Here is a 55853-nt window from a genome sequence, read left to right on the forward strand (position 1 = left end):
GCAGGCCTTCTTCGGCGGCGAGGCGGGCGATGAAGTCGAGGTCGGTTTCGCCGGCCTGTACGCAGTATTCGCGGGGTTGGTGCTCGAAGCAGATCTCGCTGCGGATGTCGGTCAGCTTTTGCTCGGCGAGCATGCTGGTGATGATGTCGGGCACGGTTTGGCCCTGGAAGATGCGCCAGTTGGAGCGCAGGTCGAAACGTTTCAGGGTCGGTTCAACTATGGCGGTGTAGCGGGTGCGGCGAAAGCCGGTGTCACCTTGCTGGAACAGGCTGACCAGACCGTGGACGTAGCGTACCGGGGTGTCATCGCGCCAGATGGTGAACACTGCCGCCAGGTCGAGCATGCGGTAGAAGTCGATCGCCGGGTGATGGCTGACCAGTTCCAGTTCAAGTTTGAATGGCTGGGATAGGCCCTCTTCCAGGGTGAACGAAACCACTTCGAAGGGATCGCCCCGTAGCGGTTTGAAGGTGTAACGCAGGTCGCTTTGACGGGGCATGGGGCTTCCTCTTCTCTCGACGCGGCTAGCGCGGTCCATCCATGTGGGGGACGCGATCTTAGGAAGCGCTAAGCAAGCCCTTCAATAGCTTGGAGGGAATCCAGAGGTCTCTTACCCGTGTGGGTGCATTGGATGTCGGACGTTTCTGTGTTTTTCCAGAAGAAGGGCGCTCAAGTCGGACCTAGCCTATTTCCATGCTGGCCAATGTGATCGGCTATAGTGGCCGACGACTCTGGAGAGGAAGACCTTGCGTGCGAATAGCGCTTTTATTGTCGGCATTCCTGCTATGCCTGAATGCCCAGGCTGCGCCGGCGGATGTGGCCAGCCTGGACCGCGGTACATGGCCTGAAAAGCTCAGCAGCCCGGCGCTGTTCGATGTGGCCTCGCGTGCGGAGATCCTGATGTTTGCCCACAGCCTGTTGGCCAGCGAATCTCAGGATGAAACGGCGCTCAAGCAGCGCCTGGGCTTGAAGATCATCAACCAGGCGTCCATCGACGACCTGCGTCGCCAACTCTGGCAGCGCCTGTTGGAGAACTACACCTTCGCCCAGCAGAGCTGCGAGGAAGACGCGTCGTTCTGCTACCTGGTGGAAAACATGGACGACCTGCGCGAGCAAGCCGGCAAGTTTGAGGTCAGTGAAAACTCCTTCTATATAGGCTGGGCCGGCCCCAGTCACGCCTTCCACGAGCGCTATCTGGACGAACTGCTGCGCAAAGCCGCGCTGTTTCCGCAGATCAGCAGCGAAATTGCGCGTTTTGGCGACCATGAGCGCAATGGCGATGAATTCAACGACCGAATGTTCCTGCTGACCTTTGATGGCGGCCCGGCACCCGTCAGCGGCAATACCGACTGGCTTGCCGACTACCTGCGCAAGCAGAAGATGAACGCCACGTTCTTCATCCTCGGCAGCAGCCTGCAAAACCGAATTGAGCGCAGCTCAGCCAGCGATGTGCAGGCGCTGTACCAAGGCCAGTGCGTCGGCACTCAGGGCTGGCAATACCGTTCCCATAGCCATTGGGTGGAGTGGCAAAGCTCTATCACCCGTACGGCTTCGTTGGCGCAGAACCTGATGCCGGAAAACTACGTACCGCTATTCCGTCCGCCTTACGGGCAGCGTCGTGCAGACAGCCAAGGGTTTTTCCAGGGCCAAGGCCTGCAGGTGGCGTTGTGGGACATCGACTCGCAGGATGATCCGGGCAAACTCAAGGCTGATGAGTCGGCGCAGCGGGTACTGACGCTGATGATGCTGTGGCGCAAAGGGGTGATTGTGTTTCACGACACCCAGGACAAGGCGCGGGTTGCTTTGCCCATGTTGTTGCAGTCAACGGCGCAAAGTGGGTTGGGTTGGCAGGACTGCCGGGAAGCCTTTCGTTAAAAAGACGAAGTGCCCGGCCCTGTTGGGGCTGAGGACTTTTTTGGGGGGGGTTATGCGACAAATCGATGCAGGCGGACTTCCGACTTTAACGGGGTGGCTGGCACTCGGCTAGTGCTATTCGTCATCCTGAAAAATAAACTTCAAAAAAGCGTCAAAGTGCTTTTTCCTGTCACATGTTTTGCGGTATTACGAAGTCAGATCGCCGAAACCTGCAACACAGGTGGCGTCTTCCAAGACTCCTCATGTGGGCATGCACTTGACGTCCCTCAGGTGCATTCGGTGGTCGAATCGAGGCGCAGCACTGTCGTGGTATTGCGTCGACTGGCTCCCACAAAAGGTGACCGAGTATGGATGATCATGGACGCACCCCTTCTTCCGACCAGCCAATCCTTTATGTGCTTGATACCAACGTACTGATTCACGATCCAAACGCTCTGCTCAACTTCGAAGAACACCACGTCGCCATCCCGATGATCGTGCTGGAGGAGCTCGATAAGCTTAAAAGCGGGCACCACAGCGTTGCCGCCGAATGTCGCCAGGCCATCCGCCTGATCGACAAGACGCTGGGCGAAGCGTCGCCGGAAGATGTCGAACTCGGCGTGCCGATCCAGCGTGGTAAAAGCGGGCCCAAGGGCTTGCTGTCGATCCTGATGAGCAAACGCAGCGAGCCCAACAGCCTGCTGCCGGAAAACCTCAACGACAACAAAATCATCAACCAATTGATCGACCTGCACGCGCGCGACAAGGACCTGCGCCTGGTGCTGGTGACCAAAGACATCAACATGCGCCTCAAGGCCCGTGCGTGTGGGATCGCGGCCGAGGACTACAGCACCGACCAACTGGTCGACGACGTGTCGATGCTGTCCCGTGGTTATCACATGATTACCGGCTCGTTCTGGGACCGCGTCAGCAAGGTCGAAACCCGTCAGGACCATGGCCGTACCTGGCACCAGGTGCAGCTGATCGAAAACCTGCCGGCCGTGCATATCAATGAGTTTATCGTCGACGAACAGGGCTTCGTGGGCTGGATCAAAGAGATCCAGGTCGACAAGCTGCTGATTCTCGACCTGCATCAGGAACCCCTGTTGCACCAGGAAGCCTGGGGCCTGAAACCGCGTGACATCTACCAGAGCCTGGCGCTGTATGCGCTGCTTGATCCGGACATTCACTTGGTCAACCTGACGGGCGCAGCCGGTTCCGGTAAAACCATTCTCGCCCTGGCCGCCGCCATCGAGCAGACCATGGTGACCAAGCGCTATCGCCGCATCATCGCCACCCGCAGCGTGCAGGGCCTGGACCAGGAAATCGGTTTCCTGCCCGGCACCGAGGCGGAAAAAATGGAGCCGTGGCTGGGGGCGATCACCGACAACCTCGAAGCCTTGCACATGGATGACGAAAACACCCATGGCAGCGTCGACTACATCCTCAGCAAAGTGCCGTTGCAGTTCAAATCCCTCAACTACATCCGGGGTCGCAGCTTCCAGCAGAGCCTGATTTTGATCGATGAATGCCAGAACCTCACGCCGCACCAGATGAAAACCATCATCACCCGTGCCGGCGCCGGTTCCAAAGTGGTGTGCCTGGGCAACCTGGCACAGATCGACACCCCTTACCTATCCGCGACCAGCTCCGGGCTCACCTACCTGACGGAACGCTTCAAAGACTTCCCGAACGGCGTGCACATTGCGCTGCAAGGGGTTCCACGTTCGATTCTGGCTGAATACGCCGAATCCCATCTGTAAACGCGGTCGGTAGGGAGCTGGCTTTTTGTGGGAGCTGGCTTGCCTGCGATAGCATCACCGCGGTGTAGCTGATACACCGCGGTGCCTGCATCGCAGGCAAGCCAGCTCCCACACGAGCCAGCTCCCACATTTATTGTGTGTTGGGTTTACAATCGGTGCTCCTGATCAGGAGTAACCCCGTGCTGACTCATCTCGATTCCCAAGGTCGCGCCCACATGGTCGACGTCACCGACAAAGCCGTGACGTTCCGTGAAGCCGTGGCCGAAGCGCGCGTGCGCATGCTGCCCGAGACCCTGCAAATGATTGTCGACGGCGCCCATCCCAAGGGCGACGTATTTGCCGTGGCCCGCATTGCCGGGATCCAGGCTGCCAAGAAAACCAGTGACCTTATTCCCCTGTGCCACCCGCTGATGCTCACTGGCGTCAAGGTCGAGCTCAGCGCAGACGGTGTGGACGCCGTGCACATCCTGGCGCGCTGCAAGCTCTCCGGGCAGACCGGCGTGGAGATGGAAGCCCTCACCGCCGCCAGCGTCGCGGCCCTGACGATCTACGACATGTGCAAGGCGGTGGATCGCGGCATGACCATTGAAAGTATTCGCCTGCTGGAAAAGCTTGGCGGTAAAAGCGGGCATTTCAAGGCGGAGCAGGCATGAGCATCAACGTATTGTTTTTTGCGCGTTACAGCGAGGCGGTGGGCTGGGACTCTCTGGAGGTCGAAGGCGACTTCGCCACGGTTGACGACCTGCGCAAGACCTTGGCAGCCGACCCGGGGTTTGAAGTGCTCAACGAAACCAGTCTGATGTGCGCGCGCAACCAGGAGCTGTGCAACCTCGATGAACCGTTGCAAGCCGGTGATGAAGTCGCGTTCTTCCCACCCGTGACCGGGGGCTGAACATGGCCATTCGGGTGCAGGCCCAGGCGTTTGATCCGGGTGCCGAGGTCAACGCGATGCACGCGGCCAACGTAGGCGTGGGGGCGGTGGTCAGTTTTGTTGGCTACGTGCGCGACTTCAACGACGGCCTGGATGTGGCGGGGATGTTCCTGGAGCATTACCCCGGCATGACCGAAAAGGCCCTGGCTAAGATTGTCGTCGAAGCTGAACAACGCTGGCCGCTGCTTAAGCTGGAAGTGCTACATCGTATCGGTGCGCTGGAGCCGGGAGAGCCGATTGTGTTTGTCGGGGCCGCCAGTGCTCATCGCCAGGCCGCATTTGATGCCTGTGCGTTTGTGATGGATTACCTGAAGACGCGCGCGCCGTTCTGGAAGAAAGAGAACACCAGTGAGGGGCCGCGTTGGGTGGAAGGGCGTAGCAGCGACCACGCCGCCGCGGATCGCTGGAAGTCTTAGGCCAAGCACAAAACCAAATGTGGGAGCGGGCTTGCTCGCGAATGCGGTGTATCAGTGATGAATGTATCAACTGACACTCCGCATTCGCGAGCAAGCCCGCTCCCACAGTTTTAATCGCATTTCAGTTTTACGGGCGTTTGCGCTCTACAGGGCGCAACAGGTGCGTCGGTGGCGTTTCGCAGCTGATCTTGCGACCCAGCAGCGCCTCGATCGACGGTAACTGATACGAATCATCTTCCCCGGCAAAGCTGATCGACACACCCGCAGCCCCGGCACGCCCTGTACGACCAATGCGGTGTACATAGTCGTCCGGCACTTCCGGCAGGGTGAAGTTGATCACATGGCTGATGCCGTCAATGTGAATGCCACGGCCCGCAACGTCAGTGGCCACCAACACGCGAATCTTGCCTTCGCGGAAGCCTTCCAGCGTCTTGATGCGCTTGTGTTGCGGCACATCACCGGACAGTTGCGCAGCGTTCACGCCATCGCGCACTAGGCGCTCTTCGATGCGGCGCACTTCGTCCTTGCGGTTGGCGAACACCATCACGCGCTCCCAACCGTTGTCGTTGACCAGGTTGTAGAGCAGCTTGTACTTGTCGGCACCAGCCACGGCGTATATGTGCTGCTCGACGTTTTCGCTGGCGACGTTTTCCGCTTCGATCTCAACGATGGACGGGTCGGTGGTCCACTGCTTGGCGAGGTTCATCACGTCTTCAGTGAAGGTGGCGGAGAACAGCAGGGTCTGGCGTTCGGATTTCGGTGGGGTCTGGCGAATGATCTGGCGCACTTGCGGGATAAAGCCCATGTCGAGCATGCGGTCGGCTTCGTCCAGCACCATCACTTCGACCATGTCCAGGTGCACGTCGCCGCGCTGGTTGAAGTCCAGCAGGCGACCTGGTGTGGCCACCAGGATGTCGCAGTGACGGGCTTCGAGGTGCTTGAGTTGCTTGTCGAAATCCATGCCACCGACAAACGTCATGACGTTGAGGCCGGTGTACTTGGTCAGGTCGGCGGCGTCCTTGGCGATCTGCACCACCAGCTCACGGGTCGGGGCGATGATCAGCGCGCGCGGCTCGCCCATGTAGCGTTCTTTAGGCGGCGGCGTCTGCAGCAACTGGGTGATGATCGAGATCAGGAACGCAGCGGTCTTGCCAGTACCGGTCTGGGCGCGACCGATGGCGTCTTTGCCCGCCAGGGTGAAGCCCAGCACCTGCGCCTGGATCGGCGTGCAGTACGGGAAGCCCAGGTCCTGGATGGCGTGCATCAGTTCCGGAGCCAGTTTGAAGTCGTGGAAGCGGGTCTTGCCTTCCTGGGGCTCGACGACGAAGTCTTCGAGTTTCCATGGGATCACGGGCGGCTTTGGCGCGCGCTCACGGCGAGGCTTGGGAGCCGGTGCGGCGTCTTTTACCGGTTCAGGCGGTGTCACCGTAGGCGTTTTGGGCTGGGCGACAGGCGCAGTCCGGTCGGGCTGTTTACCGTCATTGCGGCTGCCGGCAGTCGGGGCAGGAGCAGCGGGAACAGGCGCGAGCGGCTCGGCCTCGCTTTTGCCGAACATCTTCTTGAGTGCTTCGAGCACGGTGATCTCATTAATTGGTTAAGGAATGTACGCCGGCCAGTGTAATGCAAGAATCGGGCGCGGCGTAGTGTGTCTGTCATACGGCTACATTAATGCAGGGTCTCAGCCCAGGCGTGCGGTCAACCAAGTGCCGATATCGCGGATCTCCTCGGGTAACACTTCGTGGCCCATTGGGTATTCCTGCCATGTCACGGTGACACCACGGGTCTTCAAGTGCTCGTAGGCGCTGCGGCCCATGGCGTTCTGCACCACATCGTCGTACTGGCCGTGCAGGCATAGGGCCGGAATGCGTTGCTGGCTGGCGGACAATTCCAGCTCGTCACCAAAGGTGGGCGCATACGTGGAGAGGGCGATCACGCCACCCAACGGACCTTCCCAATTCAGATACGCGGTGTGGAAAACCACGGCTCCACCTTGGGAGAAACCTGCGAGGAAAATTCGCGAAGCGTCTATTCCGGTTCTCTTCTGCGCTTCGATCAAATCCGTGACCATCTTCGCCGAAACTTCCAGCTCCTCCAGGCTGATCGAACGGGCCGGACTCATGGCCTTGATGTCGTACCAACTGGGCATCTCGTAGCCGCCGTTAATGGTCACCGGACGAGTCGGCGCCTGGGGCAAAACAAAGCGGGTGGTCAGCAAGCTTTCTTGCAGGGCTTCGGCCACCGGCAGGAAGTCGTAGCGATCGGCACCCAGGCCATGCAACCAGATTACGCAGGCGTCTGCGGGCTTGGCGGGCTGAAGAATCAAGGGGTCGGTCATGTCTGCTCCATAAATGTGCGGGCGCTCCGATTCAGTGCGACGGAACGGTGCGCGACGGGTTGATCTGTTAAGAGAATGTCGCAAGGTTGAATCTTTTCCTATTGACCATGGGCTGAAACGACTCAGCCATCACTCTGGTACGGGCCTTGCTATGTGTTGAACGATGTCAGAACTATCGCTTGGGACGGTAACACTATCAGTGACTGCCGCTTATGGGATAGCAGCTGGAATTACTGCGAAAGCCTCATGCTGCTTGACCCTAAAAAAAGCCAACACGGGTCGATATCGCCTCATAAGGGTGCGCTGAGGTTCGAGCTCCGACACAACAAGAGCAACTGGAGGTTTGAATGAAGGTATTGAAATCCACCCTGGCCATCGTGACTGCGGCGGCTGTACTGGGTGTCAGCGGTTTCGCCCAAGCCGGCGCCACCCTGGATGCCGTGCAGAAGAAAGGCTTTGTGCAATGTGGCGTGAGTGACGGCCTGCCGGGTTTCTCGGTACCGGATGCCAGCGGCAAGATCCTGGGGATCGACGCTGACGTGTGCCGCGCTGTAGCTGCTGCCGTTTTCGGCGACGCAACCAAGGTCAAATTCAGCCAGTTGAACGCCAAGGAGCGTTTCACCGCGCTTCAATCGGGCGAAGTCGACATCCTGTCCCGTAACACCACCATGACCAGCTCCCGCGACGCCGGCATGGGCCTGAAATTCCCAGGCTTCATTACCTACTATGACGGTATTGGCTTCCTGGTAAACAACAAGCTGGGCGTGAAAAGTGCCAAGGAACTGGACGGTGCAACCATCTGCATCCAGGCTGGTACCACTACCGAGCTGAACGTTTCCGACTACTTCCGCGCCAACAACCTCAAGTACACCCCGATCACCTTCGACACCTCCGACGAAAGCGCCAAGTCGCTGGAGTCCGGTCGTTGCGACGTGCTGACCTCCGACAAGTCCCAACTGTTCGCCCAGCGCAGCAAGCTGGCCTCGCCGAAGGACTACGTGGTTCTGCCGGAAACCATTTCCAAGGAGCCCCTGGGCCCGGTCGTGCGTAACGGCGACGACGAGTGGCTGGCCATCGTGCGCTGGGTGGGCTACGCCATGCTCAACGCTGAAGAAGCCGGTATCACGTCGAAGAACGTAGAAGCTGAAGCCAAGTCCACCAAGAACCCGGACGTCGCCCGTCTGCTGGGTGCTGATGGCGAATACGGCAAAGACCTGAAAGTGAAGAAAGACTGGGTCGTACAGATCGTCAAGCAAGTCGGTAACTACGGTGAAATGTTCGAGCGCAACCTGGGCAAGAGCACCCCGCTGGAAATCGACCGTGGCCTGAACGCGCTGTGGAACAACGGCGGCATTCAATACGCACCACCTGTGCGCTGATCGCTGATGGTTCTGTCACCCGGTGGGCCAACCGCCGGGTGATGTTCTGTTCCATTCTTTCCGGGGCACTTCATGCAAAATCAAATCGGCGCACCAAAGCAGAAGCTCAGCTTCAGCGATCCCAAAGTGCGTGCGTGGCTCTTCCAGATCATCACGATTGTGGCGGTGGTCTCGCTGGGCTGGTACCTCTTCGACAATACCCAGACCAACCTTCAACACCGGGGCATTACCTCGGGTTTCGACTTTCTTGAACGCAGTGCCGGCTTCGGCATCGCGCAGCATTTGATCGATTACACCGAGTCGGACAGCTATGCCCGCGTCTTTGTGATCGGCCTGCTCAACACCTTGCTGGTCACCGTGATTGGCGTGATCCTGGCGACCCTGCTGGGTTTCATCATCGGCGTGGCCCGTTTGTCGCCTAACTGGATGATCAACAAGCTGGCGACCGTGTACGTGGAAGTGTTCCGCAACATTCCGCCGCTGCTGCAAATCCTGTTCTGGTATTTCGCGGTGTTCCTGACCATGCCGGGGCCGCGCAACAGCCATAACTTCGGCGATACCTTCTTTGTCAGCAGCCGTGGCCTGAACATGCCGGCAGCGATTGCCGCTGATGGGTTCTGGCCGTTTGTGGTCAGCATTGTGGTGGCCATCGTGGCAATCGTGCTGATGGCGCGTTGGGCCAACAAACGCTTCGAAGCAACCGGTGTCCCGTTCCATAAATTCTGGACCGGCCTTGCGCTGTTCATTGTGATCCCGGCGTTGTGCGCCTTGATCTTCGGTGCACCGCTGCACTGGGAAATGCCGAAGCTGCAAGGCTTCAACTTTGTCGGCGGCTGGGTATTGATCCCTGAGCTGCTGGCGCTGACCCTGGCGCTTACCGTCTACACGGCAGCGTTTATTGCCGAGATCGTGCGTTCGGGCATCAAGTCCGTCAGTCACGGCCAGACCGAAGCCGCACGCTCCCTGGGCCTGCGCCCTGGGCCGACGCTGCGCAAGGTCATCATCCCGCAAGCCCTGCGGGTGATCATTCCGCCGCTGACCAGCCAATACCTGAACCTGGCGAAAAACTCGTCGCTGGCCGCTGGTATCGGTTACCCGGAAATGGTTTCGCTGTTTGCCGGCACGGTGCTTAACCAGACCGGCCAGGCCATCGAGGTTATTGCCATCACCATGAGCGTGTACCTGGCGATCAGCATCAGCATTTCCCTGCTGATGAACTGGTACAACAAGCGCATTGCGCTGATCGAGCGGTGAGGAAACACGCATGAGTACGCATACTTTCAAACCTGATATGCCGCCGCCGAGCAAAGTCTTCGGCCCGGTGGCATGGATGCGCGCCAACCTGTTTTCCAGTTGGCTCAACACCCTGCTGACGTTGTTCGCGTTTTACCTGGTGTACCTGGTGGTGCCGCCGATCCTGCATTGGGCGATCCTGGACGCCAACTGGGTTGGCACCACGCGCGCCGATTGCACCAAGGAAGGCGCCTGCTGGGTGTTTATCCAGCAGCGTTTCGGGCAGTTCATGTACGGCTACTACCCCGGCGACCTGCGCTGGCGCGTGGACCTGACCGTGTGGCTGGCCATTGTGGGCGTGGCGCCGTTGTTCATCTCGCGCTTCCAGCGCAAGGCGGTCTACGGCCTGGGCTTTCTGGTGCTGTACCCGATCATTGCCTACTTCTTGCTGCACGGAGGGATCTTCGGCCTGACCAACGTGGCAACCAGCCAATGGGGCGGCTTGATGCTGACCCTGGTGATCGCCACCGTCGGTATCGCCGGCGCCTTGCCGTTGGGCATTGTGTTGGCACTGGGGCGGCGCTCGAACATGCCGGCGATTCGGGTCATTTGCGTGACCTTCATCGAGTTCTGGCGTGGCGTGCCGTTGATCACCGTGCTGTTCATGTCCTCGGTGATGTTGCCGTTGTTCCTGCCCGAAGGCATGGGCATCGACAAATTGCTGCGCGCCTTGATCGGCGTGATCCTGTTCCAGTCGGCCTATGTGGCTGAGGTGGTGCGTGGTGGCTTACAGGCGATTCCCAAGGGCCAGTACGAAGCGGCTGCCGCGATGGGTTTGGGTTACTGGCGTAGCATGGGCCTGGTGATTCTGCCGCAAGCCTTGAAGCTGGTGATCCCCGGTATCGTCAACACGTTTATCGCGCTGTTCAAGGACACCAGCCTGGTGATCATCATCGGCCTGTTCGACCTGCTCAACAGCGTCAAGCAAGCCGCCGCCGACCCTAAATGGTTGGGCATGGCCACCGAAGGCTACGTGTTCGCGGCCCTGGTGTTCTGGATTTTCTGTTTTGGTATGTCGCGCTATTCCATTCATTTGGAACACAAGCTCGACACAGGCCACAAGCGTTAGGAGTTGATGTTATGAGCGAAGCGATCAAACAGCCTGTGAGCCCTGAAGGCATTATCCAGATGCAGGGCGTCAACAAGTGGTACGGCCAGTTCCACGTGTTGAAAGACATCAACCTCAACGTCAAGCAGGGCGAGCGTATCGTGCTGTGCGGCCCGTCGGGTTCAGGCAAGTCCACCACCATCCGTTGCCTCAACCGCCTGGAAGAACACCAGCAAGGCCGCATCGTGGTGGATGGCGTGGAACTGACCAACGACCTCAAGCAGATCGAAGCGATCCGCCGTGAAGTCGGCATGGTGTTCCAGCACTTCAACCTGTTCCCGCACCTGACCATCCTGCAGAACTGCACGCTGGCGCCGATGTGGGTACGCAAGATGCCTAAGCGCAAGGCCGAAGAAATCGCCATGCATTACCTGGAACGCGTGCGCATTCCGGAGCAGGCCCACAAGTTTCCGGGGCAGCTGTCTGGCGGCCAGCAGCAGCGTGTGGCGATTGCCCGTGCGTTGTGCATGAAGCCGAAAATCATGCTGTTCGACGAGCCGACCTCGGCACTCGACCCGGAAATGGTGAAAGAGGTGCTCGACACCATGATCGGCCTGGCCGAAGACGGCATGACCATGCTGTGCGTAACCCACGAAATGGGCTTTGCGCGCACCGTGGCCAACCGCGTGATCTTCATGGACAAGGGCGAGATCGTCGAACAGGCGGCGCCGAACGACTTCTTCGACAACCCGCAGAATGACCGGACCAAGTTGTTCTTGAGCCAGATTTTGCATTGATCGATGGGTAAATAAATGAACCCGGCCTGGTGCCGGGTTTATTTTTGCCCGCTGGTTTTTGTCAGGAGGCTTGTGCTGCTGGCGATAGCGCATCTTTCGCGATGAGCAGTCGGTTCAGGTCTTCCCCGACATTGAGGGCCTCTATCTCCGCCAGCAGGTGAGGGTGCTTATCGAGCAGGCGCATCAATGTGAGCAACGGCTCCGGCGGAAAGATTTCAGCCCGTTCGTAGCGAGAAAATGCGTTGTGCCCGCGGACGGTCAAAAGCCTCACCGCGTCTTTCTGTGTCAGGTGCAGCTTGCGGCGGATGCGCTTCATTTCAGCGGCGATGATTTTTCGCGCGTCGATCAACAGCAGATCGGAAGCCTTGCAATAGCGTTCTGCACTGTCGTCGTCGTGATCAAACTCAACTTCATGACAGACCTCGCATTCCCAACCTGCAATGTCCGGAATATCCCGGATCATTCCCCGCGTGTTGATCCTGAAGGTGCGACCTTCAAAATGTTGCATTGCGTCATGGGTTCCGCAGCTCATGCATTGCTGGGTTCTCATAGGGTTTTCTCCTTGAAGGAGATTACGGGAGGGCCACCGCCCGGGCGGTAAGTGACCTTGATGTAAATCTCCGTGCCGTAGATCTTGATCAGGTAGACGTCCTGCCATACCCAGTGGTCTGTGTAGGTCGTCATTGATTTGTACAACATCCGATGCTCAAGCGCGCAGACCACGTGTTGCATCTGGTCAGGGCTCAGCTCCATTGCTCGGGCATCTTGCCGTGCGGTGGCAGTGAATGCCCGGTAACCCAAGCGGACGACCTCTTTTTTTACCAAGGCCAAATCGTAATGAGGTGTGTACTTTTCCATAAGACACCTGAGTTCAATAATTACCCTCTAAGGGTGATTTTACCAATCGAAAATACAGCTCCTTTTTCTGCCTAAAAAACCTAGTGCGTTGCTCTTGTAGGCATGTCCGAATAGGCTGTGGGACTTTTCAACCAGTGATCAGGGCAAACGCCCATCCCTCTGCCGGCAGTTGATCAATGACCTCTGAAACCAAACTTGAAGAACTGCTGATCGACGCAGAAGCCGATGACGAGGTGGTGCAACACCGCCCGCCGCGGGTCAGCCGCCCGTGGTTGTTGATCATGGGACTGGTCCTGGTGGCGATGAACCTGCGTCCGGCGCTGTCGAGCCTGTCGCCGTTGCTCAACGAGGTGTCGGCCACTTTGGGACTGTCGGCGGCCAAGGCCGGTTTGCTGACCACCTTGCCGGTGTTGTGCCTGGGCCTGTTCGCGCCGTTGGCGCCGATCCTGGCGCGGCGCTTTGGCGCTGAGCGGGTGGTGCTGGGAATTTTGTTGACGCTGGCCGCGGGTATCATCCTGCGCAGCTCATTCGGTGAAGTCGGGTTGTTCGTCGGCAGCCTGATCGCGGGCGCGAGCATCGGCATCATCGGTGTGTTGCTGCCCGGCATCGTCAAGCGTGATTTCGCCAGGCAGGCCGGGACGATGACCGGCGTGTACACCATGGCGCTGTGCCTGGGCGCAGCGCTGGCGGCGGGCGCGACGGTGCCGCTGAGTCACTATTTCGGTGGCAGCTGGAACCTGGGCCTGGGCTTCTGGATTCTGCCCGCGCTGGTCGCTGCGTTGTTCTGGCTGCCCCAGGTCGGACAGAAACACGGCGCCCATCAGGTCGCCTATCGGGTCAAGGGCTTGCTGCGCGATCCGTTGGCCTGGCAAGTCACCCTGTACATGGGCCTGCAATCGTCCCTGGCCTACATCGTGTTCGGCTGGGTACCGTCGATCCTGATCAGCCGTGGGCTGAGTGCGACCGAAGCCGGTTTGCTGCTGTCCGGTTCGATCATCGTGCAATTGCTCAGCGCACTGACCGCGCCATGGCTGGCCACGCGCGGCAAGGACCAACGCCTGGCCATCGTAGTGGTGATGTTGCTCACCCTTGGCGGGCTCTTCGGCTGCCTGTTCGCGCCGCTTGAAGGCTTGTGGGGCTGGGCGATCCTGCTGGGATTGGGCCAGGGCGGTACGTTCAGCCTGGCGCTGACCCTGATCGTGCTGCGCTCGCGCGACTCCCACGTGGCCGCCAACCTGTCGGGCATGGCCCAGGGCATCGGTTACACGCTGGCCTCCATGGGCCCGTTGGCCGTAGGAGTGTTGCACGACTGGACCGGTGGCTGGGGTGCCACCGGCTGGGTGTTCGGCGTGATCGGCCTGGGCGCGATAGTCGCCGGCTGGGGGGCCGGGCGGGCCGCTTATGTTGCAGTCGTCAGCGAAAAGGTGTGAGGCCTAGAGGTAAAACACTTCTGCCGTCATCGCGCCGTCGATGGGCTGCTCTTCGGTCAGCGTCAAGGTCACAGCGGCGCCGATGTAGCCGCGGACCAACAGGTCACTGCTCAGTGTCTGGATAGGGACCGGCGCCACCGCACCACTGGCGTTGTTGCCGAACGCTGCCAGGTCAGAGGCGAACCACCACAGGTTGCCGTCCGTGGGGGCTTGCCAAGTGGCGCCGCCATCGCTGGACCCGATCGGCGTCAACGCCCGGCCGTCGGCGCTGGCGTTGTTCAAGATCGTGTAGTAACCACCGACCTTCTCCGTGCCGTTGATAATGCCCAGGCCGAAACTGCGTGCTTCGTAGGTGGTGCCTGGGCGATTGTCGATCCCTTTGAGCGCAAACAGGGTGGCGGCCTCGCAATTGACAGCCAGTTGCAGTTTCACGTAAGGCAGGGGAGTGATGGTGTTGAGGTTCAGGTCCCGTGCGGCGACTTTGCCATAGTCGACTTCGCCGCCATGACTCAGGGTCGGTGTGCATGCGCTGGGGACGATCAGGCCGTTGACGGCCAGGTTGACCGTCGATGCTGCCTCGGCGCCTGTGGCGCTTGCCAGCAATGCGCTGATCAAAAGGTTACGCGGGGTGCTCAAGGTATTGCTCCTGCTCGCAGTGATGATTCCCGTGAACGCAAGGCAGGCCACGAATGGACTGCCCTGCACTCAGCTTTCGTTACAGGTACCTGACGGTCAGTGTGACCGATCCGTCGATAGGGGCTTCGTTGGTCAAGGTCAGGTTTTTTGCGGGCGCGATGACTGGACTGATCTTCAGGGCAGCGGTGAGTCTTTGCAGCGGTAGCGGGGCCAATGTGGTCGCATCCGCGACTGAAAGCAGGCCGTCGTCCATAAACGAACTCTCCCGGCCCCAGGTTGCGCCATTGTCTTGTGAGCCGATCGCTCTGACATTCACGCCGTCGGCGATGGGGCCCGACATGTACAGCATGGCGTATCCCAGTTTTTCACTGCCATTGATCAGGCCCAGACCGAAATTGTAGTAATCGAGGCTGGACTCCGTGCCTTCACGGTTGTCCTGGGCGGCGATGGCAAGCAGCGTTGCCGCTTCGCAAGTCACGCTCATCTCCAGGGACATCCCAGTCAGATAGGTGGGCAGGTCTGGCCGCAGGTCCTTGGCGGCAATCTTGCCAAAATCCGCCACGCCACCATTGGACAGGGCCGGCGTGCAGGCACTGGGGGTAATCGACCCTCTGATACTCACGTCGACACTCGACGCGGCGACAGCATGGCCGGCGCTTGCCAGCAATGCGGTGAGCAGAAGGTTACGGGTGATGCTCATGGTGTTGCTCCTACTAGGGGTTACGGGGACTAGGGAAAACAAGGGTTACAGGTACACAACTTCCAACGTGGCCGACCCATCCATTGGTGTTTCCACACTGAGGTCCAGGTTCTGCCGGGCGTTGATCGTGGCTTCCAGCTTCAGGGTGCTGGTAAGCGTCTGGATGGCCGACGGGCCGGCGGTGCTGCCGACCACATCGGTAAAGCCGAGCAGGCTGCGCGAGCCCACATCGATAGGGTTGAGGTTCGCCATGCGCCACGCCAGGCCGCCGGTGGTGGATTCGGTGCCGTACACCACGGCCAGGTCGTCGACCACGGTTTGCCTGGGGTCGAAGCTCACCGAGTACACGCCGATCTTGTTGCCGCTGGTGTCCAGGCCCAGGCCGTAGAAAATCTCGCTGTTGACGTGGGCCGTGCCGTCACGGTTGTCGCGCATGCGCAGGGCGAAGCGGCCGGGGGCGTTGCAGGTGACGGTCAGCGTCAGGTACTTGTGCGGCAGGCGCGTGCCATTGGTGAGGTTGAGGTCGTTGCGCGAAATCTTGCCGAAGTCCACCAGCCCGCCGCTGGAGAGCAGCGGCGTGCAGGCCATGGGCGTGATCAGGCCAGTCACGGCCAGATCGACGGTGGACGCGGCGTGCGCGGTGCCCCACAGCAACGCCAAGACAAGCAGGATGGGTTTCATAAAAAAGCTCCTAGAGGTAGTTGAGTTCGAGGGTGGCGGCGCCGTCGAGGCGCACTTCGCTGCCCAGGTCCAGCGTGCCCAACGGGGCGATCACTGCTTCCAGGCTCGCCGTGGCGCTCAGTTGTTGAATCGCCTCGGGGCCGCTGGTGCTGCCGGCACTGGCGCTGAAACCGAGGAAGCGGCTGGCGCCAATCGCCAGTGGGTTGGCACTGGCGCTGCTCCACGGCAGGGCGCCGGTGGGGGAGTCGGTGCGATACAGGTGGGGGAAGCTGTCGGCGGTAGTGCGCTGCGGATCGAAGATCAGCCGATAACGCCCGATTTTTTGCTGTTGAGCGTCAAGGCCCAAGCCGTAGGTGGTTTCGTCAGCCGCACCGCTGGCAGATCCCTGGCGGTTGTCTTGCAGGCGTAGGGCGAATGCCGTGGGCGCGTCGCACGCCACGCTGACCACCAAGGGGCGAGCGGGCAGGGCGGTTTCCTTGTCGAGGCTCAGGTCCATCACCGACAACTTGCCGAACGCCACCGTGCCGCCGTTGGACAGGCTCGGCGTACAGGCCGCTGGGGCGAAGCGGGCTTGCAGGGCCAACTCCCGTGACCGGCCGGTGTGGATGGCGTCGAATTCGCCGCTGGTGTCCCAGGTGACCGCATCGCTGACCCGCAAGGCATCGTCCCGGGCCCAGGCGCTGACGTCCAGTTGCAGCGACAGACTGCGCCCGCTGACCGGCACGCCGGCGCGCATCGGCACAATGCCGTGCTCGGGGCGCCAGCCCAGCGTAGCGCCGGTGCTGACAGGCGGTTGGCCGCTGCCGGGCAACAGTCCCAACTCCACGGCCTGCCCATCAAGCAAGGCATCGCCGGCCTGCAGGCTGTAGCTGCCGCGTTGAGTGAACTGGAAGCGCTCGCCGCTCCCGGCCAAGCCGCGATAGAACAGGCTCAGGTCGGCCGGGTTGGGACAGTTCAGGCTCAGGCTCAAGCGTCGGTCGCCCAGCCGGTGTTCTGCTGCTGATCCTTGCGCGACGGCCCGGTTTATCAAGCCGAAATCCACGCGGGTTTCGCTCAGGTTCAACTGGCATTCATCCATGCCCCAGGCGTTCGCGCCCAGCAACAGGCTCACGGATAACAAGGCTGGTTTCAGGCCCATGCTGAGGTTCCTCATGGTTGGCACCGCGCCGGTGCGGTTTCGAAATACACCTCGGGATCGCCGCGTTCGGGCAACTGGTAATTCAGGCGGCAACGGGGTTGGCCGGGGACGCTGACCCACAGTTCGCGGCGCTCGAGCACGTCGGGCAAAAACACTTGGCTGCCTTCCTGCACCAGGGTCACGAACTCGCCGTCGGCGGTGCTGACCGCCGCGCCACGCGGCAACGGCTGGCCGTCTGCGGTGGTGACGTTGAGCAGCGCACGGCGGGTGAGGGCCACGCCAAACTCGACTTTGTCCACCGCGCCACGCCCGGCCGACAGCACCGCCAAACCGTTGCTGATGTCGGCATTGCGCGGCAGCGAGCGGGTTTGTACCTCCACCGGGCTGCGCCCGTAGGGGCTCAGTTGCGGCACCACGGCCTGGCCTTGCCAGTCGGTCCACACCGGGCCGCTGGGGGTGTTGACCTTGATGCCGGCCATGTCGCCCACCGACATCACGGCGAAGGTCTCGCGTACCTGATAGGGCGAGAACGTCAGGCCATCGCCGTGCAGCACCACGCCACCGCGCGCGCCGCCCTGGTAGCTGGAGCGCTCCTGATTGTTGCGGGTGTAGTTGAAGTCCAATTGGCTGTAGTACGGCAGCGCCGAGACGCCGACGGACGACTCCACCTCACGGTCGCGGCTGTCGCGTTCCACGCCGACCTGGTAGCTCAACTGGTCATTGAGTTGCTCGCTGACCCCGGCGCCGATGCGGTGATCGCCACCGGCATTGCGCGCCCAGGCACGGCCGCGACGGTTCTCGCCCAGGGGCACGCTGATGTTCAGGTACACACTGTCATCGCTTTGCTGGCGCCCGCCGACTTGCCATTCGGCACTCGCCGACACCGACACGCGCCCAAAGCTGGTGCCCCATGACGCCAAGGCGCGGCTGCTGCTGTCACCGGTAAACGAGGACGAGCGTGAGATCCCGGCACTGAACGCGCCGAGCATCGGGTGCGACCAGGACGCGGTGGCGCTTTGCTGGTCGCGATAACGGGCGCGGCGCTGCTCGCGGGTATCGGTGGTGTAGGTGGAGTCGTCCAAGTCGCGATAGCCCAGCGTGCGCCAGGAACCTGCGGTGGTGATCGCCCAGCGTTCACTCAGGCGTTGCGACCACGACAGGTCGGTTTGCACCCCGCGTTCGTTGCCAGTGCGCGTGGCCTGGGCGACTTGGCTGGAGACCTGGAACTGGCTGTCTTGCCACGGCAACCAGCCAACATTCGCGCCCACCGCGCGGTAATCTTCGGCCACCAGTGCGCCGCCGCCGACGCTGACCTGCGGGTGCAGCGCGCCACTCCAGCCACCGCTGACTACCCACGGCTCGGCGCCTTCACCGGCGCCGATCTTGCGCACCCGACCGGCTGCCACCGAGTAGCCCGGCGCCGGTAAACCCAGGCCGAGCATGGCCGCCGGCACAGTGAAGCGGCGCTCTTCGCCGCTGCTTTCCTTGACCGTGACTTCCACATCGGAGCGGCTGTTCAAGCGCCGCACATCGGTGAGGGAAAACGGCCCGGCGGGCACTACCGTGGAATGGATCAACGTGCCGTTCTGGCGGATCTCCACCTGCGCCGGGCTATTGGCGATGCCGGTGATGGTCGCGCCCTGGTTCTGGTCTTGCAGAGCGGTTTCGGTGAGCACCTGGGCGCCGGTGATCTGCGTACCGGCCAGCACGGGGTTGTACAGGTTGATCTGCCCAGCCTGGAACACCGCTTGTTGCTCGGCAAAGGTGCGCTGGGCGTAGGCGTCCAGGTGCGTGGTGCGTGCCACCTTGTCTTGCCAGGTGCGTACCTGGCGGCTGCGCACGATCCAGTCACCGGCGTTGAAGCCCACCTCGGTATTGGCCGAGCCGAAACGGCTGGTGTCGTCGCCGTACTCGTTGTACAGGCCGCTCAGGTCATAGTTGAGCAAGCCGGCAAAACCGCCGGTCTGGTAGCCGGACACGTCGCGCACGGCGGGGCGCAGCGCCTCGGTGGGCACTACAAGCGACAGGCTGAGGGTGGCCGGGTCTTGCTCGATCACGGTCTGCGGGTAGGCGTCGAGGAAGGCGTGGCACTCGTCCTCATCGGCCGGGGTGCGCAGGTCGCCCGCGTCCAGCAGCGGCTGGTTGAAACACAGCGCGCCTTGCCCGTCGAACACCACATCCACCCGGCCACGCCGTTGGCCGTTCACGTTGAGATTGAGGGCGTGGCGCCCGGCCGCGAAGCGTGGCGCTTCCAGCAGCAGGTTGGCCAGTTGCGGGTCGATGCCGCGCTGGGACAAGGTTTGCGGGTCGAATGAACCGGCCAGTTCGTCGGCCAGGGGGTCACTCGCTGGCAGCGCCGTGCTCACGGCCAGCGCCAGGCCCGCCAGCAGCCTGCGCGAGCAGGGCGATGAAAACCCAGGCACGGCATTGCCGTCGCGATCAGTCATAACTGTGCTCACAAGGGGTACTCGAATAAGTGGAGGCAGACCCGCGCCGATCCTTTGGCGAGGCAAGCTCCCGGTGGCCTTCAATGGGAGGCCACTTCGTTATCAGGGCGCCGGCATTGCTCCCGCCGACGCTGCGATCAAAGGGTGATCGGTGCTTCGTACGGGGCTACCGCGAACCCGTAGACCGTGGCCGGCTGCATCTGCACGGTGCTGGCCTGGGCCTGGCTGGCGGCGACGGTCAGCGTCTCGCCCGGCAGCACGTAAGTGCGCGGCAGTAACGCCGAGCCCTTGCCTGGCAGGAGCGTCAGCTCCTGGGCCAGTCGCACCACGTAAGGGGTTGGGTTGTTCACGCTCAGTTGCTGGTTCTTCAGGTTCCAGACCAAGCCAGTCCACGGCGTGCGATTCGGTGCCAGGCCTTTTGGATGCAGGATCACCGGCAGGTTCTGGCGCACCGTCACCCCCACCCGCGCATGCCCGGCCTGGCCAGCGGCGCGGCCTTGGGGCATGCCCTCGAAAATCACGCGCTTGAGGCGCTGGGTGGTCAGGGGCGTGGGCGATTGCAGGATGAAGCGGATCAGTTGGCTCTTGCCCGGCTCGACCCGCGTCAGCGGCGGCGTGACAAATAGCAACGACGCCGGGTCTTCGGGAATGTCTTCGAGGGTGACGTGCAGCAGGGCGAGCTTGGTATCGGTGTTGGTCACCGACACGGCGGCTTCGCCATCGGCTTCATGGACGATCACCACCGAGGTGTCCGGCACCATGCCGTCGGCGAGCACCAGGGTTGGCCCCCACAGTGTCAGGGCCAGTGCGGCGAGGTAAAGACTGGTGTAGCGAACCAGGTTGAACACCCGTGTTATCAAGGCAGCGCAAGGGAAGGGGAACATGACTACAGATACCTCAGGTCTAGCACGATGGAGCCGTCCAGCGGCACCTCTTGGTCGAGGGTCAGGTAGGCGGCGGCGTTGATCGACGTTTTGATTTCCAGCTTGGCGGTGAGCACGTTGTGGGGGTCCGGCACCAGGGTGCCGGGGTGCGCAAAGCCCATGTAGTTATTCGGGTAGGCGTTGGTTTCGGGAAACCAGGTCAGGCCCTTGTTGCTGGAGGCCAGCACGATGGCGCGCTGGCCGTCGCCCATTGCTTCGCGAATGGCCAGGGCCACCGAGCCCAGGCGCTCCGCCGGGGCGTGGATGTTGTTGCCCAGGCCGTAGTAGAAACCCGGCCCCACGGAGGAGTCGGCACGGTTATCCACACCCACCAGCACGAACAGCACCGGTTGGTTGCAGGTCACGTTCATGTCCAGCGTCCGGGCGGGCAGTTCGGTGAACTCGTATTGATTGAGTGAGCGGGCCGGGACCCGCCCGTGATCGACCGTGCCACTGGGGGACAGGGTTGGCGTGCAGGCGCTGGGCGTGATGCTGCCGGTCAACGTTACTTCGACCGAGGAGGCGCCCAGGGCGTTGGTAGCGGTCAGGCACAGACAGAGCGTTATCAAGCGGCGTGAGAACGTGTTCATGGGCTGGTGTTGGAACCGTGTTGTGGGGACATCCGTGAGAACAACGGTGGGCGCAGGGCAGGGCGCTGCGCCCGTTTTGCATTACAGGTATTTGACGGTCAGGGTGACGGAGCCATCGATGGGCACTTCCTCCGTCAGCGTCAGGCTGCTGGCCGGGGCGATGGTGGCCGTGAGGTTCAGGTCGGCGTTGAACACCTGCACGGGAATCGGCGCCAGGGTGGTGTTGTCTGCCACTGAAAGAAGGGTGCCGGTGGAGAAGTTGCTATTGCGTTCCCAAGTGTTGCCACCGTCCGACGATCTGATGACACGGCTCTCGACGCTGTCGGCCAGAGGCGCGGACAGCCAGGCTTCGAGGAAGCCGAGTTTTTCAGTGCCATTGATCAGGCCCAGGCCGAAGCGCACAGGGATGTCGTCGGCGCTCGAACCTGCACGGTTGTCCTGGGGCTCGATCGCCATCAAGGTCGCGGCGTCACAGGTGACGGTCAGGGTGACCTTGTGTTCCCCAAGGTTGGTGAAGTCGTCGGCCTTGAGATCCTTGGCGGAAATCTTGCCGATATCGACATTGCCACCACTGGGCAGGCTTGGCTCACAGGCACTCGGGGTGATCAGCCCACGCACGGTCAGGTCCACGCTGGAGGCGGCGAAAGCACTGCTGGCGCCGGTGAACAGCAGGGTGGCGAACAGGGCGTTGAGGGTCTTCATGGTGTTGCTCCTAACTAGGGGGGAATGGAATAAACAGCGACTTACCAGTACTTGAGTTGCAGCGTGGCCTGGCCATCAATGGGCACCTCATCGAGCAGCGTCAGGTCGGTGGCGGGCACGATGATGGCGAAGGTGCGCAAGCGGGCGTTCAGGGTTTTCAGGGCGATGGGCGTGTTGGGGCCGTCGAGGGCGGCGAACGACGTCAGCGCTTCATGCCCCAGGTAGATCGACTCGGACCAGTTGGCTCCGCCATTGCTCGACGTGATGACTTTGACGGGATTGTCATCGGCCACCGGGTCGAACAGCGAGAAGGCCACGCTGCCCAGTTTTTCTTTTTCCGGGGTCAGGCCCAGGCCGTGGTGTCTCGGGTTGATAGCGGAGGTGCCCGCGCGGTTGTCCACGGTGGTCAACGTAAAAAAGGTCTCACCCTCGCACAGCACTTCAAGGCGAATCTCTGCTGGAGCGAGCCGTGTGGGGGCTGCTGGTTGCAGATCCTTGGAGGTCATTTTGCCGTGGTCGATCACGCCGCCATCCGATAGCACGGGCGCGCAGGCGCTGGGGGTGATCGTGCCGAAAACATTCAGGTCGGCGCTGCTGGCGGCAAAGGCTGCGGGCGCAAAAGCCGCCAGCAGCAGGGCGAGGGTTGGTTTGTCCATGGGCACAGGTCCTTGTGGCGTCAGTGAGGGGTGGAGGGCATTACAGGTAGATCAGGTCCAGCGTGGCTGAGCCGTCCAGTGGAACTTCCTCTGTCAGGGTCAGGTTTGCGACGGGCGCGATTTCAGTGGAGATGCGCAGGTCGACGTTCACGCTGCGCAGCGCTTTGGGCGTGGGGGAGTCGCCAAAGGCGTTCCAAAAGGGATGACCCATGTAGCTGCCGGAAGAATTCACCAGCCAGGTCGTGCCGTTATCGAAGGAAAACAGAGGCTGCACTGGTTCGTCCGCTACCGGGTTGAACACGCCGATGCCATAGCCACCCAACTTCTCGTTACCGTTCACCAGGCCAAGGCCATATATGTGGGACAGGGCGGAAAAGTAGGAAGACCCCAGGCGGTTGTCCCGACCGTTGAGCGCAAACAACGTATCGGCTTCGCACTCGACCTTCAGTTTGAGGGTGACCGGTGCCAGTAGGGTCGTACCGGTGGCGGACAGGTCCTTGGCCGCGATCTTGCCGTAGTCCACCTGCCCGCCGTCACTCAGGCTGGGGGCGCAGGCGCTTGGCGTGATAATGCCCTTTACCGACAGATCCACGGAACTTGCTGCCAGTGCCATCGCGCCGTGGGCGATCAGCAGCGCGCCAGTAAAGGCGGCGAGAGAGTCTTTCAACACAGCGGGTATTCCTATGCAAAGTCTTGGGGACAGATTGGCGCGGGGAAGTTGCCCATGTTCTTTTGGTTAATGGAGGGCACGCGCCGCTTCAGGGAAAGCGGGGGGGAATTTATCGCCGGGAGGGGAGGACGGAAATGCAACTATTACGAATGACAGGGTGGCAATGACAAAAGGGGGTTGTTTAGTCAGAAAACAGCGTTTTTTAAAACCAGAGGTAGCGTTGTCGTAGTTGTTGTATCGCGACCGATCACGCGTTCGGATATTTTTCCCGCTCTTTACGGCCTAAATGCAATTCATTTGGATTCGGGCGGTTGTCTTAATGATGAAAAGTTCGGGTGAGCGGATCGCTCTCTATTGAGGGCACTATGCCTGGCTACTTTCCCCCCAAAGGTCCGCCCGCAGCATTGCCTGAGGCCGCCTGGTCACAGCTTCGGGTGCTTGTGGTGGACGACCATTACACCTATCGATTACTGCTCGGTTCACTCCTGGAAAAACTCGGCGTGGCCCACCGGTGTTGCCGTGATGGGCAGCAAGCGTTGCAGGCACTGGCTGCCGAGCGTTTCGACCTGGTCATCAGTGATTGCCGCATGCCGGTCATGGATGGCTACACCATGACCCGCGAACTGCGCCGTCGGGAGCGGGCTGAAAAGCGTACGCCGATCATCGTGCTTGGACTCACCGGCAGCCTTGGGCGCGAGGAGATTCGGCAATGCCTGGCGTGCGGGATGGACGGCTGGCTGGTCAAGCCGATCGGGTATGCGCAATTGCGCGAGGTGTTGCGTTGCTGGCTGTCTCAGCCGGAATCTGCGACCAATACCGACGAGGAACCCCGTTCAATTTCGGCGAGCCGCACTGTTTTCCCCAGCCGTGCCAGCCTGATCGAGGCCTTTGGTTCGTGGGACGTGGTCGAGCCTATGGTGTTCAGTCTGATCCAGGAGGCCTATGCCGACTTGGCCGTGCTGACCCATGCGCAGGCGGTGCGGGATGCCCGGATGGCCACCCAGTGTCTGCATCGATTGGTGGGGAGCGTGGCGTTCCTGGGGGAAACTGGGCTGGAGGCCGGGGCATTGCAATTGATCAGGCAGGTTCAATCAACCGGAGTAGCGATGAACCGTTCGGCGTTGGACGAGTTCCGTGGGGGGGTTGAGCGTTATCTGAATTATCTGGCACATCTCTGAAGGAATTTATCCATTAGTTATGTAGTACTTTTCTGTATGTAATTTCTCTTAATTATGTAGGAAGTGGTGTGTGGCTCTTTAAATGTGGGGTGTGCCGCAAAGTCGGTGAGTTATTTCCTGTTGTTGCAAGGGCATGATCGCGGTATTTTTGCGCTCTCAAATTGCCATCATGGAAAGACCGATGATTCGCATCATTATTGCTGACGATCACCCTATTGTTCGCGTGGGACAGAGAGTGGTGATTGAAGCCAGTGGAAAGTGCAAAGTAGTGGGTGAGGCTGATGGTCCGGATCAACTGCTTGAGTTAGTCCGGCAACTGCCCTGCGATGTGATCGTGACCGACTTCGCTATGCCCGGAAATCATCAAGCTGACGGGTATGGGTTATTGGGTTTGTTGAACCGCCAGTACCCTGATGTTCCCGTGATCCTGGTGACCATGTTTGCCAATATCGCGACCCTGCGCACAGCCTTCTCCCACGGCGCCAGGGGCGTTATCGCCAAGAGCGCTTCGGCCCGCGAGCTGCCCCTGGCGCTGAAGGCCGTGGTGCAGGGGCGTCAATTTGTCAGTGAGTGCCTGCGTGTGCAATTGGACCAGGTGTGTGGCTCGCAGCCGACCCAGCCCCCCACGTTGTCCGGCAAGGAACAGGAGGTGGTGCGCATGCTGGCAAGTGGCATGACCGTCAGCCAGATCGCGGCGCGGGTCAATCGCAGTATTTCAACTATCAGTAAACAAAAGAGCACGGCGATGAATCGGCTGTGTATTTCTACCGATGTGGACTTATTTGCCTATGCGCGAGATATCGGGATGGTGCCTTAGTTGGGGGTATTCGTAATATTTGCATTGGGCGATTGATGGCGGCTCTATAAAGTAAGTGCTTGCTCTGGCTTGGTGGAATGCTGGAGCGTTAATCCCTAGTCTAAAGATAGAGTCGTATTTATTGTGAAGGTCAGGTGCAGTGATGTACCGGGTGTTTAACAATAACAGCGCACTCCTGCGAGCACTTACATAATGAAGAAGTTATTGGCTTTGATGGCGGCTATTACAGCTGCCAGTGCAGGGCATGCCTTGGCTGCGTCCAGCGTGGAACTTCGCGCCAAGGGCAGCATTACACCGTCGGCGTGTATGCCGTTGTTGGCTAACGGAGGGACGGTGGATTACGGGAAAATCTCGGCCAGTGATCTGAAACCTTCAAGCAACACCCTGTTGCCTGTGGCCAGGCTGCAACTGTCGGTCAGTTGTGAGGCGCCGACATTGGTAGCCGTCAAGAGCCAGGACAACCGCGCAGGCACCTCGGCGGAGTACGACGCAGCCTTGCCCAATTTTGGCCTGGGCCTGGCGCCGGGCAATGTGAAAATTGGCTGGTACACCCTCAAGATGACCCATGCCACCGCTGACGAATTGCCCGCTTTGTTGATTGAGTCCATGGACGGCCAGACCTGGCTCGATGCGCCGGAAAATACCATCTGGCAGCCCAACTGGATGCGTACGGTCAATGGTGCAAGCGCCGTAGCCCCCGCGCCGCGGCCACTGATGAGCATGAAGATGGACGTTGTTGTTGCCTCGACGATCACTCACCGCAAGCTCTTGCCGGTCGGCGTGGAAATCCCCATCGACGGCAGCGCAACGCTGGATGTCATCTACCTCTAACGATGAAGGGCCGGACGCCGTGGGCGCCTGGCCATGATCTCTCCACGAGTATCCGTACATGAAGCAATTTCTGATGGTCAGCGCCCTGGCGCTTGCCGCTATGGGCCCCGCCATGGCCGCCTCCAGCGTGGATGTAAACGTCAAGGGTCGCATCACTCCCGCTGCGTGTACGCCCGCATTGTCCAATGCCGGCGTGGTAGACCACGGCAAGATATCGCGCAAAGACCTGGACCCCCACAACAAGCCGACGGCGCTGCCGGTTGCGACCCTGCAGCTGCGTGTCGATTGCAGCGCGCCGACCTTGATTGCCATCAAGAGCCACGACAATCGGGCGGGCAGTTCCGGCGAGGAGTCGATCGGCCAGCCCAACTTCGGCCTGGGGCTGGTCAATGGTGATACCAAGGTGGGCTGGTACTTGCTGAAAACGGCCAACGCGCTGGCTGACGGAGTGGGCCGGCCGATGATTGAGTCCAACGATGGTGCCGCCTGGTCGGATGCCACCCATCCGGGGCTGGTTTGGCAAGTCAACGGCATGCGCGCGCTGGGATCGATCGCGGGGGGTAACGTTGCGCCCCTGCCGTTGCAAGTCATGATCCTGGATATCCTGGTCGAGACCATGATCGTCAGGATGCAGTACCTGCCGCCTGTGGGCCAGGAGTTTGCGTTGGACGGTAGCGCCAGCCTGGACGTGGTCTACCTCTGATCACAGCTGACTCATTGATGCTGTAAATGGGCATGGCTTTGCGCCCATGGGCAGACTATCGTGCAAACCGGATAACAATAGCGCCCGGAGCCTGCCCATGAGTGATGCCCACACCGCCCTGATCAACCATTTCTACCAGGCCTTCCAGCGCCTGGACGCCGAGGCCATGGCCGCCTGCTACACCGATGACGTGGTGTTCAGCGACCCGGCCTTTGGTGAACTGCGCGGGCGCGATGCCGGCGATATGTGGCGCATGCTCACCACCCGCGCCAAGGACTTCTCCCTGACCTTCGACAACGTGCGCAGTGATGAGCGCAGCGGCGGCGCGCATTGGGTTGCCACCTACTTGTTCAGCGCTACTGGCAACACGGTGGTCAACGATATCCAGGCGCGCTTCGTGTTTCGCGACGGCAAGATCTGCGAGCACCACGACAGCTTCGACCTGTGGCGCTGGTCGCGTCAGGCCCTGGGCACCAAAGGCCTGTTGCTGGGCTGGACGCCGATCGTCAAAAACGCCGTGCGCGCCCAGGCACTGCGTGGTTTGAAGGCATTTCAGGCCAGTCGTTGATAAGCTTGGCGCTCCTGTGTTTTAGCCGAATCGACCCGTGACTGATCCTTCTGAACCCAAACCCTGGTTCGTCTACCTGGTACGCGCCGCCAACGGCTCGCTGTACTGCGGCATCAGCAATGACCCGGTGCGCCGCTTTGCCTCTCACCAGAGCGGCAAGGGCGCGCGGTTTTTCCTGTCCAGTCCGGCCGTGGCGCTGGTGTACACCGAGCAATGCGCGAGCAAGGGCGAGGCGCTGCGCCAGGAACGGCTGATCAAGAAATTGAAGAAAAGCGCCAAGGAATGCCTGGCGGCGAGTGGCTCATTGATTTGACTGATGGGTTCCCATCGCCCCCAAACGGGAGGTTGCAGGCTAAGCTAGCGGTTCACTTCTAGAGCGGAGTCCGGCATGTCTGAGTTGATCCTTCACCACTACCCGCAATCCCCTTTCGCGGAAAAGGCCCGCCTGTTACTGGGCTTCAAGGGTGTGTCCTGGCACTCGGTGCTGATCCCGCCGGTCATGCCCAAGCCGGATTTCACCCCGCTCACCGGCGGCTATCGCAAGACTCCGGTGCTGCAAGTGGGCGCGGATATCTACTGCGACACCGCCTTGATCGCCCGCCGCCTGGAGCAGGAAAAAGCCGCCCCGGCGTTGTTTCCCCAAGGCCTGGAGCTGGTCACCCAAGGCTTCGCCGCCTGGGCCGACTCGGTGGTGTTTTCCCATGCCGTGGCGCTGGTGTTCCAGCCCGAATCCCTGGCGGTGAAATTCGCCAAAGTGCCACCGGAGATGATCCAGGTGCTGGTGGCCGACCGCGGCAAACTGTTCAGCGGCGGCACGGCGACGCGTGTGCAATTGGACCAGGCCCTGCACCAATGGCCCGCGATTGTCAGCCGCATCGATCAGCAATTGAAGCACCAAGCCGGGGACTTCCTGTTCGGCGAGCCTTCGATTGCCGACTTCTCCCTGGCTCACCCGTTGTGGTTCCTCAAAGGCTCATCTGTGACCGCGCCGTTGGTGGACGCTTACCCGACTGTTGCCGCCTGGCTGGACCGCGTGCTGGGCTTCGGCCATGGCACCTCCACCCAGATGAGCGCCGAGCAGGCCCTGGAAACCTCGCGCAACGCCACGCCGGCCAATCTGCCGGATGAAGTGTTCGAGGACTTGAATGGCTTCACCCCAGGCCAGCAAGTGACCATCAGCGCCACCGACTACGGCACCGACCCGGTCGCCGGTGAACTGCTGTTTGCCGGGCGTGAAGAACTGATCCTGCGCCGTATCGACGACCGCGCCGGCACCGTGCACGTGCACTTCCCACGCATGGGGTTCCGTATCCAGGCGCAATAAACAAAATATTTTGCAAATTAAGGTGAGGTAAACCTGCGGCCCATCCGTGTAGTGCTTGAAACTGCGATCTATTCGCATTAACAGCGTTTTCTACACGGGTTCTCACAGCATGAAGTCGACGGCGGGCGGTTTGGTTAAACAGTGGCTGGGAGCCTCGGTATTGGCGGTGTCGGGGTTGGCATTGCTGCCCTTGAGCGTGGCTCAGGCACAGGAGCAGCAAAGCGCCCAGTTCAACTTTGCCCTGGCAGCCAAACCGCTGCCCCAGGCGTTGAGCGATTTCAGCCGCGTCACCGGGATCAGCGTGATCTACACCGATGAAGCGCCCTACGGCCTCAGTGCCCCGGCGGTCAGCGGCCAGATGAGCGCGACCCAGGCCTTGCAACGCCTGCTCGGCAACTCCGGCTTCACCTTCCGTCAGATCGATGCCCGCACCCTGGCGCTGGAACCGGTGCCCACCGAAGGCGCCGTCAACCTTGGCGCCACCACCATCAGCGGCGTTGGCCAGCAGGCCCAGGACAGCACCAGCTACCAGCCGCCACCCACCAGTTCGGTGATGCGCTCCAAGGCGCTGCTGCTGGAAACCCCGCAAACCGTCAACGTCGTCCCGGCCCAAGTGCTGCGAGACCAGACCCCGCGCAACCTGGATGACGCCCTCGGTAATATCAGCGGCATCACCCAGGCCAACACGTTGGCCAGCACCCAGGACGCGGTGATGCTGCGCGGCTTTGGCGACAACCGTAACGGTTCGATCATGCGTGACGGCATGCCCGTGGTGCAGGGCCGGGCGCTGAACGCCACCGCCGAGCGCGTCGAAGTGCTCAAGGGCCCGTCGTCGTTGCTGTACGGCATCCAGGACCCGGGCGGTGTGGTCAATATCGTCAGCAAAAAGCCCGAGCTGGTGCAGTCCACCGCCCTGACCGTGCGCGGCTCCACCTTTGGCGACGGCAAGAACGGCAGCGGCGGCAGCCTCGACACCACCGGCCCGATTGGCGACAGCGGCTTGGCTTACCGGCTGATCGTCGACCATGAAGATGAAGACTACTGGCGCAACTTTGGCACCCACCGCGAAACGCTGGTGGCGCCGTCACTGGCCTGGTACGGCGACAGCACCAAGTTGCTGTTCGCCTACGAGCATCGCGAGTTTCTCTCGCCGTTCGACCGTGGCACCGCCATCGACAAGTCCAACCACCCGCTGGACATTCCGTCCACTCGGCGCCTGGATGAGCCCTTCAACAATATGGAAGGCCGCTCCGACCTGTACCGCTTCGAAGCCGACCACGACCTGAACGACGACTGGAAAGCCCACTTCGGCTACAGCTGGAACCGCGAGACCTACGACGCCAGCCAAGTGCGCGTGAGCGCGGTGAATACCAACGGCACCCTGACCCGCAGGATGGACGGCACCAAAGGCGCGATCACCACCGACCGCTTCACCACGGCCAGTCTGGAAGGCAAGGTCAACGTGTTCGGCTTACAGAACGACCTGGTGTTCGGCGTGGATGACGAATACCGCAAGATCTACCGCGCCGAACTTATCCGCCAGAATTCGCGCAGCACGTTCAACTACAACAACCCGGTCTACGGCAACGAAGTCGCGGGTACCACCGTCAGCGCCGCCGACAGCGCTCAGACTGACCTGCTGCGCAGCGACTCGCTGTTCTTCCAGGATGCGATTCACCTCACCGACCAGTGGATTTTCGTCGCTGGTGCGCGCTACCAAATGTATGACCAGTACGCTGGCAAGGGCGTGCCATTCAAAGCCAACACCAACGGTAACGGCCAAGCCTGGGTGCCGCGTGCGGGCTTGGTGTATCGCTACACCGATGAATTGTCGTTCTACGGCAGCTACACGGAGTCATTCAAACCCAACTCCACCATTGCTGCACTGGCGGATGGCAGCACCTTGACCGGCGACCTGACGCCCGAGAAATCCAAATCCTGGGAACTGGGGGCCAAGCTCGACATTCCTGGGCGTATCACCGCCAGTGCTGCGTTGTTCAACATCGACAAGCGCAACGTGTTGGTGTCGTCGGAAGTGGCTGGCAGCACCATCTACAGCCTGGCTGGCCAGGTGCGTTCCCGCGGCCTGGAACTGGACGCCACTGGCCAGTTGACCGACCAGTGGAGCGTGATTGGCAGCTACGCCTACACCGATGCCCTGGACACCAAGGACAAGGACCCGACGCTTGAAGGCAACCGCCTGCAAAACGTCGCCAAGCACACCGGCTCGTTGTCGGTGGCCTACGACTTCGGCAGCATTTTCGGCGGCGACCAACTACGTGTGGGCACGGGTGCCCGCTACGTCGGTGAGCGCGCAGGCGATGCCGCCAACGATTTCAACTTGCCTGGCTACACCGTGGCCGATGCATTTGCCACCTATGACACCAAGATCGACGGGCAGAAGGTCAAGTTCCAGCTCAACGTGAAGAACATGTTCGACCGCACTTACTACACCTCGGCGGCCAGCCGCCTGTTTGTGTCGATTGGTGATGCTCGGCAATTCTCGGTATCCAGCACCTTGGAGTTCTGATGAAAAAGCTCGGTGCATTATTGGCCCTGTTGATCAGCGCTTCGGCACTGGCCGATGGGGCGTCGTACCACCGCGAACATCGGATGACGCTGCCCGGCTCCGGTCACAGTTGGGGCTTTGTCGGCCTCGACCCGACTCGGCCCTACCTGTTCGTGGCCCGTCGCGAAAACGGCCTGACAGTGTTTGATGTGCAGCACCAGCGAGCGGTCAAGACCGTGGCCCAGTCCGAGGGCGCCAACGGCGTGGTGTTTGTGCCCGGATTGGACCGGGTGTTCGTGCTCAATACCGACGGCAGCCTGGGCGTGGTGCAGTTATCCACACTCAAGCCGCTCAAACGTATTGCGGTGGCGCAAAGCAACCTCAACAGCGCTGTGTACGAGCCGTCCACCGGTAAGGTCATTATTGTCAGCGGGCGGCGGGCGGATCGTTCGACGTTGTTTGAGTTCGATCCCCAGCAGGAGCGCATCACCGGTGCCCATGAGTTGGCGGTGAAGAAAATCGACCCGTTGTTGCTCAAGGGCGATGGCAGTTTCTTCCTGCCGATGCGCGATGAAGGCAAGGTGGCGCGCTATGCCGCCAGCACCTTTGGCGTGCTTGATACCTGGCAATTCGCCGACTGCCCCAAGCCCAGCGCGCTGGCCCAGGATGTCGAGCGCCAGCGCTTGTTTGTCGCGTGCCGGGGCGACGATCCGGTGTTGATCGTGGCGGATCGCGAGACGGGTGAAGTGAAGGCCAAGTTGCCGATTGGGCGTGACGTCAACGCCGTGGCCTACGACGCGCAGCATCGTCGCTTGCTGATCCCCAGCGGCGTGGATGCCAACCTGATGGTGATCGACCAGCAGGATGCCGATCACTACGCCTTGGCCGCCACCGTCAGTACCTTGCCGATGGCCTACAACATGGCGTTCGACGCCCAGCGCCAACGGGTTTACCTTCCGGCGATGGACTATGTGTTGCCCGCCGCCGAGCCTAAGGCCGATCCACAATTTCAGGCCGATACGTTCTCCATCACCACCCTGGCACTTGATTGAGCGCAGTGAATTAACCAAGCTGCGCACTCTTTCAGATTCAGGAATGCCAGGGTTATGCGGTTGGGACGATGGATACACGCCGGTGCGATGGCGCTGGGTTTTGGGCTGTTGCTCAGTGGTTGCGCCTCACCGTCGAAGACGGCCACCGGGCAAAGCCTCGACCAGTTGCTGGCCGACCCGGCACTGCATGGCGCCACGGTTTCGCTGATGGTGCGTGATGCTCGCAGTGGCAACACGTTGTATCAGCACAACCCGCGCACGCGGTTGGTTCCCGCCTCCAATCTAAAACTGCTGACCACGGCAGCGGCGATGGATGTGCTGGGGCCGCACTACCAGTTTGCGACGCAACTGCTAACCAACGGCACGCAGCAAGGCGAGCGCCTGGTGGGCAACCTGTACCTGCGCGGCCTGGGCGACCCGACGCTGCAATTCGCCGATTACCAGGCCTTGGCCGCACAACTGGCCAGCAAAGGCGTTCGCCAAGTGCAGGGCGACCTGGTGTTCGACGACACGTGGTTCGACGCCGAGCGGTTGGGTGTCGACTGGTCCCACGATGATGAAAGCACCTACTACGGCGCGCAAATTTCAGCGCTGACCGTGTCACCCAATGCGGATTTTGATGCGGGCACTGTGCTGGTCACTGCCAAGGCGCCAGTGCGAGTCGGTCAGCCGGTCGGCGTCGAGATCTTCCCGCCCACCGATTACCTGCAACTGAGCAATCGCGCGGTCAGTGGGCCGGGCAACACCTATGGGATCAACCGCCGCCACGGCACCAACCTGTTGCAGCTCAGCGGTGCGGTCGCGCCGGGCAAGCAGAGCAAGCAATTGGTCAGTGTGTGGGAGCCGACGCAATTGGTGGCGAACCTGTTTGAGCAAGCGCTGGCGCAGCAGGGCATCACGGTGTTGGGGCGTCGGGTGATCGGTGGTGCAAGCCCGGCGGCAGCGAATGTGTTGGCTGAACACCGGTCGGCACCGTTGCAGGAGTTGATCACGCCGCTGCTCAAGCTGTCGAACAACAACATGTCCGAAGCTCTGTTGAAGGCCATGGGCCGCCAGAGTACCAACAGCGGCACGGCGGCGGCAGGCGTGGTGGCGGTGGCCGGGTTTCTCAAGCGTCAGGGCTTGGATACGGCAGCGCTGAACCAGGTCGATGGGTCCGGCTTGTCGCGGCTTAACCTGGTGTCGTCGCAAACCCTGACCGACCTGCTGTTGGCGGCCAACAAACAGCCGTGGTTCAACGCCTGGTACAACGCGTTGCCGATTGCGGGTAACAGCGACCGCATGACCGGTGGCAGTTTGCGCTACCGCTTGCGCGGCACCCCAGCGCAAAACAACCTGCACGCCAAGACCGGCTCTATGGGCGGCGTGTCATCGTTGAGCGGCTACGTCACCGACGCCCATGGGCAGCGGTTGGTGTTTGCAATGATCACCAACAATTACGTGGTCAGCGGCGCCCAGGTGAAGGCGCTGGAAAACCGCGTGGCAGTGGCTTTAGCCAACTGGTGATTCAGGGCTGATAGCCCATGCGCCAACTCACGGCCCGGGTCGCTGCCAGCAAGTGCTGCGCCGCCGGGCCGTCTTCATCGGCGTGGAACAACGAGGTGGGGCCGACCACGGTCATCACCGCCGCCACTTGCCCGACGGCGTTGAATACCGGCGCCGACAACGCATCCACACCCGGCATCAGCAAGCCATGCACAAAGTGCAGGCCACGGCTGCGGATCTGTTCGCACGTGGTGGCGTAGGCCTGATCGTCTGCCAGGGCGTGGGCGATGCCGGCCTGGATCTCGCGCTCCCGCAAATCCACCGTCTCCCGCGACGGTAAATAGGCGCTGAACACCAGCCCGGTGGACGAACTGAGCAGCGGCAGCACTGAGCCCAGTTGTGTCACCACCGTCACCGCGCGCACGGCGGGTTCGATGTGCACCACGGTTGCGCCCTGGTTGCCCCATACCGCCAGAAAGCAGGTTTCATTCAATTCATCGCGCAGCTCCGCCAGGGGCAGGGCGCCGACCTTCAGCACGTCCATGCTGCCCAGTGCGGCCAGGCCCACGCGCAAGGCTTCACGGCCGAGGCCGTAATGGTTGGTGGCGGTGTTCTGTTCGGCAAAACCCGAGGCGATCAATGCCTGCAAATAGCGGTGCACCTTGCTCGCGGGCATTTGCACGTGCTCGGCCAGGCGCGACAGCGAAGTGGCCGGCGACAGTTCGGCCAGGGCCTTGAGGATATCGGTGCCCACTTCGGCCGAGCGGACTTTCTGTTTACCGGTGTCGCGGGGCTTTTCCATGGAAGGGCGAGTATCCGAGAGATGAATGGGCGTCTTTATAGCTTGACGGTCGATAGTGATCAAATTACGTTATGCGTAACTGGATTACGATAAAAACAACTTCCGTACAGAGGACGATCCATGAACCTCGAATACCAATCGGGCTTCGGCAATGAATTCGCCAGCGAAGCTCTACCCGGCGCATTGCCGGTTGGCCAAAACTCCCCGCAAAAAGCGCCCTATGGGCTGTACACCGAACTGTTCTCCGGCACGGCCTTTACCATGGTGCGCAGCGAAGCCCGGCGTACCTGGCTGTACCGCATTCAGCCTTCGGCCAACCATCCGGCGTTCGTCAAGTTGGAACGGCAATTGGCCGGTGGGCCGCTGGGGGCGGTGACGCCAAATCGCTTGCGCTGGAACCCGTTGGATATTCCTGCTGAGCCGACGGACTTTATCGATGGCCTAGTGGGCATGGTTGCCAACTCCGGGTCGGAAAAACCCTCAGGCATCAGCATTTATAACTACCGTGCCAACCGCTCAATGGAGCGGGTGTTCTTCAACGCCGATGGCGAACTGTTGATCGTTCCCGAGCAAGGTCGCTTGCGCGTCGCCACCGAATTGGGCGTGCTGGACGTGGAGCCGCTGGAAATCGTCGTGCTGCCACGTGGCTTGAAATTTCGCATTGAACTGCTGGATGCCCAGGCCCGCGGCTATGTCGCAGAAAACCACGGCGCGCCGCTGCGCCTGCCAGACCTGGGGCCTATCGGCAGCAACGGCCTGGCCAACCCGCGGGATTTCCTCACGCCGGTGGCGCACTACGAAGACCTGAAACAGCCTACAACCCTGGTGCAGAAATTCCTCGGCGAACTCTGGGCCTGCGAGCTCGACCATTCGCCGCTCAACGTGGTCGCCTGGCACGGCAACAACGTGCCGTACAAATACGACCTGCGTCGTTTCAATACCATCGGCACGGTGAGTTTCGATCACCCAGACCCGTCGATCTTCACCGTTTTGACCTCGCCCACCAGCGTGCACGGCTTGGCCAACCTCGACTTCGTGATCTTCCCGCCGCGCTGGATGGTGGCCGAGAACACCTTCCGTCCGCCGTGGTTCCACCGCAACTTGATGAACGAATATATGGGCCTGATCCAGGGCGCCTACGACGCCAAGGCCGAAGGCTTCCTGCCCGGCGGCGCGTCGCTGCACAGCTGCATGAGCGCCCACGGCCCGGACGGCGAGACCTGCACCAAGGCGATCAACGTCGAGCTGGCGCCACACAAGATCGATAACACCATGGCCTTCATGTTCGAGACCAGCCAAGTGCTGCGCCCGACCCAGTTCGCTTTGGACTGCCCGCAACTGCAACTTTCTTACGACGCGTGCTGGGCCTCGCTGCCTGCCACCTTCAACCCGAACCGGAGATAACCCATGACTCAGCCAACCCACACCCGCAGCTGGGTGACCTCCGCCAACGGTCACACGGATTTCCCCCTGCAAAACCTGCCTTTGGGCGTGTTCAGCATCAACGGCTCGGCACCCCGCAGTGGCGTGGCGATCGGCGATTCAATCCTCGACCTGCATGCGGCAATCGACGCGTTCGAGGGGGAAGCCCGTCGTGCCGTGGAGGCCACTGCTGGCGGCCAACTGAACGCTTTTTTCGAGTTGGGCCGTGGCCCGCGCGTGGCCTTGCGTGAGCGCCTGCTGGAACTGTTGGTCGAGGGCAGCCCGCTGCAAACCCGTGAAGGTCAGGTGCTACATCGCGCCGCCGATTGCCAGATGCACGTCCCCGCGCGGATCAATGACTACACCGACTTCTACGTCGGCATCGAGCACGCGCAGAACGTTGGCAAGTTGTTCCGTCCGGACAACCCGCTGCTCCCCAACTACAAGTACGTGCCGATTGGTTATCACGGCCGTGCATCCACCATTCGCGCCTCTGGTGCCGATGTGCGTCGCCCTAAAGGCCAGACGCTGCCCGCTGGCCAGACCGAACCGACCTTCGGCCCCTGCGCCCGCCTGGACTACGAGCTGGAACTGGGCATCTGGATTGGCCAGGGCAATGCCATGGGCGACTCGATCGCGATTGGCGACGCCGCCGAACACATCGCCGGTTTCTGCCTGCTCAACGACTGGTCGGCGCGGGACATTCAGGCCTGGGAATACCAGCCGCTGGGGCCGTTCCTGTCGAAAAGCTTCATCACCACCATTTCGCCGTGGGTCGTCACCGCAGAAGCCCTGGAACCGTTCCGCAAGGCCCAACCGGCGCGTCCCGAAGGCGACCCACAACCGCTGCCGTATTTGCTGGATAAACGCGATCAGGCCGCTGGCGCCCTGGACATCGAACTGGAGGTGCTGCTGACCACCGCCGCCATGCGCGAGCAGAATGTGCCAGCCCATCGCCTGGCGCTGAGCAACAGCCTGCACATGTACTGGACCGTCGCACAGTTGGTGGCGCACCACAGCGTCAACGGTTGCCAGTTGCAGGCGGGCGACCTGTTTGGTTCGGGTACTTTGTCCGGGCCAGAAGTGGGGCAGTTTGGCAGCCTGTTGGAAATGACCGAAGGCGGCAAAAAGGTGATCGAGTTGCCGTCCGGCGAAGTGCGCAAGTTCCTCGAAGACGGTGACGAAATCATCCTGCGTGCTCGCTGCAACCGTGAAGGCTTTGCGTCCATCGGCTTCGGCGAATGCCGTGGCACCGTGGTTGCAGCGCGCTGAGAGAGGGCTTGGGTGATGGAACTCTATACCTACTACCGTTCCACTTCGTCATACCGGGTACGGATCGCCCTGGCGCTCAAGGGCCTGGATTTTACGGCGGTGCCGGTCAACCTGCTGGTGCCACCGGGCGGAGCCAATCGCCAACCCGACTACCTGGCGATCAACCCGCAAGGCCGTGTGCCGGCCTTGCGTACCGATGACGGTGAACTGTTGATCCAGTCACCGGCGATCATCGAGTACCTGGACGAACGTTATCCACAGGCACCGCTGCTGTCCAAAGACCTGGCCACCCGCGCGCATGAGCGTGCGGTGGCGTCGATCATCGGTTGTGACATTCACCCGCTGCACAACTCCAGCACCCAGAACCTGCTGCGCCAGTGGGGGCATGACGAGGCGCAGTTGCTGGAATGGATTGGGCATTGGATCAGCCAGGGGCTTGGGGCGGTGGAGCAGTTGATTGGTGATGCAGGCTTCTGCTTTGGCGAGCAGCCGGGCATGGCGGATGCGTTCCTGATTCCGCAGTTGTATGCGGCGGAGCGCTTCAAAGTCCCGTTGGCGGCGTACCCGCGCATTGGTCGGGTGGCCGCATTGGCAGCTCAACATCCAGCGTTCATCCAGGCCCATCCCGCCAATCAACCTGACACCCCTTAGCGCCCACAATGGATGTGCATTACACCTCCCAATAAAAACAAGACAGGTACCTTGCGATGCACAATCAGATTGCCAGCTTTCGCGCGGCACTCGACGCCCGTCCGGTGTCGCGCTACCAATGGTTGATCCTCCTGTTGCTGGCGCTCCTGCTGGTAACCGATGGCTACGACGCTCAGGTACTGGGTTATGTAGTACCGGCGCTGGCCCAGGATTGGGGCCTGGAAAAGTCTGCATTCGGCCCGGTGTTTAGCGCCAACCTGCTGGGCCTGACGTTGGGCTCGCTGCTGGTGACACCGCTGGCTGACCGGTTTGGCGTGCGCCGTATCCTGCTGGGCTGCGTGCTGATCTATGCCAGCCTCACCGTGCTGATGGTGTTTGCCAACTCGCTGACCACGTTGATGGCGGCGCGGTTTATCTGCGGTATCGGCATGGGCGGCGCGATGCCCAGCGCCATGGCGTTGATGTCGGAGTACTCGCCGCCGCGTCTGCGCACCTTCATGGTGACCCTGGCAGCGTGCGGCTTCTCGTTTGGCGGGGCGGCAGGCGGGTTTGTGGCTGCAGGGTTTATCGAAGGCTACGGCTGGCAGGCGGTATTCCTGGCCGGTGGTGTAACGCCATTGCTGTTGTTCCCTTTCCTGGTGTGGCTGCTGCCGGAGTCCTTGCCGCGTCTGCTGCGCGATGCGCCGCCGTATGTGCGCTTGCACAAAGTCACGTCGCGCATGCTGCCTGACTGGCAGGCACCCCTGGCGACTGATGCAGAAAACCGCCAGGAACAGGGCAGCAAACTGACGGTGGTGGAGCTGTTTCGCAACGGCTATGCACGCCCGACGCTGCTGATATGGGCGACGTTTTTTGTCAGTTTGATCCTGCTGTATTTCATGATCAGCTGGTTGCCGTCGCTGCTGCTGGAAAGTGGCCTGGCGCTGAAGCAGGCCAACCTGGTGACCTCGATGTTCCTGTTTGCCGGCACCTTGGGCGCCATCGGCATGGCCTGGTTTGCCGACCGTTTGAAAAGCAAGGTGCGGCTGCTGTCCATCGTGCTGGCGGCCGCAGCCGTATGCACCATCCTGCTCGGCCTGAACCACGATAACCCGCGCTATCTGGTGGCCTGCGTATTTGCCGCCGGGTTCTGCATCATCGGTGGGCAACTGACGCTCAACGCCTTTGCCAGCAACTTCTACCCCGCGCACGTGCGCGCCACCGGTACCGGATGGGCACTGGGCGTGGGGCGGTTTGGTTCAATCCTGGGGCCGTTGTTTGGCAGCCTGCTGTTGGCGATGCAGATTCCGGTGCAGCAGATATTTTTCTTTTGCGCGATTCCGGCGGTGATAGCGGCGTTGTTGATTATTCAGGTGCGTGCGCCTGGCGTTGTGACGGCGCGTACCTCCCTGCCTGGCGATATTCTCAAAGCCCCCTAGTTCAACTTGTAGTGAGCGGGCTTGCCCCGCGCCGGGGGGCGAAGCCGCCCCAAACCCATGCACCTCGGTCTATCTGAAACACCGCAGCGGCCTTATTGGGGCGGCTTCGCCCCCCAGCGCGGGACAAGCCCGCTCACTACAGTCCTAGTGCACCACCGAGTTGGGTGGCAGGTGCCCGAGTCGCTCGGTGAGGCGCAGGCGCTGGATCGGGTCTTCGCTGAGCAGCAGCGCGTGCTCCAGGTCGAAGCGCTCGGCATTCGGGCAATCCAGGCGTTGATACAGGCTGGCCCGCGCCAGGTAATCGGCGGCGCTGGCATTGCCCAACTCCAGCACACGTTCGGCGTCCACCAGGGCGTCCAGCGGCGCGTCGTTGGAAAGGTGCAACTGGCGCAGGTTGCGCGACAGCCGTTGCAGGATCGAGCGCGGGTCGGCGGTGTGCAGGTGATCGGACTGCAACTTGAGGTTGGGCCCATATTGGCGATGCAGCAGCTCGCGGCAATCGTTGGGGTACAGGCGCCGGCCGCCACACGGGTCCAGCAGGTGGTCTGCGCCGGGCACCCGCAGCAGGAAGTGCCCCGGAAAATTCACACCGACCATCGGGATATGCAGACGACGCGCCAGCTCAAGGGCAATCAAGCCCATCGCCAGCGGCTGTCCGCGTTTGCGTTGCAACACCTTATCCAGCAAGGCAGCGGCGGGGCGTAGGGGGGTAAAGTCGTCCTGGGCGAACCCCAGGTCATTCAGGCGGCGCAGTAACGGTTGCCCGAGCTCGTCCGGCGGCAGCATGGGCATGCCTATACCGACCTGCTGTTGCAGTAACGCCAGCTCCTGCAGGATCACCAACGGTTGCACGGCCGCGTCATGCTCGGCTGCAATCCACAGCGCTGCTTCAAACAGCGCAGGGGGGGAACGTTCCAGGCAGGCGAAAAAGGCTTTGCGGGGATTCATTGCATTCTCCGGCGGATGCCCCCGTTTTAGCCTTGCTGGGAATTTTCGTCCAGTGGCTTGAGAAATATCCCGCGCGCTTATGTCTCAGGGCCTGCAAAACCGGTCGGCTTATTCCAGCGTGGTCCGGCAGTTTTCTACCGCAAGCCTATACTTGGGCCACTACCAGAAGTGATTCGGGAGCCTGACGATGTTTGCTCTCATGCACAGCACCCGCCTTGAATCGCTGCACCTGAGCGTCGACCCGGTCACCGGGCTTAAAGCGGTCATTGCCATCCATAACAGCCGCTTGGGCCCCGCCCTTGGCGGCTGTCGCTACCTCTCCTATCCCGACGACCAAAGCGCCGTGGCGGATGCCGCGCGCCTGGCCCAGGGCATGAGCTATAAAGCGGCCCTGGCCGGCCTGCCGGTGGGCGGCGGTACGGCAGTGATCATCCGTCCCGTGCATGTAGAAAGCCGTGCGGCGCTGTTTGAAGCCTTTGGTCGCTGCATCGAAAAACTCGATGGCCGTTTCATCATTGCCATCGACAGCGGCACTTCGGTCGCCGACATGGATTGCATTGCCCAACAGACACGCTTTGTCACCAGTACCACGGCAGCCGGCGACCCTTCGTCTCACACAGCCATGGGCGTGTTCGCGGGGATTCGCACCACGGCCATGGCGCGACTGGGCAGCGACAACCTCGAAGGCTTGCGCGTGGCGGTCCAGGGCTTGGGCAACGTGGGTTACGCCCTGGCCGAACAACTGCACGCCGCCGGTGCCGAGTTGTTGGTGAGTGACATCGACCACGGCAAGGTGCAATTGGCCATGGAGCAACTGGGCGCCCACCCCATCGCCAACGATGCCTTGCTCAGCACGCCTTGCGACATCCTCGCGCCGTGCGGCCTGGGTGCGGTGTTCAACCGCCAAAGTGTCGGCCAACTGCGCTGCGCCGCCGTGGCCGGTTCAGCCAGCGCGCAACTGACCAACCTGGACATTGCCGATCAGTTGGAAGGGCGCGGCATTCTCTATGCGCCCGACTATGTGATCAATTCCGGCGGCCTGATCTACGTCGCGCTGAAGCACAACGGCGCGCAATTGCCGGATATCACCGCGCACCTGGCGAATATCGGCACACGCCTCACGGAAATCTTCGCCCACGCTCAAGCTGAGAAGCGCTCCCCTGCACGGGTGGCGGACGAACTGGCCGAGCGCCTGCTGTACAAATGACCCACGCATTAAAAAGGCCCTGAATCAATGATTCAGGGCCTGTTCAATTCGGGCTTTATTCCGCCGGAGCGTTCAGCAATTCGGACAGCGCGTCCGGTTGGCTCTTGAACGCCTTGGCAAAGACATCACGGTTCTTCGCCATGTAGATCCCGGCTTCTTCGACCTGCTGCTCGCTCAGGGACGGCACGGCTTTTTGCAACACTTCTGCCAGCAACTCAGCGAGTTCAAGCATTTTGTCATGACGGTCAGCTTCGGCTTTATCCATGAACAAACGCTCCAGATCTCGGCTGCTGCGGTATACCACTTCGACGGCCATTCACCACCTCACATGCCTTCACGATAGTTATCTTTTGCGACTACTGTATTTATATACAGCTAAAAGGGTAAGCCAAACCGTGGGGTTTGGGTAGCAGTTTTTTAATGTAGCCCGTAAATACAGGTTTGCAGTGCCTCATGTCACCCCGCCATCATCTTATACCGGTCGCTGGCCTTTTTTCTGCATGCAGAACAACGGTCACGTCTAACCCGCATTATCCGGTCGAGCCGACCTAAGGAAGCATCATCGTGAAAATCAACTGGGCCGAAAAGCTGCGCCAGAACGTCCATGAACTGGCCGAGTCCCTGGGCAACCTGTTTGTCGAGTCGTTCCACTACCTGGCGCTGTTCGCCATTGGTGCGGTGACCGCATGGGCGGCGGTGATGGAATTTTTGGGGATGCTGGAGAACGGGCACATCAAGATCGATGACATCTTGCTGCTGTTCATCTACCTGGAATTGGGCGCGATGGTCGGGATTTATTTCAAGACCAACCACATGCCCGTGCGCTTCCTGATCTACGTGGCGATCACCGCGCTGACGCGCCTGCTGATCTCCAACGTGTCCCACCACAACCCGCCTGACATCGGCATCATCTACCTGTGCGGTGGGATTCTGCTGTTGGCGTTCTCGATCCTGGTGGTGCGCTACGCCTCGTCGGCGTTTCCGTCGGTGAAGGTCGAAGGCCCGCGCCGCAAAGGCGAGGCGAGCCTGGAAACCGAGAAGGGTGAGCTTTAAAGCCCGACGCTGAAGGGCAGGGAACTGGTGGGCGGTCGTTGCAACAGTTTGTGATCGCCATCGGTCATCACCGCCAGGATCTCCATGGCGCTGTGGCCCTGCTCGATGGCAATGCCGAATTGAATGCTTTGTACCAGGCGTTTAAGCCGTTGCGGGTCGTTGCGTTGCTCGGCGCTGATCATGCGCTTGGCCACCACACCCGACTCAGTGGAAAGAGTGAGCATGATGCTGCCATCCAGCCGTTGGATACTCAGGTTGACACGGTAGTTTGGCGTGAAAGTGTCGGTGATGATCTGAAAAGGATTGTCCATGGTGCGTTACCGCCTGATAAGAACATGCAGTCATTGACGACCGGCATCGGGAATAGTTCGCGTCTCCTGACCACCGGCCACTTCGTCGCTGAGGTTTTCGCAAGGTCCGTTTTCCTCAATAGCTGTACAGCAAAGGGCGTGCCGTGCGGCGCTCTTCCTGCTTATGGAGCCCCAATGTGAGAGCGGGCTTGCTCGCGAAAGCGGTACATCAGCCAAGCATTCATTGACTGATACACCGCCTTCGCGAGCAAGCCCGCTCCCACATTTACTCAGTGCTGTGCTTTAGGTTTTTGCTTTGTTTCAGGGCAGTACCGAAAAAACGATCGCAGACAGCGCAATCAGCCCGATCACCACCACAAACACATTCGACACCTGACCCGAGTACTGGCGCAGCGATGGCACGCGGCGGATCGCGTACATCGGCATCAAAAACAGCAGGCACGCGATGATCGGCCCGCCCATGGTTTCGATCATGCCCAAGATGCTTGGGTTAAACGTGGCGACAGCCCAGCAGGTGAGCACCATGAACAGCGCAGTGCTGCGTTCCAGCCATTTGGCCGACATCGAACGGTTACGGCCACGCAGGGATTTGACGATCAAGCCCTGGAAGCCTTCGCTGGCGCCGATGTAATGGCCGAGGAAGGATTTGGTAATGGCCACGAGTGCGATCAATGGCGCGGCGTAGGCGATCACCGGGGTCTGGAAGTGATTGGCCAGGTACGACAGGATCGAAATGTTCTGGGCCTTGGCCGCTGCCAGGTCTGCCGGCGACAGTGCCAGTACACAGCTGAAGCAGAAGAACATCACCGTCAACACCATCATGCTGTGGGCGGTGGCGAGAATGCCGCTGCTCTTACGCTCGGCCTGCGCGCCGTACACGCGTTTCTGGTCGACGGCAAACGCGGAGATGATCGGCGAGTGGTTGAAGGAAAACACCATCACCGGGATCGCCAGCCACAGGGTCTTGAAGAACAGTGGCAGGGGCATGCCATCGCTGGCTGAGGCGAAGAACGCGCCGTTCCAGTTAGGAATGAGGCTGAACGCCAGCAACAGCAGGGCGGCGACGAATGGGTACACCAGCACGCTCATGGCCTTGACGATCACGCCCTGGCCGCAACGCACAATGGCCATCAGGCCGAGGATCAGCACCAGCGACAGGATCGCCCGGGGCGGCGGCGCGATGTGCAGTTGGTGTTCCATAAAACTGCTGAGGGTGTTGGTCAGCGCCACGCTGTACACCAGCAGGATGGGGAAGATTGCAAAGAAGTACAGCAGGGTGATCAGCTTGCCCGCGCCGACGCCGAAGTGTTCTTCGACCACTTCGGTGATGTCGCCGGATTTGCCCGACAACACAAAGCGCGTCAGCCCACGGTGGGCGAAGAAGGTCATCGGAAAGGCCAGCAGTGCCAATACGATCAACGGCCAGAAGCCGCCGACCCCGGCATTGATCGGCAGAAACAGCGTGCCCGCGCCGATGGCGGTGCCATAGAGGCCGAGCATCCAGGTGGTGTCGTGTTGGGTCCAGCCAGTTGTAACGGTGCTCTCTACAGCAGGATTTTCGGCAGCAGGTGTACGTACATCGGTCATCGTTATTGCCTCGTTATTATTTTTGCGCGGGCTCACGTTGGGACGGTCAGGGAATGCTCCTCAGCATTCCACCCAGCTCACGGCCAGGCCGCCCCGTGAAGTTTCTTTGTATTTGTCATGCATGTCGGCGCCGGTATCACGCATGGTGCGGATCACCCGGTCGAGGGAAATGAAGTGTTTGCCATCACCGCGCAGGGCCATTTGCGTGGCGTTGATCGCTTTGACGGCGGCGATGGCGTTGCGCTCGATGCACGGTACTTGCACCAGGCCACCAACGGGGTCGCAGGTGAGGCCGAGGTTGTGTTCCAGGCCGATTTCGGCGGCGTTTTCCAGTTGCTCAGGAGTGGCACCGAGTATGTCGGCCAGCCCCGCGGCGGCCATGGCGCAGGCTGAACCGACTTCGCCCTGGCAGCCGACTTCGGCGCCGGAGATCGAGGCGTTTTTCTTACAGAGGATGCCGACGGCGGCAGCGGCCAGGAAGAAATTGACCACGTCATCATCAGACGCGTCAGCATTGAACTTCATGTAGTAATGCAGCACCGCCGGGATGATCCCCGCGGCGCCATTGGTCGGCGCGGTGACCATGCGCCCGCCGGCGGCGTTCTCTTCGTTGACGGCGAGGGCGAACAGGTTCACCCATTCCATGGCCGACAAGGTCGACGTGATTACGTTTGGTTTGCCGATTTCCAACAAGCTGCGGTGCAATTTCGCGGCGCGGCGTGGCACATCCAACCCGCCGGGCAAGATGCCTTCATCGCGCAGGCCTTGCTCCACGCACTCGCGCATCACCGACCAGATATGCAAAAGGCCGCTGCGGATGTCTTCGTCACTGCGCCAGGCGCGTTCGTTGGCCATCATCAGCTCGGAAACCCGCAAACCGTGCTTGTTGCACAAAGCCAGCAGTTCGACTGCGCTGGAGAAGTCGTAGGGCAATTCCACATCGCTGGTCGGCGCAATGCCCGATTCAGCCTCAGCCGCTTCGATAATGAAACCGCCGCCCACTGAGTAATAGGTTTGTTCGCTCAACAGGCCGCTGTCGCCATAGGCGTGCAGGGACATCGCGTTGGGGTGATAGGGCAGGCTTTCGTCCAGCAGCAGGAGGTCGGTGTGCCAGTTGAAGGCAATGTCTTCGACGCCGGCGAGCAACAGCCGGCCGGATTCGCGCAGGTGCTGGATGCGGGTGTTGATCGTGGTGGGATCGACCTTGTCCGGCCACTCGCCCATCAAGCCCATCACGCAGGCGCGGTCGGTGGCGTGGCCAACGCCGGTGGCCGACAGCGAGCCGTACAGGCGCACTTCAACGCGGCGGGTGGCGCGCAGCAAATGTTGATCGATCAGTGCCTGGGCAAAGGTCGCTGCCGCCCGCATGGGGCCGACGGTGTGGGAGCTGGATGGGCCGATGCCCACTTTGAATAGATCGAAAACACTGATAGCCATGCTAAAGCCTTACAAGCAATGGAGTAGGAATCGCTGCCATGTTTTGTAGGACGAGCGCAATTGGCGCGATACTGAGCGTCTGGATCGGCACTGACCAACGAATTATCCTAAGACACCCTTTAGCAGGACTAAACCCTATGACCCGCCCCCTTCATGGCCAGACTTACGTTTGGCTGCACGTTTTTTCCTGCGCCGCGCGGCACTTGTCGTTCACCCGCTGCGCCGAAGAGCTGCACATCACGCCGGGGGCGGTGAGCCAACAAATCCGCCAGTTGGAGGAGCGCCTGGGTTTTCGTCTGTTTCACCGGCGCGCACGCGGTGTAGAGCTCAGTGCCGAGGGGCAGCGTTTGGCGGCGACGGTGGGGGAGGCCTACGGCAGTATCGATGCTGAATTGCAGCGGTTGGATGCGGGGATGATCAGCGGCACCCTGCGGTTGCGCTCGATTCCGTCGTTTCTCGGCAAGTGGCTGACCCCGCGCCTGCCACGTTTGCAGCAGCGCTTCCCGGACATTCAACTGCGCCTGGTCGCCGAAGACAGCAGCATCGCCCTGCACGAAGGTGACTTCGACCTGGCCATTGACCTGAACGACGGCAGCTACCCGGGCTTGTTATCCACAGCCCTGTTGGATGAGCAAATCTTCCCGGTGTGCGCGCCGAGCTTGCTGCGCGGGCGCCCGCCGTTGCATGGCCCAGCCGACCTGGTGCACTTCCCCTTGCTGCACGACATTACTGCTTGGCGTGGGAGTTATGAGTACGCGGAGTGGGAGTTTTACCTGAATGCTATCGGCTATCACGAAGCCGACGTGCGCCGTGGTCATACCTTCAACCGCAACCACCTGACCATCGAAGCCGCCATTGCCGGCATGGGCGTGGCCATCGCACGGCGTACCTTGCTTAACGATGAGCTGGAGCGCGGCACCTTGATCGTGCCATTCGGCCTCGCTGTGCCTAATCACAAACGCTATGTGCTGCTGTATGCGCCGGGCGCGCTGAGCCATCCGGGCGTGCGGGCAGTGCATGATTGGCTGGTGGAGGAAGCAGAGATTTTTCGCGGTTTGCACCCGTTGGGAGAGGGGCAATTGTGAGGTTCGCTGGGCGTAAGAAGATGTAACTAACTCCCCACCCTAACAGCGTTTTTGCTTGTAGTCAGGGTTAATTTGTAATGTGGGATTTATCTTTGCAAAGGGGTTGAAATGTTTCGCTGACTGCTCAATTGTGTAATCAAGAGGTCATGGTTTCACCGCATCGGTGTTGCAGTTGTGACCTCTCGCGAGCTAGCTGAAATAAGGGAAGAACTATGCAAATCCAAGTCAATAGCGATAACCATATTGAAAGCAGCATCCGACTGGAGGAGTGGGTACGTACTACCATTGAGAGCACGCTCGAACGTTACGAAGAAGACCTGACCCGAGTGGAGGTCTACCTGCGGGATGAGAACGGCGACAAGCCCGGTCCCCACGATTTAAGTTGCCGTCTGGAAGCCCGGCCAAAAGGCCATCAACCGCTTTCGGTGCTGCACAAAGCCGATACCCTGGAGCAGGCGATCGACGGTGCGGCCACCAAGCTGGACCATGCGTTGGATCATCTGTTTGGCAAACTGCAAGGCAAGCCACGCGCTGCCGCGAAAAACTTGCCGGCCAACAAAGTGAATGACGACGCGCTTGAAGAGGAATTCCTGGAAAACGAAAACGCTGCACTGAATAGCTGACAGTTTTTTCAACTCCCACTAGAAACGGGCCTGCATCTGCAGGCCCGTTTGCGTTTACCGGTTGCGCCGGAAGAAATGCCCGCTCAGCAGCGCCAGCCCGCAAGCCCCTAGACCTGCAAACAGCATGGCCCATCCAGCGCCGTGACGCAGCGCGCCCTGGGCATCGGCGAACGTCAGCCCTATCGAAGACGACAATTTGCCCGCCGCTATGTTTTGGCTGATTGCTGGCCAATCCATTGCTGTGCTTGCGGGCAACACAGCGGCCAGTTGATGGCTGATGCCCAGCAGCAGCACCAACCCCATCAACGCGATGTTGAGCGCCAGGGTGATCAATCGCGCACTCAAGTCGATGCCCGAAGCCATGCCCGCACGATCCGCCGAGACGGAACCGGTGGTGGTATTGGTGGTGGGTGAGTTGGTCAGGGCCAGGCCGACGCCGGCAATTACGCAACTGATCAGCACCAGTACGATACTCGGCTGGGCGGCGCTGTTGACGGCTGCCATGCTCAAGAACCCCGCCCCCATCAAGCCCAGCCCCAGAGGAATGATGCGCTCGGCGCCATAGCGCAAGGCCAGGCGCTCGGCCAGCGGCGGTACCAGCAAGGTCGGCAGGGTATAGGCGAGCAGGGCGCCGCCGGTGGTCATCGTGTCGTAGCCCAACCCGGCCTGGAAATACAGCGGCAGGTAGATCATGAACGGCCAGAAGCTGAAGTTCATGCCGATGGAACCCATCAACGCGCCGTTGAAGCGTTGGATGCGAAACACCGAGAAGTCGAACATCGGATGGCCGCTGCGTCGTTCAATGAAGATGAATAGCAGCAAACCTGCCACTGACAAAACCGCCCAGCCGAGCATGGCCGGTGTGCCAAAGCCGTACTCGCTGCCTTGGGTGATGAAGTACACCAGGGCGAACACCGAAAGCGTCAAGGTGAGCATGCCGGCGATGTCGAGGCGATGGCCAGCCGGATCGCGGGATTCCTGCACGCTGATGTGCAGCAGGCCCAGGGTGAGCAAGGTCAGCGGTACGTGTACGAGAAATACCCAGCGCCAGTCCGCCACCGCCAGGATCAATGCCCCGACCATCGGGCCGAACCCCAGGCCTATACCCGCAATCACACCCCACACCGCAAACGCCCGTGCCCGCGCTGCCGGCTCGCGGAACTGATGCGACAGAATCGCAAACTGACAGATCATCATCGCGCCGGCGCCGATGCCTTGTACGAAACGTGCCACGATCAGCGTCGAAGCGTCATTGGCCAGCCCGCACGCGAGTGAAGCCAGGCCAAACAGCCACAGGCACAACACCAGCATGCGCCGACGGCCAAAACGATCCGCCAAGGTGCCCGCCGCCATCAATACACTGGTGCAGGCCAGCGTGTAGGCATTCATGATCCATTGGGCGTCCTGGAAACCGGTGCCCAATTGCTCTTCGAGGGTGGGCAGGATGACCGGCACACTGGAGATTTCCAGGCCGAACATCAGGGCCACCAGGCACACGGCGGTGAGGGCGAGGCCGTTCCTGGCGGTGCTTGGGGTAGTGCTGGCCGATAACGTGGTGGCGGGTGGCATGGGATGCTCCTGAAAAGATGACGTTGGGCTATTTTCAGGGGAATTCAGTGACTTATTCGTGATAAGTTTTCCGCTGATAAGGGAATGCGAGGCGACAATAAAATCATGGCCACCCCACGCTTTGATGGCGTTGAACTGTTCCTCCAAGTGGTGGAAAGCGGCAATCTGACAGAGGCCGCCGAACGGCTGAACCTCACGCGCTCCGCTGTCGGTAAGGGCTTGGCACGGTTGGAGGCGCGGCTGGGTACGCGCCTGTTGCAGCGCTCGACCCGCCGTCAACATCTGACAGAAGACGGGCAGGCGTACTACGAGCATTGCCTGCGGGCGTTGGCGGAACTTGAGGCCGCCGAATCGGTGCTGGAAAGCGGTCGGCAGCAACCCCGTGGACGCTTGAGGGCCAGCGTGCCGCTGGCTTTCGGGCATCACTATGCAGCGCCCGCACTGTGGGGGCTGATGGATCGTTATCCAGAGTTGGAGATCGAGGTCTGTTTCTCTGATCGCATGATCGACCTGGTGCAGGAAGGCTTCGATATTGCCGTGCGCATCGGTGAGTTGCCCGACACCGACCGCCTCAATGCACGTCGCCTGGGTGAACAGGCCATGGGCTTGGCGGCGTCCCCAACGTACTTGCAACGTGTAGGCCCGATCGAGTCTGTCGATGATCTGACAGGCCATCGAGGTATTGCCTACCGGACCAACCACCCCCATCGCTCACGGGTGATATCGCCGCTGGTGCTCGACGACCTCCAGGCCGTGGCCGATGCCGCTATCGCCGGCGTTGGCCTGGCCTGGTTGCCCAGCTGGTTGATCGCCCATTACGTGCTGCGCGGCCAACTCGAAGCCGTCCTGCCAGGCTACCGCGAACAACCTGCGCCGATCCATGTGGTCTGGCCGACCGCACCGCATATGCCGGCCAAGACCCGTTGCGCCATCGATGCGCTGGTCGCGGCGACGCCCAGTTGCCTGGCGGGCAGTTAGAACGCGATGGAGGTCTGCACGTACACAGTGCGCGGCTCGCCGACGTACTTGCCCTTGTTGTTGTCGTCGAACGAACGGGTGAAGTACTGGGTGTTGAAGATGTTTTTCACACCGACCGCCACGTTCAGGTCCGACAGCTGCGGGCCGAAGTCGTACGCCGCACGGCTGCTGAACAACATGTAGCCAGGGATACGTCCGGTGCTGCCGTCAGCACTTTCCTTCTGGGTGTTGGCGTTGTCGGCGAACTGGCTGCTCTGGAAGCTGCTGTCCACGTTCAGTTTCCAGCGGCCTTCGGTGTAGCCCACGCCCATGGTGCCTTTGTGCTTGGACGAGAAGGGCACGCGGTTGCCTTTGTTCGGGCCGTCTTCGCGGATGGTGGCGTCGACGTAGGCGTAGCTGGCGTACACATCGAAACCGGCCAGCACCGGGCTCAAGCCGTCGAGGGCGTAGTTGACGCTGGTTTCGATGCCTTGGTGACGGGTCTCACCGCGGGCGATCACCGAGTCGTTGGTCTGGTTGCTTTCATACTGGTTGTCGAAGTTGATCAGGAACGCGCCGATTTCTGCGCGCAAGGCGCCGTCGTCATAACGGGTACCCAGTTCCCAAGTGCGGGCCTTTTCCGGTTTGACGGCGCCGCTGGTCACACGGTTGGGCATCTGGCTGTACTGCACGCTGCCAAATGAACCTTCGGTGTTGGCGTAGAGGTTCCAGCTGTCGGTCAGGTGATAGAGCACGTTCAACGCCGGCAGTGCGGTGTTGTAGTCGCCCTTGTATTTGACGTTGGTCAGGTTGTTGGTTTGCTGGGACTCGATCATCTCGTAGCGGATGCCCGGCGTGATGGTCCATTTGCCGATATCAATCCGGTCATCGACGAAGAAGGCATTGGCTTCGGTACCGCCACGGGTGTCACGGTCGTTGCGGCTGTCGGTGGTGGGGATTTGTTGGTTAGTGGCAATGGGTGTGCGGTAACGCAGTTCGTGGCCGGCCTCATTGATATAGCGGTAGCCCACGCCCACTTCATGGCTGGTAGGGCCCAGGTCGAAGCCTTGGGCGAAGCGGGTTTCGATACCACGTACCCAATACTCGCGTGGCGATAGCGAGAGGAAGGTGCCCTGGTCGAGGTAACCGCTGCGCAGTGTCTTGGTGAAGAAGCTGTTGACGGTGAATTCGCGACGGTCTTGCTCGTAGCGGTAACCGACGTTGAACATCGTGCGACGACCCCAGAATTTGTCGTAGGGGCGGGTGGACTGATACGGATCAGCCTTGTAGTCCTTGACGTTCAAGCCCCCAGGCATATCGGCCTGGCCTTCGTAGTACTGCGCCATGGCATTGAAGCTGTTGGCTTCGTCCAGTTGGTATTTACCCTTGAGGATCAGGTCGTCAATGCGCGTGTTGCTGTTTTCACGCCAGTCGCCGCCACGGGTGCCGGAATACAAGATCGCGCCGCCCAGTCCGTTGTCGGCAGTGCCGCCGGCCAGCAGGTTGCCGGTGGTCTTGAAACCATCGTGGCTGGAAGACGGGCTGGTTTCAGTCTGGAATCCGCCTTTGACGGTGGGCGCATCCGGGATCGCGCGGGTCACGAAGTTGACCACACCGCCCACGTTCTGCGGGCCGTAACGCACGGCGCCGCCACCGCGTACCACGTCCACGGCGTCCATGTTACCCATGCTGATGGGCGCGAACGAAAGCTGCGGCTGGCCATAGGGTGCGAAGGGCACAGGGATACCGTCCATCAACACCGTGGAGCGCGACGCCAAGCGCGGGTTGAGGCCACGAATACCGAAGTTCAGCGCCATGTCGTGGCTGCCGGTGCCGTTGTTTTCCGGGGCGTTGACGCCGGGAATGCGGTTCAGCACATCGCGAGCCTGGGTGGCGCCCTGGCGTTCGAATTCTTCGCGACGGATCACGTCGCGGGCGCCGGGGTGTTCAAATACGTTGGTTTGCGCAGCGTCACCGAGCCAGTCGCCGACCACGCTGGACGTGCCCAGCTCAATAGTGGCAGGCGCATTGGCCGGTTGCAGGCTGTAGGCATTGTCGCCTTCGGCGCGGGCTTGCAGGCCGGTGCCTTCCAGCAGTTTCTGCAGACCGTCAGCCGCGCTGAAGTTGCCCGACAGGCCACGGCTCTGCATACCTGCTGTGACTTCGGAACCGAACGAAATCAACACGCCCGCTTCGCGACCAAATTGGTTCAGTGCGGTTTCCAGCGAGGTCGGTGCGATGTGGTAAGGCTTGGCCTCGGCGGCCATCACAGCGGGCAGCGCGGTAAGACTCAAGCTGGCGCCAAGTAGGAGTTGGCGCAGGGTGCGGGCAAGAAGCGTCGGTTGCTGGGGCATGAAGAGCGGTCCTGAGAAGGAAGGATCAAGGTGGCTTTCCTTCTCTGTCACGCGAGGTGTGGAAAACGGCTCACACTTTTTGTAAATACATTCAGGCGCGGGCCTGGACGGTCACCCAGTAACGGGTAAAGCGCCGCACCTTGACCGGCAGGCTGACTTCCAGCAGGTCGAGAATGCGTTCGCTGTCATCCAGCGGGTAGCTTCCGGAGATCAGCAGGTTGGCCACCTGCGGATCGCAATTGAGCTGGCCACGGCGATAACGGCCCAGCTCGCCGAGGAAGTCTTCCAGTCGCATGTGCGCGGCCATCAGCATGCCATCGGCCCAGGCGCCGCTGTTGGCGTCGGTAGGGCGCGGCGTGTCCCAGCCTTTGCGGGTGAAATTGACCTGGTGCTCGGCCTGGACTGTCAGCGGCAGGCCGCTGTAGGTGTTGGGCATGACCTCGACCTGGCCGTCGAGCACTGCCAGTTGGGTGTGGTCGTTGAACTGGCGCACGTTCAGGCGCGCCGCTTGGCTGGTGAGCAGGCCCTGGCCCGTCAGGATGTTGAGCGGCGCGCTGCCTTTAATGGCAGTCAGCAGGATCTCGCCTTCGAGCAGGCGGATCAGCCGCTGTTGACCGTCGAAATGCACATCCACGGCGCTGCCGGTATTGAGCTGCAATTGGCTGCCATCGGCGAGTTGCACCTTGCGGCGCTGGCCGACGGGGCTGCGGTAATCGGCGGTCAGTGGCGGCAGGATATGTTGCTGGCGCAAGCTCCAGGCCGCCGCAGAGCCAGCACCGAGGATCAACAACAGCTTGAGCGCCTGGCGACGGCTGCTGGACGTCGGCGCGTTTAATGCCGCGTGAGCCAGTGGCGAAGGCATGCCGCGCAGGCGCTGGTTGACGCGCTGCATATGGTCCCACGCACGCTGATGCTCGCTGTGGGCATTCAGCCATTGCTGCCAGGCCGCTTGCTGGCGCGGGTTGAGGGCGCCTTGCTGCATTTCCATCAGCCAGTGCACGGCTTGTTCGGCGACTTGGGTCGAGATATTCATAAGGCGAAGTAGCAGCGCATGGCGGCTTTGGTCAGGTGACGTTTGACGGTGGCGATGGAAATGCCCAGTTCCGCGCCGATTTGCGCGTAGGTCAGGCCATCGAGTTGGGCCAGCAGGAACGCACGCTTGACCTGGATTGGCAGGCCGTCGAGCAGTTGGTCCAGCTCGACCAGCGTTTGCAAGATGATCGCGCGTTCTTCCTCGGACGGTGCGACGTGTTCGGGCATTTGCGCCAGGGCGTCGAGGTAGGCGCGCTCCAGGTCCTGGCGGCGGTAGAAATTGAACAGCACGCGCTTGGCGATAGTGGTGAGGAACGCGCGAGGCTCAACCAGCGTGGGTGTTTCGCGTGCGGTGAGCACACGCATGAAGGTGTCTTGCGCCAGGTCGGCCGCACTTTCCGGGCAGCCGAGTTTGCGTCGCAACCAGCCGGTAAGCCAGTGGTGATGGTCGTTGTACAGAACTTCGACGATGGTGGACGGCTGCAACGGAGTCACCCTTCGCTACGAGCATGCGAGCATCGGCACGCTTTAGAGAACAAGAATTGTTCGCATTGTAGGCGGCCCGATACAGTTCGGCAATCCGCCAGCACGGGTGTTTCATCCGTTCTGTTTTGCTTATGAGAATATTTATCATTAATATTGCGGCCTGATGAAACTGGCGCCTCCCGCATGAAAAGCAAAACCTCACTTCCCGCGCTCTACCGTCTAGCCGTCACCTCACGTGTGCTGGCGGCCGTGGTAGGCGGCTACCTGATGGCTTCATTGGCCGCCATCTGCCTGGCGTTGTGGATGCCCACTTCCCGCGCCGATGCGGTGATCACCGGGATGATGAGTTCGTTTGTGTTCTACCTGCTGGCGGTGCTCTGGTGTTTCGCCTGTCGCACCGCGTGGCGCGCCTGGTTTGGTGTGATGTTGCCAAGCGCAGCCTTTGCCACCCTGGCGGGCGTTGGGCTGTGGATGGCGCGCACATGAAAGAGGGCTTCCGTCAGGCCATGGCCTGGTTGCACACCTGGGCAGGATTGATCTTTGGCTGGCTGCTGTTTGCAATTTTTCTGACGGGGACCTTGTCGTATTTCAAGGATGAAATCAGTCATTGGATGCAGCCCGAAGTACAGGCTCACCCGCTGGACGATGCGCGCAGCCTCGGTGTTGCCCAATCCTATCTGCAGCAGCAGGCGCCTAATGCCGCGCGCTGGTTCATCACCTTGCCAGACAGCCGCGACCCCGGCCTGTCGGTGATGTGGCAAGACAAGATCGACCCGGGCAAACGTGGCAACTTCATCCAGAAAACCCTCGATCCAGTCACCGGCCAGGCCGTAGAGGCCCGTGAAAGCATGGGCGGCGAATTCTTCTACCGCTTCCACTTCCAGTTGCAGATGCCTCACCCGTGGGGCCGCTGGTTGTCGACGATTGCGGCCATGGTGATGTTTGTCGCACTGATCACCGGCATCATTACCCACAAGAAAATCTTCAAGGACTTCTTCACCTTCCGCCCCCGCAAGGGCCAGCGCTCCTGGCTCGACGGGCATAACGCCGTGGGCGTGCTGGTATTGCCGTTTCACTTGATGATCACCTACAGCAGCCTGGTGATTTTCATGAGCATGGTGATGCCGGCACCGATCCTGGCCTCTTATGGCAATGACACCCGGGCGTTCTTCAATGAGGTGTTCCCGAACACCAACAATGCGCCCGCGCTCGGTCAACCGGGGAAACTGTTGCCATTGCTGCCGATGTACGAGAAAGCGCGTGAACAATGGGCGGGTGGCCATGTTGGACGAGTGGCGGTGAACAATCCGAGTGACGTGAACGCGTCCGTCAATGTATTCCGTGCCGGCGCCGACAGCGTGGTGCACGACTTTGGCAGCACTGTTTCCTTCAATGGCACTACCGGCGAACTGTTGCGGGTGAGCGGGGAACCGTCCCTTCCGGCGGTGATCGGCGGCAGTTTCTATGGCCTGCACATGGGCCATTTCGCCGGCCCGGTGCTGCGCTGGCTGTACTTTATCTGCGGCCTGGCAGGCACGGCGATGATCGGCACCGGGTTGGTGATCTGGCTCGGCAAACGTCAACTCAAACACGCTAAAACCGGGGTGATGCCGTTCGAGTTGCGGCTGGTGGAAGTGCTGAACATCGCCAGCATGTCCGGGCTGATGATTGCCATTGCGGCGTTCTTCTGGGCCAATCGCCTGCTACCGGTGAGTTTCGCCGAACGTTCTACCTGGGAAGTGCAAACCTTCTTCATCGCCTGGGGCTTGAGCCTGCTACACGCGCTCCTGCGCCGTGGCCGCCAGGGTTGGGTCGAGCAATTGAGCTTCGGCGCGTTGCTGTTTATCGCGATCCCACTGCTCAACGCGTTGACCACGCCTTACCACCTGGGCACTTCACTGGCCCGTGGCGACTGGGCCATGGCCGGC

56 protein-coding genes (1 of these 56 running past the window's edge) are annotated in these 55853 nt (G+C 61.1%); 31 read left to right on the forward strand and 25 right to left on the reverse strand.

Annotation, left to right across the window (positions count from 1 at the left end; all coding sequences use genetic code 11):
* Positions 1 to 496 (reverse strand): contractile injection system protein, VgrG/Pvc8 family (locus HF257_RS09905; protein WP_269835760.1); only part of this gene is annotated, 496 nt, incomplete at its 3' end.
* A gap of 251 nt (positions 497 to 747) precedes the next feature.
* Between HF257_RS09905 and HF257_RS09910 the strand changes: the two genes are divergently transcribed.
* From HF257_RS09910 to moaE, 5 genes are all read left to right on the forward strand, one after another.
* Positions 748 to 1872 carry a polysaccharide deacetylase family protein gene (locus HF257_RS09910; protein ID WP_185707833.1) on the forward strand — a complete coding sequence of 375 codons (1125 nt, stop codon included), beginning with the start codon at positions 748 to 750 and terminating at the stop codon, positions 1870 to 1872.
* A gap of 347 nt (positions 1873 to 2219) precedes the next feature.
* Positions 2220 to 3614: a PhoH family protein gene (locus HF257_RS09915; protein WP_185707832.1), complete on the forward strand. Its 1395-nt coding sequence runs from the start codon at positions 2220 to 2222 to the stop codon at positions 3612 to 3614.
* A 179-nt stretch (positions 3615 to 3793) separates the two neighbouring features.
* Positions 3794 to 4267 carry a cyclic pyranopterin monophosphate synthase MoaC gene (gene moaC / locus HF257_RS09920; RefSeq protein WP_185707831.1) on the forward strand — a complete coding sequence of 158 codons (474 nt, stop codon included), beginning with the start codon at positions 3794 to 3796 and terminating at the stop codon, positions 4265 to 4267.
* A complete protein-coding gene (moaD, locus tag HF257_RS09925) occupies positions 4264 to 4506 on the forward strand; it encodes a molybdopterin converting factor subunit 1 (RefSeq protein ID WP_185707830.1) in 243 nt (80 codons plus the stop codon). The genes moaC and moaD overlap by 4 nt, the downstream gene beginning before the upstream one ends.
* A 2-nt stretch (positions 4507 to 4508) precedes the next feature.
* Positions 4509 to 4961: a molybdopterin synthase catalytic subunit MoaE gene (gene moaE, locus HF257_RS09930; protein WP_185707828.1), complete on the forward strand. Its 453-nt coding sequence runs from the start codon at positions 4509 to 4511 to the stop codon at positions 4959 to 4961.
* A 127-nt stretch (positions 4962 to 5088) separates the two neighbouring features.
* On the opposite strand, the gene rhlB is transcribed toward moaE, so the two are convergent.
* On the reverse strand, positions 5089 to 6537 hold the full coding sequence (gene rhlB / locus HF257_RS09935; protein ID WP_185707826.1) for an ATP-dependent RNA helicase RhlB: 1449 nt from the start codon (positions 6535 to 6537) through the stop codon (positions 5089 to 5091).
* A gap of 102 nt (positions 6538 to 6639) precedes the next feature.
* Positions 6640 to 7296: an alpha/beta hydrolase gene (locus tag HF257_RS09940; RefSeq protein ID WP_185707824.1), complete on the reverse strand. Its 657-nt coding sequence runs from the start codon at positions 7294 to 7296 to the stop codon at positions 6640 to 6642.
* A gap of 347 nt (positions 7297 to 7643) precedes the next feature.
* Here HF257_RS09940 and HF257_RS09945 point away from each other — a divergent pair, with 347 nt between their 5' ends.
* The 4 genes from HF257_RS09945 (at position 7644) to HF257_RS09960 (ending at position 11813) form a co-directional block, all read left to right on the forward strand.
* Positions 7644 to 8675 carry an amino acid ABC transporter substrate-binding protein gene (locus HF257_RS09945; RefSeq protein ID WP_185707822.1) on the forward strand — a complete coding sequence of 344 codons (1032 nt, stop codon included), beginning with the start codon at positions 7644 to 7646 and terminating at the stop codon, positions 8673 to 8675.
* A 72-nt stretch (positions 8676 to 8747) separates the two neighbouring features.
* Positions 8748 to 9929, forward strand: a complete 1182-nt coding sequence (locus HF257_RS09950; RefSeq protein ID WP_185707820.1) for an amino acid ABC transporter permease — start codon at positions 8748 to 8750, stop codon at positions 9927 to 9929.
* A 10-nt stretch (positions 9930 to 9939) separates the two neighbouring features.
* Positions 9940 to 11037, forward strand: a complete 1098-nt coding sequence (locus HF257_RS09955; RefSeq protein ID WP_185707818.1) for an amino acid ABC transporter permease — start codon at positions 9940 to 9942, stop codon at positions 11035 to 11037.
* Between the two features lie 11 nt (positions 11038 to 11048).
* Positions 11049 to 11813: an amino acid ABC transporter ATP-binding protein gene (locus HF257_RS09960; protein WP_003171943.1), complete on the forward strand. Its 765-nt coding sequence runs from the start codon at positions 11049 to 11051 to the stop codon at positions 11811 to 11813.
* Positions 11814 to 11874: 61 nt separating this feature from the next.
* Here HF257_RS09960 and HF257_RS09965 read toward each other — a convergent pair whose 3' ends face one another.
* Positions 11875 to 12363, reverse strand: a complete 489-nt coding sequence (locus tag HF257_RS09965) for a type II toxin-antitoxin system MqsA family antitoxin (RefSeq protein WP_185707816.1) — start codon at positions 12361 to 12363, stop codon at positions 11875 to 11877.
* Entirely contained in the window at positions 12360 to 12671 is a 312-nt protein-coding gene (locus tag HF257_RS09970) for a type II toxin-antitoxin system MqsR family toxin (protein ID WP_185707814.1), read from the reverse strand. Before HF257_RS09970 ends, HF257_RS09965 begins: the two co-directional genes overlap by 4 nt.
* 176 nt (positions 12672 to 12847) lie before the next feature.
* Here HF257_RS09970 and HF257_RS09975 point away from each other — a divergent pair, with 176 nt between their 5' ends.
* The gene (locus HF257_RS09975; RefSeq protein ID WP_185707812.1) at positions 12848 to 14101 is read left to right on the forward strand and encodes a CynX/NimT family MFS transporter; all 1254 of its coding nucleotides are present in this window, start codon (positions 12848 to 12850) and stop codon (positions 14099 to 14101) included.
* Between the two features lie 3 nt (positions 14102 to 14104).
* On the opposite strand, the gene HF257_RS09980 is transcribed toward HF257_RS09975, so the two are convergent.
* From HF257_RS09980 to HF257_RS10025, 10 genes are all read right to left on the reverse strand, one after another.
* On the reverse strand, positions 14105 to 14737 hold the full coding sequence (locus tag HF257_RS09980) for a DUF1120 domain-containing protein (RefSeq protein WP_185707810.1): 633 nt from the start codon (positions 14735 to 14737) through the stop codon (positions 14105 to 14107).
* A gap of 79 nt (positions 14738 to 14816) precedes the next feature.
* Positions 14817 to 15437, reverse strand: coding sequence for a DUF1120 domain-containing protein (locus HF257_RS09985; RefSeq protein ID WP_185707808.1), 621 nt, complete (start codon positions 15435 to 15437; stop codon positions 14817 to 14819).
* A 45-nt stretch (positions 15438 to 15482) separates the two neighbouring features.
* A complete protein-coding gene (locus tag HF257_RS09990) occupies positions 15483 to 16118 on the reverse strand; it encodes a DUF1120 domain-containing protein (RefSeq protein WP_185707806.1) in 636 nt (211 codons plus the stop codon).
* Between the two features lie 10 nt (positions 16119 to 16128).
* Positions 16129 to 17256: a DUF1120 domain-containing protein gene (locus tag HF257_RS09995; RefSeq protein WP_185707804.1), complete on the reverse strand. Its 1128-nt coding sequence runs from the start codon at positions 17254 to 17256 to the stop codon at positions 16129 to 16131.
* 11 nt (positions 17257 to 17267) lie between these two features.
* Positions 17268 to 19703: a fimbria/pilus outer membrane usher protein gene (locus HF257_RS10000; protein WP_198913576.1), complete on the reverse strand. Its 2436-nt coding sequence runs from the start codon at positions 19701 to 19703 to the stop codon at positions 17268 to 17270.
* A 137-nt stretch (positions 19704 to 19840) separates the two neighbouring features.
* Positions 19841 to 20551, reverse strand: coding sequence for a fimbria/pilus chaperone family protein (locus tag HF257_RS10005; protein WP_332872295.1), 711 nt, complete (start codon positions 20549 to 20551; stop codon positions 19841 to 19843).
* Positions 20552 to 20589: 38 nt separating this feature from the next.
* Complete coding sequence (locus tag HF257_RS10010; RefSeq protein ID WP_185707798.1) at positions 20590 to 21216, reverse strand: DUF1120 domain-containing protein; 627 nt, start codon at positions 21214 to 21216, stop codon at positions 20590 to 20592.
* Positions 21217 to 21297: 81 nt separating this feature from the next.
* Entirely contained in the window at positions 21298 to 21918 is a 621-nt protein-coding gene (locus HF257_RS10015) for a DUF1120 domain-containing protein (RefSeq protein WP_185707796.1), read from the reverse strand.
* 41 nt (positions 21919 to 21959) lie between these two features.
* A complete protein-coding gene (locus tag HF257_RS10020) occupies positions 21960 to 22574 on the reverse strand; it encodes a DUF1120 domain-containing protein (protein ID WP_185707794.1) in 615 nt (204 codons plus the stop codon).
* A gap of 40 nt (positions 22575 to 22614) precedes the next feature.
* A complete protein-coding gene (locus tag HF257_RS10025) occupies positions 22615 to 23244 on the reverse strand; it encodes a DUF1120 domain-containing protein (RefSeq protein ID WP_332872221.1) in 630 nt (209 codons plus the stop codon).
* 365 nt (positions 23245 to 23609) lie between these two features.
* On the opposite strand from HF257_RS10025, the gene HF257_RS10030 reads away from it, so the two are divergent.
* The 10 genes from HF257_RS10030 (at position 23610) to dacB (ending at position 33732) form a co-directional block, all read left to right on the forward strand.
* A complete protein-coding gene (locus HF257_RS10030; RefSeq protein WP_185707792.1) occupies positions 23610 to 24422 on the forward strand; it encodes a response regulator in 813 nt (270 codons plus the stop codon).
* Between the two features lie 181 nt (positions 24423 to 24603).
* Positions 24604 to 25239 (forward strand): response regulator transcription factor, encoded by a 636-nt coding sequence (locus tag HF257_RS10035; protein WP_185707839.1) that lies wholly within the window; start codon positions 24604 to 24606, stop codon positions 25237 to 25239.
* Between the two features lie 192 nt (positions 25240 to 25431).
* Entirely contained in the window at positions 25432 to 26070 is a 639-nt protein-coding gene (locus HF257_RS10040) for a DUF1120 domain-containing protein (protein WP_185707790.1), read from the forward strand.
* 58 nt (positions 26071 to 26128) lie between these two features.
* A complete protein-coding gene (locus HF257_RS10045; RefSeq protein WP_185707788.1) occupies positions 26129 to 26773 on the forward strand; it encodes a DUF1120 domain-containing protein in 645 nt (214 codons plus the stop codon).
* 97 nt (positions 26774 to 26870) lie between these two features.
* Positions 26871 to 27341 carry a nuclear transport factor 2 family protein gene (locus tag HF257_RS10050; protein ID WP_185707785.1) on the forward strand — a complete coding sequence of 157 codons (471 nt, stop codon included), beginning with the start codon at positions 26871 to 26873 and terminating at the stop codon, positions 27339 to 27341.
* Positions 27342 to 27378: 37 nt separating this feature from the next.
* On the forward strand, positions 27379 to 27654 hold the full coding sequence (locus tag HF257_RS10055; protein ID WP_016978233.1) for a GIY-YIG nuclease family protein: 276 nt from the start codon (positions 27379 to 27381) through the stop codon (positions 27652 to 27654).
* 75 nt (positions 27655 to 27729) lie between these two features.
* Positions 27730 to 28665: a glutathione S-transferase family protein gene (locus tag HF257_RS10060; RefSeq protein WP_185707783.1), complete on the forward strand. Its 936-nt coding sequence runs from the start codon at positions 27730 to 27732 to the stop codon at positions 28663 to 28665.
* Between the two features lie 109 nt (positions 28666 to 28774).
* The gene (locus HF257_RS10065; protein ID WP_185707781.1) at positions 28775 to 31195 is read left to right on the forward strand and encodes a TonB-dependent siderophore receptor; all 2421 of its coding nucleotides are present in this window, start codon (positions 28775 to 28777) and stop codon (positions 31193 to 31195) included.
* Positions 31195 to 32226 carry a YncE family protein gene (locus HF257_RS10070; protein ID WP_185707779.1) on the forward strand — a complete coding sequence of 344 codons (1032 nt, stop codon included), beginning with the start codon at positions 31195 to 31197 and terminating at the stop codon, positions 32224 to 32226. The genes HF257_RS10065 and HF257_RS10070 overlap by 1 nt, the downstream gene beginning before the upstream one ends.
* 54 nt (positions 32227 to 32280) lie before the next feature.
* On the forward strand, positions 32281 to 33732 hold the full coding sequence (gene dacB, locus HF257_RS10075; RefSeq protein WP_185707777.1) for a D-alanyl-D-alanine carboxypeptidase/D-alanyl-D-alanine endopeptidase: 1452 nt from the start codon (positions 32281 to 32283) through the stop codon (positions 33730 to 33732).
* Between the two features lies 1 nt (position 33733).
* On the opposite strand, the gene HF257_RS10080 is transcribed toward dacB, so the two are convergent.
* Complete coding sequence (locus HF257_RS10080) at positions 33734 to 34513, reverse strand: IclR family transcriptional regulator (RefSeq protein WP_185707775.1); 780 nt, start codon at positions 34511 to 34513, stop codon at positions 33734 to 33736.
* Positions 34514 to 34633: 120 nt separating this feature from the next.
* Here HF257_RS10080 and hmgA point away from each other — a divergent pair, with 120 nt between their 5' ends.
* Genes hmgA through HF257_RS10100 form a run of 4 tightly spaced genes read left to right on the forward strand, consistent with a single transcriptional unit; the run spans position 34634 to position 39276 of the window.
* Positions 34634 to 35917 carry a homogentisate 1,2-dioxygenase gene (gene hmgA, locus HF257_RS10085; protein ID WP_185707773.1) on the forward strand — a complete coding sequence of 428 codons (1284 nt, stop codon included), beginning with the start codon at positions 34634 to 34636 and terminating at the stop codon, positions 35915 to 35917.
* A gap of 3 nt (positions 35918 to 35920) precedes the next feature.
* Positions 35921 to 37207: a fumarylacetoacetase gene (gene fahA / locus HF257_RS10090; RefSeq protein WP_185707771.1), complete on the forward strand. Its 1287-nt coding sequence runs from the start codon at positions 35921 to 35923 to the stop codon at positions 37205 to 37207.
* Positions 37208 to 37222: 15 nt separating this feature from the next.
* Complete coding sequence (gene maiA, locus HF257_RS10095) at positions 37223 to 37858, forward strand: maleylacetoacetate isomerase (RefSeq protein ID WP_185707769.1); 636 nt, start codon at positions 37223 to 37225, stop codon at positions 37856 to 37858.
* Between the two features lie 56 nt (positions 37859 to 37914).
* Positions 37915 to 39276 carry an MFS transporter gene (locus HF257_RS10100; protein WP_185707767.1) on the forward strand — a complete coding sequence of 454 codons (1362 nt, stop codon included), beginning with the start codon at positions 37915 to 37917 and terminating at the stop codon, positions 39274 to 39276.
* Between the two features lie 144 nt (positions 39277 to 39420).
* On the opposite strand, the gene HF257_RS10105 is transcribed toward HF257_RS10100, so the two are convergent.
* Entirely contained in the window at positions 39421 to 40224 is an 804-nt protein-coding gene (locus HF257_RS10105; protein WP_185707765.1) for a SirB1 family protein, read from the reverse strand.
* 187 nt (positions 40225 to 40411) lie between these two features.
* Here HF257_RS10105 and HF257_RS10110 point away from each other — a divergent pair, with 187 nt between their 5' ends.
* The gene (locus HF257_RS10110; RefSeq protein ID WP_185707763.1) at positions 40412 to 41431 is read left to right on the forward strand and encodes a Glu/Leu/Phe/Val dehydrogenase family protein; all 1020 of its coding nucleotides are present in this window, start codon (positions 40412 to 40414) and stop codon (positions 41429 to 41431) included.
* A 55-nt stretch (positions 41432 to 41486) separates the two neighbouring features.
* Here the strand turns inward: HF257_RS10110 and HF257_RS10115 are convergent, their stop codons facing one another.
* Positions 41487 to 41747, reverse strand: coding sequence for a YebG family protein (locus tag HF257_RS10115; protein ID WP_012722374.1), 261 nt, complete (start codon positions 41745 to 41747; stop codon positions 41487 to 41489).
* Between the two features lie 248 nt (positions 41748 to 41995).
* Here HF257_RS10115 and HF257_RS10120 point away from each other — a divergent pair, with 248 nt between their 5' ends.
* Complete coding sequence (locus HF257_RS10120) at positions 41996 to 42484, forward strand: phosphate-starvation-inducible protein PsiE (RefSeq protein ID WP_176994956.1); 489 nt, start codon at positions 41996 to 41998, stop codon at positions 42482 to 42484.
* On the opposite strand, the gene HF257_RS10125 is transcribed toward HF257_RS10120, so the two are convergent.
* From HF257_RS10125 to HF257_RS10135, 3 genes are all read right to left on the reverse strand, one after another.
* Complete coding sequence (locus HF257_RS10125) at positions 42481 to 42795, reverse strand: DUF3509 domain-containing protein (RefSeq protein ID WP_185707761.1); 315 nt, start codon at positions 42793 to 42795, stop codon at positions 42481 to 42483. The genes HF257_RS10120 and HF257_RS10125 overlap by 4 nt on opposite strands.
* Before the next feature lie 300 nt (positions 42796 to 43095).
* Positions 43096 to 44382 carry a serine/threonine transporter gene (locus HF257_RS10130; RefSeq protein ID WP_185707759.1) on the reverse strand — a complete coding sequence of 429 codons (1287 nt, stop codon included), beginning with the start codon at positions 44380 to 44382 and terminating at the stop codon, positions 43096 to 43098.
* 60 nt (positions 44383 to 44442) lie between these two features.
* Positions 44443 to 45819 (reverse strand): L-serine ammonia-lyase, encoded by a 1377-nt coding sequence (locus HF257_RS10135; RefSeq protein ID WP_185707757.1) that lies wholly within the window; start codon positions 45817 to 45819, stop codon positions 44443 to 44445.
* A gap of 137 nt (positions 45820 to 45956) precedes the next feature.
* Between HF257_RS10135 and HF257_RS10140 the strand changes: the two genes are divergently transcribed.
* Together HF257_RS10140 and HF257_RS10145 are read left to right on the forward strand one after the other, a co-directional pair.
* Positions 45957 to 46904, forward strand: coding sequence for a LysR substrate-binding domain-containing protein (locus HF257_RS10140; protein ID WP_185707755.1), 948 nt, complete (start codon positions 45957 to 45959; stop codon positions 46902 to 46904).
* Between the two features lie 212 nt (positions 46905 to 47116).
* Complete coding sequence (locus tag HF257_RS10145) at positions 47117 to 47527, forward strand: HPF/RaiA family ribosome-associated protein (RefSeq protein ID WP_185707753.1); 411 nt, start codon at positions 47117 to 47119, stop codon at positions 47525 to 47527.
* Between the two features lie 54 nt (positions 47528 to 47581).
* On the opposite strand, the gene HF257_RS10150 is transcribed toward HF257_RS10145, so the two are convergent.
* Entirely contained in the window at positions 47582 to 49096 is a 1515-nt protein-coding gene (locus HF257_RS10150) for an MFS transporter (RefSeq protein WP_185707751.1), read from the reverse strand.
* A 105-nt stretch (positions 49097 to 49201) separates the two neighbouring features.
* Between HF257_RS10150 and HF257_RS10155 the strand changes: the two genes are divergently transcribed.
* A complete protein-coding gene (locus HF257_RS10155) occupies positions 49202 to 50074 on the forward strand; it encodes a LysR family transcriptional regulator (RefSeq protein ID WP_185707749.1) in 873 nt (290 codons plus the stop codon).
* Here HF257_RS10155 and fecA read toward each other — a convergent pair.
* The 3 genes from fecA to HF257_RS10170 form a co-directional block, all read right to left on the reverse strand.
* Complete coding sequence (gene fecA / locus HF257_RS10160) at positions 50071 to 52407, reverse strand: TonB-dependent Fe(3+) dicitrate receptor FecA (protein ID WP_185707747.1); 2337 nt, start codon at positions 52405 to 52407, stop codon at positions 50071 to 50073. The genes HF257_RS10155 and fecA overlap by 4 nt on opposite strands.
* A gap of 91 nt (positions 52408 to 52498) precedes the next feature.
* Complete coding sequence (locus HF257_RS10165; protein WP_185707745.1) at positions 52499 to 53440, reverse strand: FecR domain-containing protein; 942 nt, start codon at positions 53438 to 53440, stop codon at positions 52499 to 52501.
* Positions 53437 to 53925 (reverse strand): sigma-70 family RNA polymerase sigma factor, encoded by a 489-nt coding sequence (locus tag HF257_RS10170; RefSeq protein ID WP_185712086.1) that lies wholly within the window; start codon positions 53923 to 53925, stop codon positions 53437 to 53439. The genes HF257_RS10165 and HF257_RS10170 overlap by 4 nt, the downstream gene beginning before the upstream one ends.
* A 183-nt stretch (positions 53926 to 54108) precedes the next feature.
* Between HF257_RS10170 and HF257_RS10175 the strand changes: the two genes are divergently transcribed.
* Complete coding sequence (locus HF257_RS10175) at positions 54109 to 54411, forward strand: DUF3649 domain-containing protein (protein WP_122306279.1); 303 nt, start codon at positions 54109 to 54111, stop codon at positions 54409 to 54411.
* Positions 54408 to 55853, forward strand: the 5' portion of a protein-coding gene (locus HF257_RS10180) for a PepSY-associated TM helix domain-containing protein (RefSeq protein ID WP_185707739.1). 129 nt of this gene lie beyond the right edge of the window; the window shows 1446 of its 1575 coding nt (coding positions 1–1446); it begins with the start codon at positions 54408 to 54410; the stop codon falls past the right edge of the window. Before HF257_RS10175 ends, HF257_RS10180 begins: the two co-directional genes overlap by 4 nt.

The sequence above is a fragment of the Pseudomonas cremoris genome (assembly GCF_014230465.1).

Excerpts from the sequence above, each read along its gene's own strand:
- HF257_RS09915 (WP_185707832.1), top strand. The coding sequence starts at position 2,220 with ATGGATGATCATGGACGCACCCCTTCTTCCGACCAGCCAATCCTTTAT.
- moaD (WP_185707830.1), top strand. The coding sequence starts at position 4,264 with ATGAGCATCAACGTATTGTTTTTTGCGCGTTACAGCGAGGCGGTGGGC.
- moaE (WP_185707828.1), top strand. The coding sequence starts at position 4,509 with ATGGCCATTCGGGTGCAGGCCCAGGCGTTTGATCCGGGTGCCGAGGTC.
- HF257_RS09940 (WP_185707824.1), bottom strand. The coding sequence starts at position 7,296 with ATGACCGACCCCTTGATTCTTCAGCCCGCCAAGCCCGCAGACGCCTGC.
- HF257_RS09945 (WP_185707822.1), top strand. The coding sequence starts at position 7,644 with ATGAAGGTATTGAAATCCACCCTGGCCATCGTGACTGCGGCGGCTGTA.
- HF257_RS09950 (WP_185707820.1), top strand. The coding sequence starts at position 8,748 with ATGCAAAATCAAATCGGCGCACCAAAGCAGAAGCTCAGCTTCAGCGAT.
- HF257_RS09955 (WP_185707818.1), top strand. The coding sequence starts at position 9,940 with ATGAGTACGCATACTTTCAAACCTGATATGCCGCCGCCGAGCAAAGTC.
- HF257_RS09960 (WP_003171943.1), top strand. The coding sequence starts at position 11,049 with ATGAGCGAAGCGATCAAACAGCCTGTGAGCCCTGAAGGCATTATCCAG.
- HF257_RS09965 (WP_185707816.1), bottom strand. The coding sequence starts at position 12,363 with ATGAGAACCCAGCAATGCATGAGCTGCGGAACCCATGACGCAATGCAA.
- HF257_RS09970 (WP_185707814.1), bottom strand. The coding sequence starts at position 12,671 with ATGGAAAAGTACACACCTCATTACGATTTGGCCTTGGTAAAAAAAGAG.
- HF257_RS09975 (WP_185707812.1), top strand. The coding sequence starts at position 12,848 with ATGACCTCTGAAACCAAACTTGAAGAACTGCTGATCGACGCAGAAGCC.
- HF257_RS09985 (WP_185707808.1), bottom strand. The coding sequence starts at position 15,437 with ATGAGCATCACCCGTAACCTTCTGCTCACCGCATTGCTGGCAAGCGCC.
- HF257_RS09990 (WP_185707806.1), bottom strand. The coding sequence starts at position 16,118 with ATGAAACCCATCCTGCTTGTCTTGGCGTTGCTGTGGGGCACCGCGCAC.
- HF257_RS09995 (WP_185707804.1), bottom strand. The coding sequence starts at position 17,256 with ATGGGCCTGAAACCAGCCTTGTTATCCGTGAGCCTGTTGCTGGGCGCG.
- HF257_RS10000 (WP_198913576.1), bottom strand. The coding sequence starts at position 19,703 with ATGACTGATCGCGACGGCAATGCCGTGCCTGGGTTTTCATCGCCCTGC.
- HF257_RS10010 (WP_185707798.1), bottom strand. The coding sequence starts at position 21,216 with ATGAACACGTTCTCACGCCGCTTGATAACGCTCTGTCTGTGCCTGACC.
- HF257_RS10015 (WP_185707796.1), bottom strand. The coding sequence starts at position 21,918 with ATGAAGACCCTCAACGCCCTGTTCGCCACCCTGCTGTTCACCGGCGCC.
- HF257_RS10020 (WP_185707794.1), bottom strand. The coding sequence starts at position 22,574 with ATGGACAAACCAACCCTCGCCCTGCTGCTGGCGGCTTTTGCGCCCGCA.
- HF257_RS10030 (WP_185707792.1), top strand. The coding sequence starts at position 23,610 with ATGCCTGGCTACTTTCCCCCCAAAGGTCCGCCCGCAGCATTGCCTGAG.
- HF257_RS10035 (WP_185707839.1), top strand. The coding sequence starts at position 24,604 with ATGATTCGCATCATTATTGCTGACGATCACCCTATTGTTCGCGTGGGA.
- HF257_RS10040 (WP_185707790.1), top strand. The coding sequence starts at position 25,432 with ATGAAGAAGTTATTGGCTTTGATGGCGGCTATTACAGCTGCCAGTGCA.
- HF257_RS10045 (WP_185707788.1), top strand. The coding sequence starts at position 26,129 with ATGAAGCAATTTCTGATGGTCAGCGCCCTGGCGCTTGCCGCTATGGGC.
- HF257_RS10050 (WP_185707785.1), top strand. The coding sequence starts at position 26,871 with ATGAGTGATGCCCACACCGCCCTGATCAACCATTTCTACCAGGCCTTC.
- HF257_RS10060 (WP_185707783.1), top strand. The coding sequence starts at position 27,730 with ATGTCTGAGTTGATCCTTCACCACTACCCGCAATCCCCTTTCGCGGAA.
- HF257_RS10065 (WP_185707781.1), top strand. The coding sequence starts at position 28,775 with ATGAAGTCGACGGCGGGCGGTTTGGTTAAACAGTGGCTGGGAGCCTCG.
- HF257_RS10070 (WP_185707779.1), top strand. The coding sequence starts at position 31,195 with ATGAAAAAGCTCGGTGCATTATTGGCCCTGTTGATCAGCGCTTCGGCA.
- dacB (WP_185707777.1), top strand. The coding sequence starts at position 32,281 with ATGCGGTTGGGACGATGGATACACGCCGGTGCGATGGCGCTGGGTTTT.
- HF257_RS10080 (WP_185707775.1), bottom strand. The coding sequence starts at position 34,513 with ATGGAAAAGCCCCGCGACACCGGTAAACAGAAAGTCCGCTCGGCCGAA.
- hmgA (WP_185707773.1), top strand. The coding sequence starts at position 34,634 with ATGAACCTCGAATACCAATCGGGCTTCGGCAATGAATTCGCCAGCGAA.
- fahA (WP_185707771.1), top strand. The coding sequence starts at position 35,921 with ATGACTCAGCCAACCCACACCCGCAGCTGGGTGACCTCCGCCAACGGT.
- maiA (WP_185707769.1), top strand. The coding sequence starts at position 37,223 with ATGGAACTCTATACCTACTACCGTTCCACTTCGTCATACCGGGTACGG.
- HF257_RS10100 (WP_185707767.1), top strand. The coding sequence starts at position 37,915 with ATGCACAATCAGATTGCCAGCTTTCGCGCGGCACTCGACGCCCGTCCG.
- HF257_RS10105 (WP_185707765.1), bottom strand. The coding sequence starts at position 40,224 with ATGAATCCCCGCAAAGCCTTTTTCGCCTGCCTGGAACGTTCCCCCCCT.
- HF257_RS10110 (WP_185707763.1), top strand. The coding sequence starts at position 40,412 with ATGTTTGCTCTCATGCACAGCACCCGCCTTGAATCGCTGCACCTGAGC.
- HF257_RS10115 (WP_012722374.1), bottom strand. The coding sequence starts at position 41,747 with ATGGCCGTCGAAGTGGTATACCGCAGCAGCCGAGATCTGGAGCGTTTG.
- HF257_RS10125 (WP_185707761.1), bottom strand. The coding sequence starts at position 42,795 with ATGGACAATCCTTTTCAGATCATCACCGACACTTTCACGCCAAACTAC.
- HF257_RS10130 (WP_185707759.1), bottom strand. The coding sequence starts at position 44,382 with ATGACCGATGTACGTACACCTGCTGCCGAAAATCCTGCTGTAGAGAGC.
- HF257_RS10135 (WP_185707757.1), bottom strand. The coding sequence starts at position 45,819 with ATGGCTATCAGTGTTTTCGATCTATTCAAAGTGGGCATCGGCCCATCC.
- HF257_RS10140 (WP_185707755.1), top strand. The coding sequence starts at position 45,957 with ATGACCCGCCCCCTTCATGGCCAGACTTACGTTTGGCTGCACGTTTTT.
- HF257_RS10145 (WP_185707753.1), top strand. The coding sequence starts at position 47,117 with ATGCAAATCCAAGTCAATAGCGATAACCATATTGAAAGCAGCATCCGA.
- HF257_RS10150 (WP_185707751.1), bottom strand. The coding sequence starts at position 49,096 with ATGCCACCCGCCACCACGTTATCGGCCAGCACTACCCCAAGCACCGCC.
- HF257_RS10155 (WP_185707749.1), top strand. The coding sequence starts at position 49,202 with ATGGCCACCCCACGCTTTGATGGCGTTGAACTGTTCCTCCAAGTGGTG.
- fecA (WP_185707747.1), bottom strand. The coding sequence starts at position 52,407 with ATGCCCCAGCAACCGACGCTTCTTGCCCGCACCCTGCGCCAACTCCTA.
- HF257_RS10165 (WP_185707745.1), bottom strand. The coding sequence starts at position 53,440 with ATGAATATCTCGACCCAAGTCGCCGAACAAGCCGTGCACTGGCTGATG.
- HF257_RS10175 (WP_122306279.1), top strand. The coding sequence starts at position 54,109 with ATGAAAAGCAAAACCTCACTTCCCGCGCTCTACCGTCTAGCCGTCACC.